This is a genomic window from Qipengyuania sp. (genome assembly GCF_965277845.1).
In the GTDB taxonomy this organism is placed as follows: domain Bacteria; phylum Pseudomonadota; class Alphaproteobacteria; order Sphingomonadales; family Sphingomonadaceae; genus Qipengyuania.
Genome location: NZ_OZ255844.1, coordinates 955,194 through 1,010,161, shown reverse-complemented (window position 1 = coordinate 1,010,161; position 54,968 = coordinate 955,194). Strand labels below are relative to the sequence as shown.

Below are 54,968 nucleotides of genomic sequence, written 5' to 3'. Positions count from 1 at the left end.
CCGCAACCAGCGAGCGAAGACGGGCCGCAATAGACTCTATCGCGGTTCAACCATTTGCCGTTACTAGGCGCGCATGACTTCGCGCCGGAAGATTCTCACCGTGTTCGGGACGCGCCCCGAGGCGATCAAGCTGTTTCCGCTGGTTCATGCGTTGGCGCAAGACCGGCGGTTCGAAAGCCGCGTGTGCATTTCCGCGCAGCACCGCGAGATGCTCGATCAGGTGCTCGAAATAGCCGCGATCGTGCCCGATCACGATCTCGATCTGATGACGCCGGGGCAAACCCTCGATGCGCTGACGGCGCGCGCTCTGGTCGAGATTGGCAAGGTGCTCGACCTGGAGCAGCCCGACTGGGTCGTGGTTCAGGGCGATACGACCACGGTCATGGCAGGCGCGATTGCGGCCTATTATCGCAAGATCCCGGTGTGCCACGTCGAGGCGGGGCTGCGCAGCGGCGACATCCACCATCCCTGGCCTGAGGAAGTGAACCGCCGCGTGGTCGGAAGCTTCGCCGCGCTCCACTGTGCTCCGACGGAAACCGCGCGCGCGGCCCTGCTGCGCGAGAACGTCGACCCGGCGAGTGTGCACGTCACGGGCAATACGGTAATCGATGCGCTCCACTGGGTGACCAAGCGGGTTGCGGACGAACCGTCGCTCGCTTCCGGCCTTGCCGATCTGGAGGCGCGGTTTGCGGGTAAGCGGATCATCGGGATGACCAGTCACCGCCGTGAAAATTTCGGGGCGGGCATGAAGAATATCGCCAATGCGGTTAGGAATATTGCATCGCGTGATGATGTTGCGGTTATATTCCCCGTCCATCTCAATCCCAATGTACGGGCGGTGATGAGCGGACATCTGGCGGGCCTCGACAACGTCGCGTTGATCGAACCGCTCGACTATCCGCATTTCGCGCGGCTGCTCGATATCAGCCATCTGATGCTGACGGATAGCGGCGGAGTGCAGGAAGAAGCGCCCGCGCTGGGCAAGCCCGTGCTGGTGATGCGCGAGACCACCGAGCGGCCCGAGGGCGTGGATGCGGGTACGGCGAAACTCGTCGGCACCGATGCAGAGGCGATCGTGCGCGAAACCAACCGCCTGCTCGACGACGAGGCGGCCTATGCGGCGATGGCGCGCGCGCACAATCCCTTCGGCGACGGACATTCGGCCGCGCGCATTGCGGATCTGCTCGCGACCCCGTGACTGGGCGTTACTGTAAAATTTACCGACAGCCGCTAGACCCGCCCCCGCCAAGTACCAGGGAATCGATTTTCATGCGTGGTGACACCAAGCCCGACGTCTGCGTCATCGGCCTCGGCTATATCGGCCTGCCCACGGCCGCGATCATCGCACGCGCCGGATGCCCCGTTCACGGTGTCGATGTGACCCAAGACGTGGTCGATACGATCAACCGCGGCGAGATCCATATCGAGGAGGTCGATCTCGACGGCTTGGTGCAGGCGGTGGTCCAGCGCGGTCTGCTCAGGGCTTCGACCGATGCTGCGCCCGCCGATGTCTTCGTAATCGCCGTGCCCACGCCCTTCGCCAGGGACGGCAACCACACGCCCGATACATCCTATGTGATGGCCGCCGCCGAGAAGGTCGCCGATGTGCTCAAGAAGGGCGATACGGTGATTCTCGAATCGACGTCACCCGTCGGCACGACCGAGGCGATGCGCGATGCGATCGCTGTCAAGCGTCCGGATCTCGCCATGCCGGGTCTTTGCGAAGGCCAGCCCGATGTCTCGCTCGCCTATTGCCCCGAGCGCGTTTTGCCCGGCAAGATTCTTGAGGAACTCACGCATAACGACCGCTCCATCGGTGGTATTACGCCGCGTTGCGCGCGCAAGGCGCTCGCTTTCTACAAACGCTTCGTGAAGGGCGAATGCGTCACCACCGATGTGCGCAGTGCAGAGATGACCAAACTGGTCGAAAACGCCTTCCGCGACGTCAATATCGCTTTCGCCAACGAACTCTCGATGATCGCAGACCGGCAGGGGCTCGACGTATGGGAGGTGATCCGGCTCGCCAACCGCCACCCGCGCGTCAACATCCTCACGCCGGGGCCGGGCGTCGGTGGCCACTGCATCGCGGTGGACCCGTGGTTCATCGTTCACGGCGCGCCCGAGGAAGCAAAGATCATCCGCCAAGCGCGCGAGACAAATGATGCCAAGATGAACCACGTCCTAGCCCGCGCGAAGGCGCTGGTGGAGGCTAATCCGGAAGCAAAGGTCGCCTGCCTCGGCCTCGCCTTCAAGGCGAATATCGACGATTTCCGCGAAAGCCCGGCGCGCTTTGTCGCGGCCTCGCTGGCGCGCGAATACGGCGAGCGCGTGCAAGTGGTCGAGCCTTATGCCGGCGAACTGCCGCCCGAATTCGCGAACACTGGCGCTGAGCTGGTCGACATCGATACCGCGCTGGAGGAATCGTCCGTGCTCATCACGCTGGTCGATCACGACGTGTTCAAAGTCATTCCGCCGGAGGAGCGGGCCGACAAGGCCGTCTATGACACCCGGGGCATCTGGCCCGACGTCGTCTAGGCCGTCCCCTTATTTGTCGAGCGCGATATCGGGAGCATCTTCCTGCTTCATCCCGACCACATGGTAACCGGCATCGACATGGTGCGTTTCGCCAGTCACGCCCGATGAGAGGTCGGAGAGGAAATAGAGTCCGGAGCCGCCAACATCGTCGATCGTTATGTTTCGGCGCAGCGGGGAATTGAGTTCGTTCCACTTGAGGATGTAGCGGAAGTCGCCGATGCCGCTGGCGGCGAGCGTCTTCACCGGACCCGCGCTGATCGCATTGACCCGGATGTTCCGCGGACCCAGATCGTTGGCGAGATATTTCACCGAAGTTTCGAGCGCCGCCTTGGCCACTCCCATTACGTTGTAATGTGGGATGACCTTTTCCGCGCCGTAGTAGGTCAGCGTCAGGATGCTGCCGCCTTCGGGCATCATCTCGGCTGCGCGCTGTGTCACCGCCACGAGCGAATAGGCGGAAATGTTCATCGTCATCAGGAAGTTGTCGAGGCTGGTATCGACATATTTTCCGCGTAGCTCGGCCTTGTCGGAAAAGCCGATGGCATGGACGACGAAATCGATCGTTTCCCAGCGGGACTTGAGCGTGTCGAAGGCCGCATCGAGTGCCTCCATCTTCGACACGTCGCATTCGATCAGGAAGTCGCTGCCCAGCTTCTCCGCCAGTGGGCCGACGCGCTTCTTCAGAGCCTCGCCCTGGTAGGAAAAGGCCAGCTCGGCGCCATGCTCGGCAAGCTGTTTCGCAATACCCCACGCCAGCGACTTGTCGTTGGCGAGACCCATGATCAGCCCGCGCTTTCCTGCCATCAACCCGCTCATGCTGCGTGCTCCTCTTCTTCCATTTCCTGCGCCAATGCGGCCCTGCGGGCCTCGTCGGTTTCCTCCGCGAGCTCCTCCTCGGGCGTCTCGGCCAGCGCGGCATTCAGTTCTGCGCCGATAACCACACCGAGCCCGACAAGCCAGAAAAAGAACAACGCGATCATCACACCGGCCAACCCGCCATAGGTAAGGTTGTAGGCGAAGAAATTGCGCAGCACTGCGGGCATGATCGTGGTCACCGAAATCCACCACAGTGTGGTCAGCAGCACGCCCGGCCATTTGGGATAGCGCTTGCGCCGGTACTTCGACGGGGTGAGCGAATAGAATATCAGGTAAAGCGACCCGAACAGGCCGAGCGAGGGAACGATGCGCGTGAGGCGCAGGTCGGCAACACGGTCGACCAGCTGCGGGAAAAACGCCTCGATAACCTGTTGCGCGGTGCCGATCAGGAATTGCGCGATCAGGCTGAGCAACAGCAGGAAAACAGCGGCGAGGATCACGCCCGAGGACAACAGCCGGTACTTCCAGAAGGCATGCGTCGCCTGCGTGCCGTAGGCGCGGCGCAATATGTCGCGAATGGTTTCGACCAGGCTGCCGACTGTCCACAAGCCGATCAGCGCGCCGACCCACAACAGCCATCCGCTGCGCGCCTCGATCACATCGCGCGCGACCGGCTCGATGACGTTGCCGACCATCGGCGGTAGCGCGAACAAGACCGCGTTGATCGTCGCCGCCCGCTCGGCTTCCTCGCCGAAGGCAGAGAACACCGCCGCGCCGAGGATGAAGAACGGGAATATCGCCAGCATCGAGAGATAGGCGAGATTGCCGGCGTGGATGAAGCCGTCGTTGTACGTGCCAACCAGCGTGCGCTTGGCCACTTCCCAGACGCGCGTACCGGGGCCGACGCTGTCCCCGATACGATCCCTCAGATTGCGAGCCTCTTTCCGGCGTTGCTCGGGCGACAGCGAGCGGATCTCGCGCTCCTGACTTTCCGGAAATGGCTTTGGCGACAAGGGCTAAACCCCCAGCTTGCTCCGCGGGTCGCCCGTGTCCTTCCATCCCTCGAGCCGCTTGGCAAGCTCGTCGAGCCGATCGGGCAGCTGGATTTCAAGCGTTACAAGCTGGTCGCCGCGCGTGCCGTTCTTGCGGGTGAAGCCCTTGCCCTTGAGGCGCAGCACGGTCCCGCCGTGGGTTCCGGGCTTGATCGTCATCATCACCGGGCCATCGACCGTCGGCACGCGGACCTTGCCGCCGCTCACCGCTTCATCGAGCGTTATGGGCAGGTCGAGGCGCACGTCGTCGCCCTCACGCCGGTAGTGGCGGTGGCGGTCGATCGCGATGGTGACCAGCCCGTCGCCTGCACCGCCCGGACCCTGTTCGCCCTTGCCCTTGAGGCGCATTTGCGTGCCGTCTTCGACGCCCTTGGGCAGCTTGAGATCGATCGTCTTGCCATCGGACAAGGTAATGCGCTGGGGCTTGAGCGTAGCGGCATCGATGAACGGTACGCGCAGCTTGTAAGCGATATCGGCCCCCTTTTGCGGTCGCGGGCGGTGTTGCTGGGCACCGCCGAAAGGGCTGCCCCCGCCGCGTGGGCCCCGGCCGCCGAACAGGCCTTCGAAAATGTCGCCCAGATCGACCTGGTCGTTGCCGAAGCCTTGGAAATCCTCGGCCCGAAAGCCGCGCTGACCGCCATTGGGCCTGAAGCCACCGCCGCCGCCCATGCCGGCAAAGGGATTGGCGGGGTTGCCGTCGGCATCGATCTCGCCCCGGTCGAATTGCGCGCGCTTGTCCTTGTCGGACAGAAGGTCGTAGGCATTGGTGACCTGGCTGAACCGCTCCGCCGCGCTGGGATTGTCCTTGTTGCGGTCGGGATGCAGCTCTTTCGCAAGCTTGCGATAGGCGCTCTTGATGTCCTTCTCGGAGGCACCGCGGGTCACGCCAAGCGTGGTATAGGGATCTGGTGTATTCATGGCCATCGAGCGTGTTAGCTAGGCACAACAGCGCGGCTGCGCAAGCGTGAGCGGTTTCCTATGGGGCGCAATGGCGATAGGGGCCTTCGCATGGACGGGAAATCTCTCCTGTTCGCAACGGATTCCGGGCCAAAACGAGCCTCGGCGTGTTTTGCTCCTGAACCGTGTTCCATGTGTTCCATCCCGTAGGAAACCCAGCGATGCAGAACGATGAAAGCGCCATCCCGCAAAGCGACCCCTTCGCCCTGTTCGAAGTGTGGTTCGCCGAGGCGAAAGGGAGCGAGCCGAACGATCCCAATGCCATGGCGTTGGCGACCGCGACGCCAGACGGCCTTCCCTCGGTTCGCATGGTCTTGCTCAAGGGGCACGGCCCGGACGGCTTCGTGTTCTACACCAATGTCGAGAGCCGCAAGGGCGAGCAGATCCGGGCCAATATGCGCGCCGCACTGCTGTTTCACTGGAAGAGCCAGCGCCGTCAGATCCGCATCGAAGGCCCGTTGGAAGAGGTCACCGAGGCGGAGGCCGATGCCTATTTCCATTCACGCCCGCGCGTGTCGCAGATCGGCTCGGCTGCGAGCGACCAGTCGCGTCCTTTGGCCGATCGCCGGGTCTATCTCGACCGCGTTGCGGCGATAGAGGAACGCTATCCGGAAGGCGACATCCCGCGTCCCCCGCATTGGACGGGGTTTCGCCTGAGCCCCCGCAGGATCGAATTCTGGCATGATCGGCAATATCGCCTGCACGATCGTCGTCTGTTCAGCCGGGACGGCGCGGATGATGCCTGGTCCAACACGCTGCTCTATCCGTGAGCGACAACCGCGCCTTGCTCGCCCGTTCGGCGGCGATGGCCTCCATTTCGGTGGCCGTGGTGCTGGTCGCCCTGAAGACCTGGGCGAGCTGGCGCACCGGCTCGACCGCCATGCTCGGCAGCCTGGCCGATTCGGCGCTGGACCTCATAGCCAGCTTGGCGACGTTGACGGGCGTGTGGATTGCCTCGCAGCCGGCCGATGAAGAGCATCGGTTCGGCCATGGCAAGGCCGAGGCGCTGGCGGCGATCTTCCAGGTGATGCTCATCGCGCTGTCGGCCTTCGGTATCGCGGTGCGTGCCATCATGCAGCTTGCCGGGCAGGGAGAAACCGCCGCCGCGGAAGAGGGGATAGCCGTCTCGCTGATCGCCATCGTGCTGACCTTCGCCCTGCTGGGCTGGCAACGTTACGTCATGAACCGGACGCGCAGCCTAGCAATCCAGACCGATCACCTGCACTACAAATCGGACCTGTTCCTCAACCTTGCAGTCATCGCCGCCCTGGTGCTCGACCAATTCATCGGAATCGGGATAGCCGATCCGCTCTTCGGTCTGGCCATTGCCGCCTGGCTGGGCTTGGGTGCCTGGCGCGGCGCGAGCGAAGCGGTCGACGATCTGATGGATCGCGAATGGCCCGAGGACAGGCGGCTCGCATTCATCGAGGCGGCGTCGAAGCACCCCGAACTTTCGAACCTGCACGATCTGCGCACCCGCACCAGCGGCAATCGCGACTTCGTGCAGTTCCACGTCGACCTCCCGCCGCTCATGACGATCGAGGAGGCCCACGACATTATCGAGCGCGTGGAAGCGGATCTTTGCGCGCAATTTCCCGGAATGGAATTGCTGATTCACATCGATCCGGAAGGCCATGTGGACGAACCCGACAACCCGCTGGCCGAGGATAACGAATTCGCCAAACTGGAGAAAGACGAATGACCGCCAAGCTGCCCTACTGGCATGTCGATGCCTTCGCAGACCGGCCCTTTGCCGGAAACCAGGCGGCGGTCATGCCGCTCGAGCACTGGCTCGACGATCCGGTCCTGCAGGCGATCGGCGAAGAGAACAATTTCGCCGAGACAGCCTTCGCCGTGCGCGATGCGAGTGGCGAAGCCGATTGGGAACTGCGCTGGTTCACCCCGACCGAAGAGATTCGGTTGTGCGGCCATGCGACGCTTGCCAGCGGACACGTCTTGCTGACACGCGACGGCGGCGAGCGCGTGACCTTCCGCACGCGCAAGGCGGGCGTTCTCGAAGTGGCGCGCGCGGAGGCGGGTTACGCGCTCGCTTTGCCGGTGATCCGCACCGAGCCCGGCGAATGGGCCGAAGCCGTGGCGCTGCTCGGGGCAACTCCGGCAGAGGTGTGGCTCAGCCCCGATGGCTACGGCGTCTATCTGTTCGACAGCGAGGATGAGGTGCGTGGGCTGGATCCCGATTTGCGCGGATTGCGGGCTTTGGGGAACGACCAGTTCATCTGCACCGCTCCCGGTGAGGAGACCGACGTTGTGAGCCGTGTCTTCGTGCCCGGCGGCGGAGTCGACGAGGACAGCTTCACCGGTTCGGCGCATGCCGCGCTGACCTATTTTTGGACCGAGCGGCTGGGCCGCGACAGCTTCACCGCGTTCCAGGCCTCGCGGCGCGGCGGCCGGGCGACCTGCAGGCGCGAAGGCGACAAGGCGGTGCTGTCGGGACCCTGCGTGACCGTGGTCGAGGGCAGCTTCTTCCTGCCCTAGGTTTCCGGATAGAGTTCGATCACATCGGCGAGCTGCTGCAGCATCTCGATCCGCTCTTCGCGGTTCGAATGGCCGAGCCGCACGACGGTCAGCTTCTGGGACGGGGAGACGAATACATACTGCCCCATGTGGCCGGCCAGCGCAAAGGCGCTGTGCGGTGCGCGATCCGGAATCAACGGGTGTTCCTCGCCCTCCGGTAGCGGACGATTGAGCCAGGTCTGCAAGCCGTAATGCGGACTCTTCGGGCTCGGTTCGACCATTGCCTCGACCCATTGGCGTGGGACCAGCTGCTCGCCGCGATAGGAGCCCTTGTTGCGCAGCAGTTCCCCCAGCTTTGCCCAGTCGCGCGCGGTGGCGTGAATCAGACTGCCACCGATGAGCGTGCCCGAGCGGTCGAATTCGGGCACCACGCTGGTCATGCCGAGCGGGGCGAACAGCCGCGCATCGAGATAATCGGCCACCGCCTTGCGCCGCACGTCGGGGTCCCTGCTTTCGGTCAGCGCGCGCGCGGCAATGTCGGCGAGGATGACTGTGGTATTCGACGAATATTCGAACTTTTCGCCCGGTTCGGCCTCGAGCGGTTGGGCGGTGGCATAATCGGCCATATCGTCGCGCCCGTCGAGAAACAGCATGCGCACTTCGGCGCTCTCGTAGGGCGGTTCGCCCGCTTCGGTATGTTCGAGCCCGGCACGCATTTGGAGCAGATGGCGCAGCGTGATCTCCGCGCGCGGATCGCCGGTGCGCTGCCAGCGCGGGACCGGCGCCGGGGCATCGAGCCGCAATTGGCCATCGGCAACCAGCATGCCGATCATCACCGCGGTAAGGGTCTTCGCCATCGACCAGCTGACGAAACGCGTGTCTTCGTCATAACCCGGCGCATAGCGCTCCACCGCCAGCCTGCCGCCGTGATAGACGACCAGCGCGCGCGTTTCGCCGAGGCCGTCGAGTGCGAACAGGTCGTCGGCCGCGCGCGCCAGCGGCCTGGTCGGCGCTCCGGGATCGGCTGTTACCGCAGCCAACGCCTCTTCGCTGACGGGCGGTTCCTCGACCGGGCCGGGGGAGCCGCAGGACGCAAGGCTTGAGGTGGCGAGGGCAAGCGCGATAAGGGGGGCGGTCCGCGTGGTCATGGCCCGCGTCACTCGCACGAAGGAATCCCGCTTGGCAACGGCCAAAACACGCTCCCGCAAGTCGCGCCTCTGGTTGTGGTCGGTTCTCCTCCTGGTCGCGCTGCTCGGTGCGGCCTGGCTCGCCTGGGGTGAAGGCCTGCGCAAAACCGGCGGGGTCGGTTCCGCCTATGCCGCGCGCGTTGCCTGCTCGTGCCGCTTCGTTGCCGGGCGCAGTCTCGGAGATTGCGCCAAGGACAAGCTCGAAGGGATGGAGCTGATCTCGCTGAGCGAGGACGCGGCAACGAAGAGCGTGACCGCCTCGATCCCCTTGGTCGCATCCGACACCGCCAGCTACCGGGAAGGCTATGGCTGCATGCTGCAGGAGTGGAAGGGTTAGGCGGCGACCTGGCTGGTCGATTCGATCCAGCCCCCGCCGACGACCCGGTCGCCTGCATAAACGACCGCCGCCTGCCCCGGCGCTACTCCGAACTCCGGCGTTTCGAAGCGGATCGTGGTGGTCGCCCCGTTGCCGAGCGCCCCGTCCAGGATGATCGGAACCGGCTTGGCGAGGCTGCGTACCTTGGCGGTCAACGGCACATCGGGCAGCGGACCGATCCGGTTGGTTTCGATGATCCGCGCCGCGGTCACCGCCAGCATGCGCTTGGGGCCGACGCGGACCTGCGCGTTTTCGGCATCGATTCCCACCACATAGAGCGGTTCGGGCTGCCCCCCTATCTCGAGCCCGCGTCGCTGGCCGACGGTATAGTGGATCACCCCCTTGTGCTGGCCGAGTGTCTCGCCGGTGGCGGCGTGGACGATGGCACCGGGGCGACCGCCCTCGGGACGCATCTTCTTGACGATCTTCGCATAATCGCCGTCGGGCACGAAGCAGATGTCCTGGCTGTCGGGCTTGCCCGCATTGCGCAGGCCGGCACTTTCGGCCAGCTCGCGCACCTCGGCCTTGGGCATTCCGCCGAGCGGGAAGCGCAGGAAATCGAGCTGCTGCTCAGTCGTGGCATAGAGGAAATAGGACTGATCGCGTGCCGGATCGGCGGCGCGGTGCAGTTCGGGGCCTGCCGGACCGATGACCCGGCGGACATAGTGGCCGGTCGCGAGGCAGTCCGCCCCCAACTCGCGCGCCATCGCCAGCAAGTCGGTGAACTTAGGCCCCATGTTGCAGCGGATGCAGGGTACCGGCGTGCGCCCGGCAAGATAATCGTCGGCGAAGGTCTCGACCACCTCTTCGCGAAACGCGCTTTCGTGATCGTGGACGTAGTGCGCGATCCCGAGCCGTTCGGCGACGGCGCGCGCATCGCGGATATCGTCGCCCGCGCAGCATGCACCCTTGCGCCCGGTGGCGGCGCCGTAATCATAGAGCTGCAGCGTGATGCCGATGACTTCCGCGCCGGTGCGCGCCGCCAGCGCGGCAACGACCGAACTGTCGACGCCGCCCGACATCGCGACGACGATACGGCATTCGGCTGCCGGTCGTGGCAAGTCGAACAGAGCGGCGGCCTGGTCCGGCGAAAGGGTTGCAGTTTCGGGCATGCAGCGCCCCATACACATATTGGGGGCTTGCCACCAGTAGCCTACCGTAAGCGCCACATGCGATGTTTCATGGAACCTTTACCATGCGCGCTTATCCACAGCGCCTATGTTTGAACGAAACATCGAAGGGGCAGAGCATCAGGAACCGCGTGACACGGCGGATTTGCGCCAGTTCCGCTGGACCGACCTAGTGGCCAAGCTCGCTGCGACTCGGGACTTGCGCGATGAACTGGACAAGGTCGAGGGCGGGTTCAACGCCTTCGGAGAAGCCCGCCGCGAAGGCGTCCAGGAAAGTGAATCGCCTGTTAACCATGATGCTTTAAGCGATGGCAAAGCAGCGCGCCTAGGCCTTGGACGAGCCGCAAACGATGCGGTGCAAGGCGATAGAGAGAAAGAATGATCGAAAACCAGGACATCCGCCCTGCCCAGGTTATCGGCCCACTCGGGGAGCCGCTGACCCTTGACGACCTGCCCTCGCCCAACACGAAGCGCTGGGTCGTGCGACGCAAGGCGGAGGTGGTGGCTGCCGTCAATGGTGGTCTGCTGACGATCGACGAGGTGCTCGAGCGCTATTCTCTCAGCCTCGAAGAATTCGCATCGTGGCAGCGTGCAGTCGATCGTTCGGGAATGCAGGGCCTGCGCGTGACGCGTATCCAGCACTATCGCGACCTCTACGAACGCCAGCTCAAATACTGACCGCACCGCGACATTTCGCGCGGGAACCAACTCACCGCACACACGCTCCACCTCTCACTCCGGGACGAAATCCGGGGAACTGTCCGCCGCTTCCGCTCATTGAAGAAGCATACGGGCGGCGGGTTTAGCAGGAGGAATTGCAATGGGTTGGATTATCGCGATTATCGTAGGCGGTATCATCGGCTGGCTGGCCAGCCTGGTGATGAACCGCGATGCCTCGATGGGCATCTTCTGGAACATCGTCGTCGGCATCGTCGGCTCGTTCATCGGCGGCTTCATCGGCTCGATGATCGGCGTCGGCGCGACGCTGACCGAGTTCAGCGTACCTGGCCTGCTGATGTCGCTCCTGGGCGCCATCGTGCTTCTGGGCATTGCCAATCTCGTGCAGCGCGGCCGCGTGCGCTGATCGGCCAGTTCCCGCATCATTTCAGGGGGCGGGGCGCCAAATAGGCGCTCCGCCCCTTTGTTTTTGCTCGGATTGCGACGCGATCGACTGTTGTGCGCGAGCGACATTCGTCCAGCCATACACGCCTCCGGTCGAACCCTCGATTGCCCAATCCCGGGCCGAGGTCTATCGCCCGAATGCGAAATTCTTGCGCTGAGTGATATAGCAATGTAATACACTGCTCTTCGACAGCGCTTCTGGGGCAGGTACGAAATGAATTACGAAGCCGGAGTGATAGCGGAAAAGGGCGAAACGATTTCGGTCGATTTCGAACCCGTTGACCAAGCCGCGGAAGAAAAGCGCCGCTCCGATCGCCGCAAGATAATCATCATCGCGGTGCTCATCGTGCTCGGCCTGGCCATTGCGGCGTTTTTCGCGATGCGGGGCAATGGTACGACGACTCCCGCGGGCGACGAAAACGCACAGGCACCCACCGTTACGGTCGTGACGCCCGGCCGCACCACGGTCGAGGGTCAAATCACCGCCACCGGTACATTGGCCGCGCGCCGCGAGATGCCCGTCGGCGTCGTGGGCGAGGGTGGCCGAGTCGTTTCGGTGCCGGTCGATGCTGGCGATTGGGTGCGCCAGGGCCAGGTGCTGGCGAGCATCGACCAGTCGGTCCAGTCGCAGCAGGTCCAGAGCGCCGCCGCCAATATTCAGGTCGCGCAGGCCGATGCCAATCTCGCGCAGGCCAATCTCGACCGTGCGCTGCAGCTGGTGGAACGCGGCTTCGTCTCCACCGCCGATGTCGACCGCTTGACGGCCACGCGCGATGCCGCGGTGGCGCGGGTTCGTGTGGCACAGGCGCAATTGCGCGAGCTGCGCGCCCGCAACGCACGCCTCAACATAGTCGCGCCGGCATCGGGCTATGTGCTCGAGCGCAACGTCGAGCCTGGCCAGACGGTGAGCGCCGGCTCGCCGGCCCTGTTCCGGATCGCGCGTGGTGGAGAAATGGAGCTTGCTGCCAAGCTCGGTGAGAGTGATCTTGCCAACCTCACGGTTGGAACCACCGCGCAGGTCCGCCCCGTCGGAGTAGACAAGCTTTTTACCGGTTCGGTCTGGCAGATTTCGCCGGTCATTAGCCAACAGGATCGGCAAGGCACGGCACGGATTGCGCTGCCCTACGCTCCCGAGCTGCGCCCCGGCGGATTCGCCACCACGATCATCGCCAGTGGCACAATCGTCGCGCCGATTCTGCCGGAATCATCTGTTCTGTCCGATGACAAAGGGAGCTATGTCTACATCATAAACTCCGAAAACAAGGCAGAGCGGCGCGATATCGAGATCGGGCAAGTTACCCGTGCGGGTATCGTCGTCAACAGCGGGCTAACCGGCCGTGAGCGCGTCGTTTTGCGCGCGGGCGGCTTCTTGAATCCTGGCGAATCGGTCAATCCGCAGACGGCTGAATCGAACTAGGGGCGCAGGCAATGGGTTTCCGAAACATCTCCGCGTGGTCGATCCGCAATCCGATCATACCGCTGGTCGCATTCGTCGCGCTACTGCTGGCGGGCCTGATCAGCTTCGCACGCATGGACGTGGTCAACAATCCGGATATCGAATTCCCCGCGGTGAACGTCGTAATTTCGCAGCCCGGCGCCGCACCGACCGAAATCGAAAACCAGATCACACAGAGGATCGAAAGCGCGGTCCGCTCGCTTAACGGTGTCAAGAACATCAGTTCCACCGCCAGAGAGGGAAGCTCTCGCACCTTCGTCGAATTCGAAGTCGGAGTCGATCCCAACGACGCGACCGCCGAAGTCAAGAATGCCGTCGATTCCGTACGCGGTTCCCTGCCTGACGGAATTTTAGAGCCGCGTGTGACGAAGGTCGACGTCGCCGGAGGGTTCCTCGGCATCTACGCCATCGAGGCGCCCGACATGACCATCGAACAGCTAAGCTGGTTCATCGACGATTACGTCGCAAAACAGCTGCTTTCGATTGATGGCATGTCGGAAGTCGGGCGGTTCGGCGGCGTGGACCGAGAGATCGAGGTGGTGCTCAATCTCGCCCGCATGCAGGCATATGGAGTCACCGCCAGCCAGGTGAACCAGGTGCTACGGGCCGACAACATCAATACTGCCGGCGGTATGGCTGAAGTCGGCGGGACGCGCCAGTCGGTTCGGGTCCTTGGCAATACCGAGAGCGCATTCGAATTGGGCGAACGCCAAATCCGGCTTCCGACCGGAGCGACAGTCAAGCTTTCCGATATCGCCACCGTGCGCGACGGGTTTTCCGAGCGCAGCTCGATCAGCGAAGTGCGCGACCGCGAAGTTGTGAATTTCTATATGTCCCGAGCCAAGGGTGCTTCGGACGTAACGGTCTTCGAGGAGGCGAAGGTCAAGATCGAAGCGATGCAGGCGGAAAACCCGAACATCACGTTCATCCCTCTTTTCAACACGGTCCGTTACACCCAGGATCAATACGACAGCTCGATGGCGGCGATGATCGAGGGCGCGATCTTGGCCGTGGTGGTGGTCTTCTTCTTCCTCCGCGATTGGCGCGCGACACTGATCAGTGCGGTCGCAATTCCGCTTTCGGCGATCCCGACATTCTGGTTCATGGACCTGCTGGGGTTCAATCTGAACTCGCTGTCCTTGCTGGCGCTGGCGCTGGTGGCTGGCGTGTTGGTCGATGATGCCATCGTCGAGGTCGAAAACATCGTCCGGCACATGAGGATGGGCAAGACCGCCTACCAGGCCAGCATCGATGCCGCCGACGAGATCGGCTTGCCCGTGGTCGCCACGACCATGTGTATTGTCGCCGTGTTCCTGCCTGTCGGACTGATGCCGGGAATTTCGGGCCAGTTCTTCAAGAACTTCGGTTTGACCGTGGTCGTCGCCAGCCTCATGAGCCTTGCGGTCGCGCGAATGATCACGCCCATGCTGGCGGCCTATTTCATGAAGGCCAAGGGCGAGGGCGCACATGGCGAGGGCCGGTGGATGGATCGTTACATGCGTGTCCTCGCCTGGTCGCTCGACCGTGCGAAGATGCGCAACAGACGTGAAGGGGTGCCCGCCCCAAAGCATCGCTGGCTCTATGTCTTGTCGCTGTTGGTTGTGGTCCTTGGCCTGCTGGCCGTTAGCGGCGCTGCGACCTTCTTCTCGTTCCAACTTATCGAAGAAGCGCAAATTCCGGCTGCGATTGCCGGTTCGCTCGTGAGCGATCCCTATTCGCTTGGGCATGCACTTCTTGCTCGCCCTCTGCAGTTGCTGCAATTGGCGCTGGTCGTGATCATCGGCCTCGCGGCGAGCATCGGAATGCTGGCATTGTTCAATTCCGGGACGCGCATCCTGAGCGAGCGTCTGCACCTGAGCTGGCGCTATCTCCATGCACGCTTTTTCGATCACAGGATATGGATGCTGGGCCTCGGCTGGTTCTCCTTCCTGCTGACCATCCTGCTTTTCGGCCAACTGCCGTTCCAGTTTCAGCCGGAAACCGACGATGCGAACAGCCAGATCGAAATCGAGATGGTCCCCGGCACGACGCTTGAAACCACCAAGCGCAAAACGGATGAGATTGCCGATCTGCTCTACGAGCAGCAAGAAGTCGAAATGGCGCTCGAGCGTATTCGCGAGGGCAACGCGACAATCTACATCACACTCAAACCGGATCGCGAGCGGACCTCGATCGAATTTCAGCGCCAGCTTGCGCCGCAACTCGCGCAGATCGCCGATGCGCGTGTGCGGTTCCAAGATATGGGTGGCCCCGGTGGCAGTGGAAGCGGCCGCGACCTCACGATCATGTTGGCGGGGTCCAACCCCGATCTTCTCAACGAGACGGCGGGCCGCTTGGTCGAGGAAATGAAGGGGCTCGACAGTATCGTTGCGCCGCGCATTACCGCAGACATCCGTCGTCCAGAGATCATCATCAGGCCGCGCACGGGCTTGCTCGCCGAGCTTGGGGTATCGACTGCGGCACTCAGTCAAACGATACGTATCGCCACCATGGGCGAGATCGAACAGAATGCGGCGAAGTTCTCGCTGTCGGATCGTCAGATCCCCATTCGGGTCCGTTTGCCAGTCTCTTCCCGCGAAGACCTTACGACACTCGAAAATTTGCCAGTACCGACGATAAGCGGCGGATCGGTGCCGCTTGGGCGGGTTGCCGACGTCGAATTCGGCTCGGGACCGACCACGATCCAGCGATACAACCAGAACCGCAGAGTGTTTGTCGGCGCGGATGTTGCAGACGGGGTCTTGCGCGGTGACGCGATGCAAGAGATCGAGAGCCTCCCCACTTTGGTGGATCTCCCGCAGGGCGTAATCAGGGATGCGGTCGGGCAGGACGAGTTGCAGCAGGAACTGCTCGCCAATTTCGGCGTTGCGCTACCCGCCGGAATCTTCCTCGTCTTTGCCGTGCTGGTACTGCTCTACAAGCGCTTGATGAGCCCGCTGGTCAATATGACCAGCCTCGCGCTAGCGCCGCTCGGGGGGGTATTCCTGCTGTGGTTGGTTGGCCAACCTTCCTCCATGCCGGTGCTGATCGGTGTCCTGCTACTGCTTGGGATTGTGTCGAAAAACTCAATTCTGCTTATCGATTTCGCGATCGAAGCAATGGACAGGGGTGTGTCGAAAATCGAAGCGATCATGGATGCGGGTCACAAGCGCGCGCAGCCCATCGTCATGACTACCGTTGCCATGACCGCCGGTATGGTGCCTGTGTCCCTCTCCGGCGTGCTCGGCTCCGGCGACGGCGCCTGGCGCGCGCCGATGGGCACGGTGGTTATCGGTGGCCTGATCCTGTCCACGTTGCTGACGCTGCTCATCGTGCCGGCAGGCTTCAGCCTGGCCGATGGCTTCGAGAAGCGGGCCGGCCCCTGGCTGCGCAATCGCTTGCTCACCTACAAGGATGGCGACGACACACGCGGCATCATTGGTGACGGCTCGCCCGCACCCGGGGTCGAACCCGCCGAGTGAGTAGCCGCCAACACGTGGGGCTGCGCTTTACCGGGCCTCCGATCCCGCCCGAGCGCGCTCGTATGATGCGCCGCACCGCGACCGGGCTGATCGTGCTGATGGCGGCGCTGTTCCTTTGGTCGGGCCGCTACCTCGATGCGCATCCGGCCTGGGGGTATCTCCATGCCTTCGCCGAGGCGGCGATGGTCGGCGGGCTGGCCGACTGGTTCGCGGTTACCGCGCTGTTCCGCCGACCGCTTGGCCTGCCGATCCCCCACACGGCGATCATTCCGGAAAACAAGGACCGCATCGCCGACACGATGGCGGGTTTCCTGCGCGAGAATTTCCTGACCCCCGCAGTCGTCGGGCGCCGGATGGGGGCGATGAACCTCGCCCACGCGGTCGGCAGCTATTTGGCCGATCCCAAGTCGACCAGGGACTCGCGCATCCGCGCGGGGGCCGGCGAACTGGCGATCGAGGTCCTCGAATCGCTCGATCCCGACCGGCTCGGGACGCAGGTTAGGAGCGGTATCAAGACACAGCTGGGCAAGCTCGAGATCGCACCGCTGCTGGGTGGCATGCTCGAGGCGATGATCGCCGACGGGCGTCACAAGCCGCTAATCGACAAGATCATCCGCTGGGCGGGCCTCGTCCTCGAAGACAATGAGACGATGGTGCGCGACATGGTTCACCGGCGTGCCAATGCGGTGCTTCGCTTTACCGGGCTCGATGAACGGCTAGCCAATTCCGTTCTCGACGGACTCTACAAGCTCCTGGCCGAAGTGCTGGTCGAACCCCAGCACCCGCTGCGCGACAAGATCGAGGAAGGCCTACAGGAACTCGCAAAGGGCCTGCGCGAGGATCCCGAAATGCAGGAGCGGGTCGAGCGCATGAAGCGCGAACTGCTCGAGAATCCGGCGATCGGCGAATGGTGGCAGGGCGTATGGGAACGGCTGCGCGCAAACCTGATCCAGACGATTCGCAGTTCGGGCGGGACGGGCCACGGCTATGTCGGCGAAACGCTGGGCGAACTGGGCGCGGCGTTGCGCGACGACGAGCGTCTACAGCGCCAGGTCAACCGCTTTGCCCGGCGGACCGCCGTGGGCGTGGCGACACGCTATGGCGATCAGATCGTTCGCCTCGTGTCGGAAACGGTGAAGCGTTGGGATGCGCAGACCATTACCGACCGGGTCGAAAGCGCCGTCGGCCGCGACCTCCAGTTCATCCGCATCAACGGCACGCTGGTCGGCGGACTGGTCGGCATGACCATCCACACGCTCGATGTCTATGTGATCTAGTCTAGCAAGCTTATTTGGGGTCCGTCTCGCAGAGTAAGCCGTCCGGTCGACCAAACGATGCGCCCCTCGTTCACTGCGTTTCCGTAGGCGTCACGATGGCACACTATATTTCGCACCTGCCGCTCCCACATTTGCTCACCTGGCCTTGTTCTTGAGAGAGCGCGATCCATTGGATTGAGATCGGCAAAATGCGGCAAGGCTCGGCGGATTTGCGCGATAGTGGCGCTCCCGCCAGCATCCCACAGATACGCCTCGACGGCGGTCGTGATTTCGGCTTCGTCAATTCGATTGCCCATTGGTTTCTCCGACAAAAAAGGGGCGGTGGTTATCCCACCGCCCCGATATTTCATGCGTAAGCGATCAGCTTCCACGTGACGGCCGCGTTGCGATACGGGGGCATAGTATCCCCCTCCGCAATCGGTGCCGTGGTCGAGGGAGAGGACTGGGCCTCCCACACTCCGGATTCCGGACACTTCTCACCGGTCCGGGCGGTGGTTCCGAGGGGCTTAAGTGCCATTTCCCGGATCCTTTCAATTAGCCGCTTGGACATGACACGGCTTGATTGGGATGCCGAGGACCACTAGACTTGGAGCGCTTAGCAAAAGCTCCGTCGTGGTATGCCCACCTCGGATGGGGTCATCACTACATGTGGTGGCCCCTATTTGCTTGGCGATCCGGCAACCTGTAGACTCCCTTCTTCTTGGGGACGCTCTCAATGGTCCCGGCTTGTGCCATCCGGTACATTTTATTGCTAATGTACGTCCGTTTGTACACCTCTCCGGTCATTCGAAAAAGTGCCACTAGCACTTCATCAAGATTTGCGATTCCGTTTAGGAATCCAAGGCTGTTGACAATCTTTTCCTCAAGTTCGTCCGTCTTGCCGACCTGTAGTTGCTCACGCAGTTCCTCGGGTAGATCACGCAAATCACCCACACGGCGGCCAAAATTGTTCGGGAGAGAATCGTCGTTCATGTCACCCGTTTAGTGTTATCCCGCTCTCTGCGCAATGACCTCCCTGCATTTTATCGTGCAAATTGCAATGCAACATGAATGTACAAAAAAAGGGCCCAGCCTTCCGACTGAGCCCTCCATTCCATGCTTTGCCTCCGCGCTAAAGCTTTTCGGTCAGCTCCGGCACGGCCTTGTAGAGGTCGGCGACCAGGCCGATGTCGGCGACCTGGAAAATCGGGGCGTCCTCGTCCTTGTTGATGGCGATGATGGTTTTCGAATCCTTCATGCCCGCAAGGTGCTGGATCGCGCCGAGATACCGATGGCGATGTAGACTTCCGGGGCCACGATCTTGCCGGTCTGGCCGACCTGGTAATCGTTCGGGACATAGCCCGCATCGACTGCCGCACGGCTGGCACCGATCCCGGCACCGAGCTTGTCGGCGAGCGGGGTAATGACTTGCTCGAAGGTTTCGGCGTCCTTGAGCGCGCGGCCGCCCGAGACGATCACCTTGGCGCTCGTCAGTTCGGGGCGATCGCTTTCGGCGATTTCCTCGCTGACGAAGGTCGAGATCCCGGCATCGGTCGGACCGGATACCTCTTCGATCTCCGCCGAACCGCCGGTCGCTTCGGCCTTGTCGAAGGCCGTGCCGCGAACCGTGATGACGAGCTTTTCGTCCGAGCTCTCGACCGTCGCGATGGCGTTGCCGGCATAGATCGGCCGGGTGAAGGTCTTGTCGCCTTCGACCGAGAGGATGTCGGAAACCTGCATCACGTCGAGCAGCGCGGCGACGCGCGGGGCGATGTTCTTGCCGGTCGTCGTGGCGGGCGCGACGAAAACGTCGTGATGCCCCATGAGGTCGGCAATCAGCGGAGCGACGTTCTCGGCCAGAGCGTGTTCATAAGCTGCGTCGTCGGCCAGATGCACCTTCCCCACGCCCGCGATCTTGGCGGCTTCCTCGGCCACGTCGCGGCAGCCCGATCCGGCGACCAGCAGGTGGACTTCGCCGAGCTTGGCGGCGGCAGTTACCGCAGCCAGCGTGGCGTCGGCGACGTGTGAATTATCGTGTTCGACCCAAACGAGTGTCTTCATTTTAGAACCTCTAAGTCCGTTTGCCCTGAGCTTGCCGAAGGGCCGTACTTTTCGTCACCCGAGCGCCCGGAGAAGGACGGTGCTTCGACAAGCTCAGCACGAACGGGTGAGGGGTGGTATTCCTATGCGATGCCGAGCGCTTTGATCTTGGCGACCAGCGCATCGACGTCCTCGACCTTCTCGCCTGCCTGGCGGACCGGCGGTTCGGAGACGTTGGTGGTCTTGAGGCGCGGAGCGGTGTCGACGCCGTAGTCGGCCGGGCTCTTGGTATCGAGCGGCTTCTTCTTCGCCTTCATGATGTTGGGCAGCGAAGCATAGCGCGGCTCGTTCAGGCGCAGATCGGTGGTGACGATCGCGGGCAGCGTCAGCTTGACCGTCTGCAGGCCGCCGTCGACCTCGCGCTTCACGGTAACGTGATCGCCCTCGACCTCGACGGTGTTGGCGAAGGTGCCCTGCGGACGGCCCATCAGCGCGGCCAGCATCTGGCCGGTCTGGTTCGAATCGTCGTCGATCGCCTGCTTGCCCAGCATCACGATGCCGGGCTCTTCTGCCTCGGCAATCGCCTTGAGGATTTTGGCAACCGCCAGCGGTTCGACCTCGTCATCGGTCTCGACCAGGATCGCGCGGTCTGCGCCCATGGCGAGCGCGGTGCGCAGCGTTTCCTGCGCCTTGGCCGGACCGATCGAAACAGCGATGATCTCTTCCGCCTTGCCAGCTTCCTTGAGGCGGATGGCTTCCTCGACGGCGATTTCGTCGAACGGGTTCATGCTCATCTTGACGTTGGCAAGATCGACGCCCGAGCCATCGGCCTTGACGCGCGGCTTGACGTTGTAATCGATCACCCGCTTGACGGGGACGAGGATTTTCATGCGAGTACCTTCCTCTCGATTCAGAACTGTGGCGCCCACCTAGCTTGCGTTTACGTAAACGTCAAGTAAGGCGGCAGGCCGGAACGCGACACTTGGACGATCCCTCGCGCGGTGCGCGAGGCAGGTCAAGCGGCGGATGGCTCAGTCTTTACTATGGTTGGCGCGAGGCATAGTTTCACGCTCCCGAGACAGGAGGTGTCCCATGCGCGTCTGGCCCCTAATCGCTACCGTTTCGGTGCTGATTTCCGCTCCCGTACTGGCGCAAGAGACCCGCACGGCGCCCGATGACGACGTGCCGCCCCCGGCCACGCTGGAGCAGATGGACTGGCTGGTCGGCCAGTGGGCGGGCGAGGGCATCGGCGGTCAGCCCGCTTATGAAAGCTGGCTCCCGCCCGCGGGCGGTACGATGGTCGGCACCTTCGTCCAGCAGGCCGACAATGAGACGATCCGCTTCACCGAGCATCTCTATCTGATGGAAGAGGGCGGCACGCTGGTGTTGCGCCTAAAGCATTTCAATGCCGACCTCACCGGTTGGGAGGAGAAGGACGACATGCTCACCTTCCGCCTCATTGCAGTTGAGCCCTGCGCGGCATATTTTCGCTCGCTGACGCTGCGCTGCAATGGCGACGACGGTCTGCTCGCCGCTGTCCGCATGAAGAGCGACGCCAGCGAGATCAAGGAACTTGTATTCCGCTTCGAGCGGATGGACTGAGCGAAGGTAGTGCGGTCGATCAGGCCGCCTTTTTCACCTCGGCAACGATTTTCCTCGCCGCATCGCCCAGATCGTCGGCGCTGACGATGGCGAGGCCCGAATTGTCGAGGATGGCCTTGCCTTCTTCGACATTGGTGCCTTCGAGACGCACGACCAGCGGAACCGAGAGCTTCACGTCCTTCGCCGCCTGGACGATACCATTGGCGATGACGTCGCACTTCATGATTCCGCCGAAGATGTTGACGAGGATGCCCTCGACCGCCGGGTCCTTGAGGATGATCTTGAACGCCGCGGTCACCTTCTCGGTGGTGGCGCCGCCGCCCACGTCGAGGAAATTCGCGGGGAAGGCGCCATTGAGCTTGATGATGTCCATCGTCGCCATGGCGAGCCCTGCGCCATTGACCATGCAGCCGATGTTACCGTCCAGCTTGATATAGGCGAGATCGTACTCGCTCGCCTCGACTTCGGCCGGGTCTTCCTCGGTCTCGTCGCGCAGCGCTTCGATGTCCTTGTGGCGGAACAGCGCGTTGCCGTCGAAGCTCATCTTGGTGTCGAGGACGAGCAGATTGCCGTCTTCGGTCTCGACCAGCGGGTTGATTTCGAGCATCTCGCAGTCGAGATCCATGAAAGCGGTGTAGAGCTGCTTGGCCAGCTTCTGCGCCTGCTTGTTGAGATCGCCCGTCAGCTTGAGCGCAAAGGCCACCGCGCGGCCGTGATGGGGCATGAAGCCCTGTGCCGGGTCGATCGTGATGGTGGTGATCTTCTCGGGGGTCGAATGCGCGACTTCCTCGATGTCCATGCCGCCTTCGGTCGAAACGATCATGGCGACGCGGCCGGTGGCGCGGTCGACCAGCATCGAGAGATAGTATTCCTCGGCGATATCGACGCCATCGGTGACATAGAGGCGGTTGACCTGCTTGCCTTCATCGCCGGTCTGCACGGTCACCAAAGTGTTGCCGAGCATTTCCTTGGCATTGGTTTCGACTTCTTCGATGCTCTTCGACAGACGCACGCCGCCCTTGGCATCGGGGCCGAGTTCCTTGAACTTGCCCTTGCCCCGGCCGCCTGCATGAATCTGTGCCTTCACGACGTAGAGAGGTCCGGGCAGCTGCTTGGCACCTTCGACCGCTTCCTCGACGGTCAGCGCGGCGTGTCCGGCGGGTATGCCGATGCCGTATTTCGCAAGCAGTTCCTTGGCCTGATATTCGTGAATGTTCATGGGAGGCTTCGTCCTTCGCGTGATGCGCGTGGGGGAAATGGAGTCGCGAGCGCCATAAGCATGTCTGGGCGCGCTTGAAAAGGCCCGCTTTCGCGTGCAGTGCGCTGCGATCCGCACATGATCGACAGTCAGCGCCTCGAATCCATCGTCTCCGAAGCCGGGAGGATCGCCTACGACCTGTGGCCGGGGGCGGGCAACGCGCTGGCTGCGTGGGAAAAGAAGCCGGGCGATCCGGTGTGCGAAGCCGACCTCGCGGTCGATGCTTTCCTCAAGCGCGAGCTGGGCGCACTGCTGCCTTCGGCCGGATGGCTTTCGGAAGAAACCGCCGACGATCCTTCGCGGCTCGGCAACGACCTCATCTGGCTGGTCGATCCGGTCGACGGGACGCGCGATTTCATTCGCGGGCGGACCGGCTGGGCGGTGTCGGTCGCGCTCATCAGCGGGGGCCGCCCGCTGATTGGAACCTTGTGCGCGCCCGCGCGCGGGGAGACCTGGCAAGCGGTTGCCGGACGGGGCGCCTTTCGCAACGGCAAAAAGCTCAGCGCCAGTACGCGGCGCGAATTTCCCGGATCGCGCGTTCCGGCCCACGCCCTGCCCAAGACCGACGCCGATCTTGTCACGGTCGACCAGCCCAATTCGATCGCGCTGCGAATCGCCATGGTCGCGGCCGACGAGGCGGATCTGGTCGCCACAGTCCGCTGGGGCTTCGAATGGGACATCGCCGCCGCCGGAATGATCGCGCGCGAGGCCGGCGCGGCGGTGAGCGATGCCTATGGCAACAAGCTCGACTACAACAAGCGCGACCCGCGGGCCTTCGGCGTGCTGGTCAGCGCGCCGGAGATTCACGGCGCCGCCGTCGAGCGGTTGGCGAAGAGGATTGGGTAGGATTTGCGTGCGTGCCGGACCTCCGTCCGGTCCTTGCTGTTCCGTCCCGCTCCCCCACCCGGCCACCCACGGCACGATACTGATTGGGTGGCCGGGTGGGGGAGCGGGACGGAACAGCCGCCAGGGAAGCGCGGATTCGCTTCCCGCCCGTAACAAAAAAGGGGCCGACCCGAAGGCCGGCCCCGTTTCGGTGCGATTTTCCCGAAGGGTCGGACGCTTAGTAGCCCTGCTGCTGGGCGGCCTGCACGTCCTGCTGGTCGAACGGAATGATCTTGATCTCGACACGGCGATTGAGCGGTTCGTTCACGTTGTCGCCTGTCTGCACCTTGAGGCGCGTTTCGCCGAAGCCCATCCAGCGGATGCGCGAGGAGCTTACGCCGCGCGAGATCAGGTAGTTCGCAACCGCCTGCGCGCGCTGTTCCGACAGGCGCTGGTTCGACTGCGCCGAGCCGACCGTGTCGGTATGGCCGTAAACGTCGACCAGGCTGTTGGGATATTGCGTCAGGCTGCTGGCCACGCGGTCGAGCAGGTCGCGGAAACCGGGCGTTATGGTGTAGCTGCCGGTGGCAAAGGTGACGCCGTCGGGCAGGTTGACGAGGATCGCTTCGCCGCCGTCCACTTCCGATACGTCGACTCCGGACCCTGCGGTCTGCTCCTCGAGCTCCTTGATCTGCTGGTCCATCCTGTAGCCGACCACGCCGCCGGCAACGCCGCCTGCGGCTGCGCCGATGATGCGGCCTGTCTTGCCGCCGATGACCCCGCCGAGCAGGCCGCCCGCTACCGCGCCGCCGACCCCGCCGAGCACGGTGCGCGACACCTTGCGTTCGCCGGTATTGGGATCGGTGACGCAGGCCGAAACGGTCAGCAGCGACACGGCGGCTAGGCTGGCGGTAAGAATGCGCGACTTCTTCATTTGAACTTCCCCATCATGTGTGGCCCCGGCCCTTGTCGGGACGGGTGCCGGGCGAGTGGTGCCGGACGCGCCCACCCGCGTCACAATTCCTCCAACCTCCGACGCGCATCGCCGTTCCAAGCGAGTGGCAGATAAGTTGCGCGAGGCGCTGGCAGCGCACGGCTTTTGTGCTAGCCGTTGGCGCGTGACACCCTTTCCCTGGACTGACCTGCTGATCATTGCGGGACTCATCGTGCTCAACGGCGTTTTCGCCATGAGCGAACTCGCCATCGTCTCCGCCCGGACCGCGCGGCTGCGCGCGGCCGCGCAACAGGGCAATCGCGGCGCTCAAGTGGCGCTCGAACTGGCGGCCGAACCGGGCAAGTTCCTTTCGACCGTGCAGATCGGCATCACGCTGATCGGTATCGTCGCCGGCGCCTATTCGGGCGCGAGCCTGGGCGGACCGGTGGGCGAGCGGCTGGCGGCGGTGGGCTTTCCGGCGAACTGGGCGGCCGAAGCGGGCTTTGCCACCGTCATCGCGGTGACGACCTATCTCAGCCTCGTAGTGGGCGAGCTGGTGCCCAAGCAGGTGGCGCTGCGCGCCGCCGCACCGATCGCGATCTACATGGCGCGCCCGATGGCGACGCTGGCGCGAATCGCCGCGCCGCTGGTGTGGCTGCTCGATGCATCATCTGGGCTGCTGATCCGCCTGCTCGGCGTGCGCCCGGCGGGCCAGAGCGCGGTCACCGCCGAAGAACTGCACATGCTGTTCGCCGAGGCGACGCGAAGCGGGGTGATCGAGCACGAACAGCACCAGATGCTGCAGGGTGTGGTCCGCCTCGCCCAACGCCCCGTGCGAGAACTGATGACGCCGCGCACCGAGGTCGACTGGATCGACATCGGTGCCGACGAGGATGCGATCCGCGCGGTGCTCGACGACAGCCCGCATTCGCTGCTCCCCGTCGCCGACGGATCGCCCGACAAGGTACTCGGCGTGGTCAAGATGCGCGACATCCTGACCCGTCTCGTCGCCAAGGAACCCGTCGATCTCGCCGCGCTTATGATCAAGACCGAGGTCGTGCCCGACCAGCTCGACGCGGTCGATGCGCTGCGCGTGCTGCAACAGGCCGAAGTCGCCATGGCGATGGTCCACGACGAATACGGCCATCTCGACGGGATCGTCACCCCGGTCGACCTGCTCACCGCGCTGGTGGGCGATTTCGTCAGCGACCAGGACGCGACCGACGGGCCGGGCATCATCGAGCGCGAGGATGGCAGCCTGCTGGTCTCCGGCTCGTTGTCGGCGGATGTCCTCGCCGACCGGCTGGCGATCGAATATGGCGAAGACCGCGAATTCGGCACCGCCGCCGGCTATGCGCTCCACGTGCTTAAACGCCTGCCGGGCGAAGGCGATTTCTTCACCGACCAGGGCTGGCGATTCGAGGTAATCGACATGGACGGCCGACGGATCGACAAGCTGCTGGTGAGCCGCGAGAGCGATGCCGTTCCAGGGCCGGAAGGGTAAGAAGAGAGGGGTTTTTGTTTTGGCCTCAAGCGCCGGCGGCCGCGTCCGCGGCCTTAGGCTTTCCTCGCTCATGCGGACTTCGTCCGCAGCGGGTGCAGCTTGCTGCACGTCTAGCGAGGACGAACCCGCGGAGGCGGGTTCGCAAAACAAAACCCCTTACCCGGGAATAACCGCGCTCGCGCTCGCACCGTCGCCTTCGGGGGCGGCGATGATGTCGCGGGTCACGGTGCCCTTGGCGACCGTCGCGGTGTCCGGATCGCCCACCGCGCTGCGGATGCCGGGGGCCGGCGTGCCGGCGCGTTCGAGCAGACTGGTTTCCACGTCGCTGCGCGCTTGCGGGCCGCCGAACAGCGCCTCGAGCGTCTGCGCGGCCGCGGTACCTTCGGCCGGACGCGGGGCGCCGGGCTGCGGAGGCACGAGGTTGAAATCGGGCGGAACCACCAGCGGCGCCTGACGCTGCACCGCGAACTCGTCGGGGCGGTCGCGACCCAGCAGGCCGCCGCTGCCGCAGGCTGCGGTCATGGCGCCGAGGCCGGCGATCAGGGCGATACGGGCGAATTGGGTCATTGCTTGCTCTCCGCGGCATCGGCCGCCTTGCTGTTCATGAGGCCGTCGACCTCTTGCTCATCCTTGTCGCGCATGAAGAAGGCACGCGCAAGGACGATGACTACGCCGATGGTGATAGCCGCATCGGCGACGTTGAAAATGAGGAAGGGACGGAAATCCCCGAAATGCAGGTCGGCAAAATCGACCACATAGCCATAATCGTAGCGGTCCTTGATATTGCCCAGCGCCCCGCCGAGGATCAGCGACAGCGCGAGGATATCGCCGAGCAGTTTCTCGCGCAGCATCCACACGGTCACGACCAGTGCGATCAGCGCGGTCACCAGCACCAGGCCCCAGCGCATCTCGGGACTGGTCGCTTCGAACATGCCCAGCGACACGCCGAAATTGCGGGTGAAGCGCAAGTCGAAGATCGGGAGCAATTCCATCGCCTCGCCCACCCGGTCGATGCCGAGCACCTTGGTGACGTAATTCTTGCTCCACTGGTCGGCGGCAAAGATCGCCAGCGCGACCACGCAGCCGATCAGGCGGTTTTTCAATACGGCGCTCATCGGGCGGCATCCCATTGTGCGACGACGGGTTCGCAGCGATCGCACAGATCGCCGTCTTCCTCGACGGATGGCAGCAGCCGCCAGCAGCGCCCGCATTTGCTTTCGTTTGTCCGCGTGACCGTCACCGTATCGCTATCGCCGCGCGTGACTGACGCGGTGATGAACAGTTCGGCCAGATCGGCGTCTGAAAAGCCCTCGGGCACCGCGGCGGCGGGCACGACCACGTCGGCCTCGAGCCCCGAGCGGATCACCTTGTCGCGCCGCAGGGGTTCGATCGCTTCCATAACGTCTTCGCGCAATTCGCGCAGCTTCGCCCAGCGCGCACCGTCGGCGCTCACCCCAGGGACCTGCGGCCATTCGAGCAGGTGGACGCTGCCGCCATCGGGATAGCGGGTCGACCAGACTTCTTCGGCGGTGAACACCAGCACCGGCGCGGCATAGCGAACCAGTGCGTGGAACAGGATGTCGAGCACGGTGCGATAGGCATTGCGCTTCACGCTGTCCGGCCCGTCGCAATAGAGCACGTCCTTGCGGATATCGAAATAGAAGGCCGACAAATCCTCGTTGCAGAAATCGACCAGCAGCCGGGTATAGGTGTTGAAGTCGTATTTCTCCGCCGCCGTGCGCAGCTTGCCGTCGAGATCGGCGAGCAGGGCGAGGACGTAGAGTTCGAGCTCGGGAACCTCGCCCATATCCCCCATGTCGCCGACGAAACCGTCGAGCGCGCCCAGCAGGTAGCGGAAGGTGTTGCGCAGCCGGCGATACTGATCGCCGGTACCCTTGAGGATCTCTTCGCCGATGCGGTGATCCTCGGTCGAATCCACGCTCAGCGCCCACAGGCGGATGATGTCCGCGCCATACTGTTCCATCACCTTGAGCGGATCGATGGTGTTGCCCAGGCTCTTCGACATCTTGCGCCCGTCACTGGCCATGGTGAAGCCGTGGGTCAGCACCTGGTCGTAGGGCGCACGGCCGCGCGTCGCGCAGCTTTCGAGCAGCGAGGACTGGAACCAGCCGCGATGCTGGTCGCTGCCTTCGAGATAGAGGTCGGCGGGCCATTTGAGCGCCGGCCAGCGCCCGCTTTCGAGCACGAAGGCATGCGTGCAGCCCGAATCGAACCACACATCGAGGATGTCGGTGACCATCTCGAATTCGTCTGGATCGTAATCGGACCCGAGGAATTCCGCCTTCCGGCTTTCGTCCCAGGCATCGACCCCTTCCTCGCGCACGGCATCGACCACGCGGGTGTTGACCCGAGGATCCTGCAGGTAGGAGCCATCCTGGCGGACGAACAGCGTGATCGGCACGCCCCAGGCGCGCTGACGTGACAGCACCCAGTCCGGGCGGCCCTCGACCATCGAGCCGATGCGGCGGCGGCCCTTTTCGGGAATGAATTCGACCCGTGCGATCTCGGCAGTGGCGATTTCGCGCAGCGTGCCGGACACGCCTTTGGCATGGCCGGTGCCTTCATCCTCGACGACCGGAGTCTTCGAAGGATCGAGCGGCCCATCGAGCGGCTTGTCCATCGGCACGAACCATTGCGGCGTGCAGCGGAAGATGACCTTGGCCTTCGAGCGCCACGAATGCGGGTAGGAGTGCTGGTAGTCGTCGCTTGCCGAGAGCAGCGCGCCTGCCTCGCGCAGGTCCGAACAGATCGGGCCTTCGGGCGCATTGAAGGGCTTGTTGATCACGCTGCGGCGGCGTTCGTCACTTCCGCCGAGCCACGGCCAGTCGTCGCGATAGCGCCCGTCGGCCATGACCGCGAATTGCGGCTCGATTCCGTGCTCGCGGCACAGCAGGAAATCGTCCTCGCCATGGTCGGGCGACATGTGGACGAGCCCGGTGCCGCTGTCGGTGGTGACGAAATCGCCCGGCAGGAACGGGCGCGGCTTGGCGTAGAACCCGCCTAGATCGTGCATCGGGTGGCGGGCGACGGTGCCAGCGAGGTCGGAGCCCTTCCATTTCCGTTGCACCGCTGCAATCAAACCAACGCGTTCGACGAAAGGTGCGACTAGATCGCTGGCTACGAGCATGATCGCAGCGTTGGCGATCTTCTCTTCTTTCGACATTTCTTCGAGGGGCAAATCGGCAGGCCAGACTAGAAGCTCGGAATACTCAACCTCAGGCCCATAGGCCAAAGCCTGGTTCACCGGGATCGTCCACGGCGTGGTGGTCCAGACCACCGCATGCGCGCCGACCAGTTCCGGAATCGGCGATTCCACGATCTCGAACGCCACGTCGATCTGGGTCGAGACGATATCCTCGTATTCGACCTCGGCCTCGGCCAGCGCGGTTTCCTCTACCGGGGACCACATCACCGGCTTCGAGCCGCGATAGAGATTGCCCGCCTCGGCGAACTTCATCAGCTCGGCGACGATGGTCGCTTCGGCGTCGAAATCCATGGTCAGATAGGGATCGTCCCAATCGCCCATGATGCCGAGCCGCTTGAGCTGGCCCTTCTGCACATCGACCCATTTCTGGGCATAGGCGCGGCATTCGGCGCGGAATTCCTTAGGCTCGACCTCGTTCTTGTTGCGCTTCTTCTTGCGGTACTGTTCCTCGACCTTCCATTCGATCGGCAGGCCGTGGCAGTCCCAGCCCGGCACATAGGGCGCGTCCTTGCCCATCAGGTTCTGCGTGCGGCAGACCATGTCCTTGAGCGTATGGTTGAGCGCGTGCCCGATATGCATGTCGCCATTGGCGTAGGGCGGGCCGTCATGCAGCACGAAAGTCTCGCGCCCGGCGCGCGCCTCGCGCAGCTGCCGGTAGAGCCCTTCCTCTTCCCAGCGCGCGGCAATCTTCGGCTCCTTTGCGGGGAGGCCGGCCTTCATGGGAAAATCGGTCTTGGGCAGGAAGACCGTGTCTCTGTAATCGCGCTTCTCGGACATAGAGGCGAGCCGTTAGGGCAATCCTGTCCCGCAATAAAGACTTTCGTCGCCCCTGCGCAGGCAGGGGCCCCGATAAGCTGGCGTCGGGCATGTCGGTAGCGTTAGCTGGACCCCTGCCAGCGCAGGGGTGACGGCTCAGAGGAGGAGGCGCCTCGCCTCGTCGCAATCCTTCTCCATCTGCGCGATCAGTGCGTCGAGCGTATCGAACTTCGCCTCGCCGCGCAGGAAGTGGTGGAAGGCGACTTCGATCTCCTGCCCGTAGAGATCGCCCGAGAAATCGAAGAAATAGGGTTCGAGCAATTCCTTGGGCGGGTCGAATTGCGGTCGCACACCGATATTGGCCGCGCCCTTGAGCTCCTGTCCGGTCGACAGGATGCGCCCGGTCACTGCATAGACGCCATATTTAGGGCGCAGGTAATGCTCGACCGGCAGGTTCGCCGTGGGATAGCCGATTTCGCGCCCGCGCTTGTCGCCATGCTGTACCACGCCGCGGATGGCGAAGGGTCGGGTGAGCAGGCGCGCGGCCTCCTGCGGATCGCCCTCGCGCAGCGCATCGCGCACCCGGCTGGAGGAGACCGGCTCGCCGCCATCCATGACAGGGGCGACCGCGCGCGCTTCGATGCCGATGTCTCTGCCCAGCTGCACGAGCTTTTCGAAATTGCCGCCGCGCGCCTTGCCGAAAGTGAAATCCTCGCCCGTGACGACACCGGCGACGCCGAGGTGGTCGCCGAGCAGCTTGCCGACGAAATCCTCTGCCGTTGTTCCGGCAAGCTCGCCGTCGAAGTGGAACACCAGCATCGCGGTAGCCCCGGCGGCGACGTAATGTTCCTGCCGCTGCTCTAGCGTAGTCAGCCGAAAGGGCGGGGCATCGGGTTTGAAATGACGGACCGGGTGCGGGTCGAAGGTGGCGATGATCGAGGGGCGGCCTTCCTCGCGCGCCCAACGGATCGCCTCGCCCGCCACCGCCTGGTGGCCGAGGTGGAAGCCGTCGAAATTGCCCAGCGCGATCACCGCGCCGCGCAAGCTTTCGGGTAGCGGTTCGCGATGATCGAGCCACCTCATCGGGGCACCAGCCCTTCGCCGATCACACGCAAGGCATTGCCCCCCATCGCCGCGCGTATCTCGTCTTCGGAGAAACCCTCGTCCATCAGCGCCTGCGTAACTTGCGTCAGCTGCGACGTATCGAAGCGCACGGTAACTGCGCCGTCATAGTCGCTGCCCAGCGCGACATGCTCGATCCCGACGAGGTCGCGAATATGCTTCATCGCCCTGGCGGCGGCGCGCGGCGAAGTATCGCACACCGCGCCTTCCCAATAGCCGACGCCGATGATCCCGCCGGTCGCCGCAACGCCGCGGATTTCTTCGTCGGTGAGATTGCGATTGACCTCGCAGGTCGCCTGCACGCCGCCATGGCTGGAAACCACCGGGCGCGTCGCCATGGCGAGCACTTCGGCGACGCACTGATGGCTGCAATGGGCGATGTCGACGATCATCCCCATGCGCTCCATCCGGCGGATCACATCGCGCCCCATCGGCGTGAGGCCGCCCTTCTCGATGCCATGCATCGATCCGGCGAGCTCATTGTCGAAAAAATGGGTGAGGCCCGCCATGCGCATGCCCGCCGCATAGAGCCTGTCGAGATTACCGGCATCGCCCTCGAGGCTATGGAGGCCTTCGGCGCTGAACAGGGCGCCGGTCGGCTGCTCTCCCTCGCGCCGTGCATCGAGCACCGCGTCGAGGGAAGCGGGATCGGTCACACGCGTCAGCATGCCGCCGGAATCGTCCGCGGCGCGCTTCAGCTTGGTCGCATGCCACAGCGAGCGCTCGAGCAGGCTGTTCCAGGTCCGCACCGGCTGCAGCTGGCCGATCGCGAGCAGGGTGATGTTGTCACTGTCGGCCCCGTTCGAATCGTAATTCTGGCCACGCGGGGTCTTGGTCACGCTGGAGAAGACCTGCAGTGCGACATGGCCCTGCCGGAGGCGCGGCAGGTCGACGTGGCCTCGGTCGGCGGGTTCGAGCACGTCGCGCTTCCACAGCAGCGTATCGGAATGCAGGTCCACGATATCGAGCGTCGCATGGAGCGCCTTCGCCTCGTCGGAAACCTCGATCAGCGGCTTGCCGTCGATCCGATTCATGTCGCGTTCGGCCATGCCCGGCGCGAGGACGAAAAACCCGGCGAGCGTCAGGAGGGTAAGCCCCAATAGGCCGTAGAGGAGCTTGCGCTTCATTCGGCCCGCTCCAGGGTCACGAAGCTGTAGGCGGGCCGCTCGCCCTTGCTGTCGAAATCCTCGCGCCCGACCACTTCCCATTCGGGGCCCAGCGGCTTCATGAAAGTATCGCCTTCGAACTCCGCGTGGATTTCGGTCAGTTCGATGCGATCGGCATGCTCCATGAACACATCATAGATTGCCGCGCCGCCGATGACCGCCACGTCGCCTTCGCCCGCCGCCGCGAGCGCTTCGTCGACCGAGCGCACGACTTCGGCGCCGGTCGAATCCCACCGCTCGCGGCGGGTGAGCACGATGTGGCGGCGACCCGGTAGCAGGCCCGGCAGGCTCTCGAAGGTCTTGCGGCCCATGATCATCGGGAGACCTTGATTCTCCCGGCCCATGGTCAGCGCCTTGAATCGCTTGAGATCGGCGGGCAGATGCCAGGGCAGCGCACCGTCCTTGCCGATGCAGCCATTCGCCGCACGCGCATAGATCAGGAACAGGCTCATCGCTCGAGCCGGGTCACATGGCCCATCTTGCGCCCTTCACGCACTCTGGCCTTGCCATAATCGTGCAGATGCGTGTCGGGCGTCTTCAGGTGATCCTGCGAGGCCTTGATCCCGGCCCCGATGATGTTGGTCATGGTCACCGTTCTCGCAAGCGTTGCCGTCTCACCCAGCGGCAGGCCCGCAACGGCGCGGATATGGTTTTCGAACTGGCTGGTGGTGGCGCCCTCGATGGTCCAGTGCCCCGAATTGTGCACGCGCGGTGCCATCTCGTTGAAGATCGGCCCTTCGTGGGTGGCGAAGAATTCGAGCGTCAGCACGCCGACATATTCGAGCGCATCGGCAACCTGCCGCGCCAGTTCGCGTGCCTCGCCGACTTGCGCCTCGATCAAGTCGCCGGAAGGCAGGGTGGAAGCGGCAAGGATGCCATCTTCATGCGTGTTGCGGGCGGAATCCCAGAAACGGATTTCCCCGTCCCTGCCGCGCACGAGAATGACCGAAAACTCGGCCTCGAATTCGACGAAACCTTCGTAGATCAGCGGCACGTCGGGCAAACGCAGTCCCTGGGCGTCGCGGTCAGAACCGATGCGCCACTGACCCTTACCGTCATAGCCGTCGCGCCGGGTCTTGAGGATGCCGGGCGCACCCAGCCGGTCTGCGGCAGCTTCGAGGTCGGCGCGCGAATCGACTCGCATATAGGCCGCCGGCCTGCCGCCGAGATCTTCGACGAAGCGCTTTTCGTTCAGCCGGTCCTGCGCGGTTTCGAGCGCGCGCGGGTGGGGGAAGATGCGACCCTCGGGCATGGCCCTCGCAGTAGCGACGGGGACGTTCTCGAACTCCCAGGTTACGACGTCGCACCTGGCGGCAAAGGCGGCGAGGGCGGCCTTATCGTCCCACTTGTTGACGAAGAGGTCTTCGCAGACCCCGCTGACGACATTGTCGCCTTCGGGCGCATAGGCGATGCAGCGATAGCCGAGTTGCGCGGCGCTCATCGCCATCATCCGGCCGAGCTGGCCGCCGCCGAGGATCCCGATCGTGCCCCCGCGCTTCAGCATCAGTCGACGGGACGTTCGGTTACCGCCGCGCTCCGCTCTGCGCGCCAGTCCTGGAGGCGCTGCGAAAGGCCGGTGTCGTGATTGGCCAGGATCGCTGCGGCGAGCAGGCCGGCATTGGTCGCGCCCGCCTTGCCGATGGCGAGCGTTCCCACCGGCACGCCCGCCGGCATCTGGACGATGGAAAGCAGGCTGTCCTGGCCCGAGAGCGCCTTGGACTGCACGGGGACGCCGAGCACGGGCAGGTGGGTGAGCGCCGCGATCATACCCGGAAGGTGCGCCGCGCCGCCCGCGCCTGCGATGATCACCTCGAGGCCCGCGTCCGCCGCGCCCTTGGCGAAATCGTACATGCGGTCGGGCGTGCGATGCGCGGAAACGATGCGCACATCGGTGTCGACGTCGAGCTCGTCGAGGACCTCCGCGGCGCAGCTCATGGTCTCCCAGTCGGACTGGCTGCCCATGACGATGGCGACCTTGGCGCTCATCTCAGGCTTCCTTCAGATAGTAACGCTCGCCCGACACCTGCGTGCCGTCGAACTCGTAGATGATGGGTTGACCGGTCGGGATTTCGAGGCCGGTGATCTCGTCGTCCGAGATGTTCGAGAGATGCTTGACCAGCGCGCGCAGCGAATTGCCGTGGGCGGAAATGATCACCGTTTCGCCCTTGCCCAGCTGCGGGAGGATCGCTTCCTCCCAATAGGGCAGCACGCGCTCGATCGTGAGCTTGAGGCTTTCGGTGCGCGGCACCTCGATCCCGGCATAGCGCGGGTCGCCGGACAGGTCGAACTCGCTGCCCGGTTCGAGCTCGGGCGGCGGCACGTCGAAGCTGCGGCGCCAGATATGCACCTGCTCGTCACCGTGCCTGTCGCGGGTTTCCTGCTTGTTGAGACCGGTCAGCCCGCCATAGTGGCGCTCGTTGAGGCGCCAGTCGCGCGTGACCGGTATCCACAACCGGTCGCAGGCCTCGAGAGCGATGTTGAGCGTCTTGATCGCGCGCTTCTGGACGCTGGTGAAGGACACGGTGGGCAGCACGCCCTTGGCTTTCATCAGCTCGCCGGCCTCGCGCGCTTCGGCCACGCCTTTTTCGGTCAGGTCGACATCCCACCAGCCGGTGAAGCGGTTCGCGAGGTTCCACTCGCTCTGGCCGTGACGGACGAGGATAAGCTTCGACATTGGCACTCCGTTTTCGTTGCGTGCGGTCCGGACCTGCGTCCGTCCCTTGCTGCACCGGCCCACTCCCCCGCCCGGCCACCCACGGCACTATCCTCGAATGGGTGGCCGGGCGGGGGAGTGGGCTGGCACGGGTCCTCGCGCTGGCGAAAAAACAATGAGCAAGGCGCGTTAGCCGCCTGCATCGTCCTTGGAAAGACCTTGCTCATCCGATTCGCGGATTTCGCGTGCCTGGCCCTTGCGGCGGCGCAGGTTCTCGCGAAGTTTCGCAGCGAGGCGTTCTTCGCGGCTCATTTTGTCGTTTTTGCTTCCCATGGCGCAAGCTTTCGCCAATTTTGCCGCGCGGCTCAAGCGGAGGTTGACTTATCCTCCATGTCTGCCAATAGCGCCCGCCTCCACCCCGCGAGCCTTCTCGCGGCGACATGTGCTGCTGTAGCTCAGTGGTAGAGCGCACCCTTGGTAAGGGTGAGGCCGGGAGTTCAATCCTCCCCAGCAGCACCATTTTTCGAAGAAAAATGGATTCCTTGTTTTTCGCACCGACATCCGTCGGCGCGTCCTCGCTATGCGTGCAGCAAGCTGCACCCGCGGCGGGCGGGCGGTCGCCCTTGCCGGGCCTATCTCGGCCCGGATCGCGTGCCTCCCTGAGGGTTTGCGATAGTCTCCGAGCCGTCAGGCGAGGCAAGCGCGACTGCGCGCCCGCAGCGACGCGACCGCAAGGTCGCATGAGCGAGGATAGCCTAAGGCCGCGGACGCGGCCGCCGGCGACCGAGGCTAAACAAGAACCGCATCCGCGGCGAAGACTACGTACTCCTCTCCGCCCTATCCTTGGCATTCGTGCCCTTGATCATCGCGCGCATCGCTTCCCATTGCTCGTCGCCCATGTCCTTGAGCGCGGCGTAGAAGTTGCCGCCATGCGCCTGGAAGCCGCCGCCGTCGATAGCGATCGTCTGGCCGTTCACCCAATCCGCGCCCGGCCCCATCAGGAACACCGCGAGATTGGCGATTTCGTGCATTTCGCCATGGCGGCCCATCGGATTCATCTCGTCGTGCGAATTGCCACCGCGCCCTCCCGGCGACAGGCGCGCGCTCATGCCGTCCGTGGGAAACAGGCCCGGGGCGATGGCATTGAAGCGCAGGCCGTAGCGTCCCCATTCGACCGCCAGGCTCTGCGTCATCGCGTTGAGACCCGCCTTGCTCATCGCGCTAGGCACCACGAAAGGCCCGCCGTTCCATATCCAGGTGGTGAGAATCGACAGGAAACTGGCCTTGCGACCCTCCTCGATCAGCCGCTTGCCCACATCGAGCGTGACGTAGAAACTGCCACGAAAGACGATGTCGCTGATCGCGTTGAAGCCATTGACCGACAGATCCTCGGTGCGGCTGATGAAATTGCCTGCGGCATTGTTGACCACGCCGGTCAGCGGGCCGTGCCTCCAGATCGCGTCGACCATTTCGTGAATCGCATCGGGATCGCGAATGTCGCAGGCATGGCCCACGACTGTGCCGCCGTGGCGGTCGGCCAGCTCCATGGCGGCTTGGTCGAGCTTGCCCTGCCGCCTCCCGCAGATATGCACTTCGGCGCCAAGCTTGAGGAAGGCTTCGGCCATCTCGCGTCCCAGGCCCGTGCCCCCGCCGGTAACCAGGATCCGCTCGCCCTCCATCAGCCCGTCGCGGAACATCAGTTTCGAAATATCCATCGCTCTCCCCTTTCTCGGCTTCCGGCATAGCGCAGGAAGGGCGCGATACCAGATTGAATCACCGGGCTGTATTGCCTAGCTACGACGCTATGGACGATGCCGAAGACCTCAATCCGCTCGACCCCGCATACAAATCGATGCTGCGCCTGCAGTTGGCGATTGCCGCGCTCGTCGTGCTCGCGGCGGCCACGATTGCCGAGGTGGCGATACCGGGATGGACCGGCGCGGTGTGGATTCCCGCGCTGCTGCTGACCGGTTATGTGCTGATCCGTGTGCCGCTGCGGCGGTACCATGCGACCGGCTTTTCGCTCGCGGAGGAACGGCTGCGGGTCGTACGCGGAATTTTCTTCCGCGCCGATACGGTCGTCCCCTTCGGTCGGGTCCAGCATATCGACGTCGGCCAGGGGCCGCTCGAGCGGGTCTTCGGACTGTCCACCCTGACCGTGCATACCGCAGGAACGCACAATGCTTCGGTGTCCTTGCCGGGGCTGAGGCATGAAGACGCGACCGCCATGCGCGAGGATATCCGCGCCGCGATCAGGCGCGACACGCGGTGAGCGAGAGCGCCGACCACACGCCGCGCCGTACCGATCCACGCACCTTCGCGGTGCGCGCCGTTTCGCTTCTTTCGCAGCTTGTCCTGCCCATTCTGGTCGGCGGATACGCCATACTCGACGATGGCAATCTGGCCGATTTGATCGTGTTCTTCCTGCCGCTGGTCCTCGCCGTGGTGGGGGCGAATATCCTCTTAGCCTATCTGCGCTGGAGCCGCCTGACCTATGCGGTGGGCGAAGCCGATATCCGGGTCGAGAGCGGCGTGCTGTCGCGCGCGGCCCGCTCGGTTCCCTATGAGCGCATCCAGGACGTCAGCCTCGAACAGAAGGTGGTGCCGCGCCTGTTCGGCCTGGTCGAGGTCAAGTTCGAAACCGGCGCAGGAGGCGGCGACGATTTGACGCTGGCCTATCTGCCCGAAAGCGAAGGCGAGCGCCTGCGCGAGCTGGTCCGCAGCAGGCGCGAGGGGACCACGCTGCAGCCGTCGGATCCGGACACACCCTTACCGACGGACAGCAGCCGGCTGCTCTTTGCCATGTCGCCACGGCGCGTCGTCACCTTCGGCCTGTTCGAATTCTCGCTCGCGGTCGTGGCGGTCGTGGCCGGCTTCGTCAGCCAGTTCGATTTCCTCCTGCCCTTCGAGCTGTGGGACTGGAACGCGTGGCGCGAGCAGCTGGCGGGTCCGGAGCAATGGCTGGCGGGCATGGGCTTCCTCGCGCAGATTATCGGCGGCGTATTCGCCGTCGGCTCGCTCCTGCTGGTCGGCGTTGTCACCGGCATCGTGCGCACCGCGCTGCGCGAATGGAACTTCCGGCTCGAGCGGACCGACAAGGGGCTGCGGCGAAGGCGCGGGATGATCACGCGGACCGATCTCGTCATGCCGGTGCATCGGGTTCAGGCTCTGCGCGTCAGGACCGGCCTCGTCCGGCGCCTGTTCGGCTGGCATGCGCTCAAGGTGGTGAGCCTTGCCGGCGACAGCGGCTCGGCCAACCACGAAGCGGTGCCCTTCGCGCAGATGGAGGAGATTGCGCCGGTCGTCGCCGAAACCGGCTTTGCGCTCCCCGAAGAGACTGTCGAATGGCGCCGCGCCATGCCCGCCTACCGGATCGACAACTTCCTGATCGGATTTGTCTTCATGCTCGCGATTTCGGCGGTGGCCCTTGCCTTTGGCCGCGGATTTCTTGCACTGTTGCCGGTACTGATCGGCGGCACCTGGATGGGGTTGCACGAGTTTCTGGCCTGGCGCTGGGGCTGGCATGCGCTCGGCGAGCGGCAGCTTTACACGCGGCGGGGCTGGTTCGCGCCGGACCTCTCGATCGCCTCGCGCCACAAGCTGCAGTCGGTCGAAATCGTCCGCAATCCGCTCGCGCGGCTGCGCGGCTATGCCGATCTCCGGTTTGGGCTGGCGGGAGGGCGCTTGCGCATCCGCGGCCTGCCGCTGAGCGAGGCCCGGCGGATTCGCGATGCGGTGCTCAGCAGCATGGCCGAGCAGGATTTTTCCGCTGTCGTCGACGACGCCGGAAGCGTGGCCTAGCCGCGCAAATCCGCCCAATCGGGGTGGCGATCGAACTGCGCTGCCACGTAGGAACAGCTCGGGATGATGGTGAACCCGTCGCTGCGCGCATCCTCTATCAGAGCGTCGACGAGACGCGCGGCGATTCCGCGACCGCGCATTTGCGGTGGTACGATCGTATGTTCGGCATCGCGCGCGCCATCGCGCAGTGTCCAGGTCAGCTTGCCCAATTCTGCGCCATCGCCGTCCCTGGCGAGGTATGCGCCATGGTCGCCCTGGTTGCGGCGTTCGATTTCGATCTGGCCCGGTTTCATCGGCTGCAGCTTTCCTTCCTGTGCAAGCAATGCTCCGGCGGTTAAGGGCGTTCCGATGCAGTTCCTTTCCGACAATGCCGCCGCCGTGCACCCGGCCGTCTGGGATGCGCTGAAAGCAGCGGATTCGCCCGATTCGCCTTATGATGGGGATGCGCTCAGCGCCGCGCTCGACGAACGGTTTTCGCAGGTTTTCGACAAACCTTGCGCGGTGCTGTGGGCGGCAACCGGCACGGCGGCGAACTGCCTTGCGCTCGCCACCATGGTCCAGCCGCATGGTGCGGTTGTGTGCCATGAAGAGGCGCATATCGAAATGGACGAGTGCGGCGCGCCGGGGTTCTACCTGCACGGCGCCAAGCTGATCCTGGCCAAGGGCGAGGGTGCCAAGCTGACGCCCGAGACGATCCGCGCAGCGATCGACCCGATCCGCGATGACGTTCACCAGGTCCAGCCGCACGCAATCTCGATCACGCAGGCGAGCGAATATGGTCGCAGCTACCGGCCTGCAGAAGTGGCGGTGATTGCCCAGCTGGCGCGTGAGCGCGGGCTCGGCCTGCACATGGACGGCGCGCGGTTCGCCAATGCGGCCGCGTTTCTGGACTGTGCGCCGGCGCAGGTGGCCGGACCGGTCGATGCGCTCAGCTTCGGATTCATCAAGAACGGCGCGATGAGTGCCGAGGCGATCGTGTTGTTTGACGAGCAGCTGGCCGATGTCGCGCGCTACCGGCGCAAGCGGGCAGGGCACCTCCAGTCGAAGGGTCGCTTTCTTGCCGCGCAGCTTCATGCGATGCTCGATGGCGATGTCTGGCTCGAGAATGCCCGCCACGCCAATGCCGCCGCGCAGCAAATCGCCGGGGCCTGCAATGGACGGTTGATGCATCCGGTCGAGGCCAACGAATTGTTCGTGCACTGCACCAATTCGGAGCGCGAGACGCTGCGTTCCCAGGGCTTCGGCTTCTATGATTGGGGCGAGGATGCTGCACGTTTCGTCACTGCGTGGAACACGCGCGACGAGGATGCGGTAGCCCTTGCGAAGGCGATTGCCGAATTATGAAGGTGCCGGCCGAGGCGGAAAGTCTGTTCACACCGCGCAATTTCGCCGCCTTCCTGTTGGTCAGCCTGATCTGGGGCGGGACCTGGCTGGTGATCCGCGACCAGATCGCCAGCGTCCCGGCAAGCTGGTCGATCTCCTATCGCTTCATGGTCGCCGCGCTTGGCATGTTCGCGCTCGCCGCGCTGCGCCGGGAGCCGCTGCATCTGGGGCGGGGCGGATTGCGCTGGGCGCTGCTGCTCGGCCTGTTCCAATTCACGCTCAACTTCGGCTTCGTCTACAATGCCGAAGGTTACATTACCTCGGGCCTGGTCGCGGTGATGTTCGCACTGCTCGTCGTGCCCAATGCGATCTTCGGGCGGATTTTCCTTGGCCAGCCGATCACCGGCGCCTTCGTGCTCGGCTCTGCGATCGCGGCGCTCGGCGTCGCTTTGCTTTTCGCGCATGAATGGCGCTCCTCGCCCGCGACTTTGGAGGACGTCTTGCTCGGTGCGGCGCTGACCGTTGGCGGCATCCTGTCGGCCAGCGCGGCCAATATCACACAGGCGATGGACGGCGCGAAGAAGCAGCCCTTTCTCGCGCTGCTTGCCTGGTCGATGACCGTGGGTGTGGCGATCAATACCGCTTATGCCCTGGCGATAGACGGACCCCCGCAGTTCGATCCCCGGCCATCCTATACGCTTGGGATCCTCTACCTGGGGCTCGCCGGTTCGGTCGTCACCTTTCCGCTCTATTACGGCCTCGTACGCAAGGTGGGGGCGGGGCAGGCAGCCTACAGCTCGGTCATCGTGCCGATCGTGGCAATGGTGCTCTCGACGCTGTTCGAAGGCTTCGAATGGGGGCTGCTGCCCGCTGCGGGTGCGGTCATCACGCTGGTCGGCATGGTCGTTGCCATGCGCGGCCGCGCAAGTGCCCCACCACGGCGCGCTACGCCCGAGCCTTAAGCGCGGCGAGCCCTTCGCGATATGTGGGAAAGCTCGGCGCCCAGCCGAGGACGCGCTTGGCCTTGCCGTTTGCGACGCGGCGGTTCTCCGCATAGAAACCGCGCGCCATCGGCGAAAGGTTGGCTTCCTCGATGGACTGCAACGGCGGCGGCGCGATGCCGAGCAGGCGGCAGGCCTCCTCGATCACGGCGTTCTGGCTGGTCGGGAGATCGTCGGATAGATTGTAGGGCCCCGGCGGCGCATCGGTTTCGATCGCTGCCACGACGCCCGCGACGATATCATCGACATGCACGCGGCTGAAGACCTGCCCCGGCAGATCGATCCGGTGCGCCTTGTCCGCCTCGACCCGCTCCAGCGCGCTTCGCCCTGGGCCGTATATGCCGGGAAGGCGGAACACGCGCGCGCCTACGTCGAGCCAGCGCGCATCGCACTGCGCTCGGGCCGTGCGCCTGCCGCCTCCAATGGGCGATGATTCGTCGACCCACGCGCCTTGCGCGTCGCCATAGACACCGGTGGAGGAGAGGTAGCCGAGCCATTTGTGGCTAAGCGCGTCGCCGTATTCATCCAATACCGCATCGCTGCCGTCCGATGGCGGGACCGAGCTTAGCACGTGGCTCGCGTCGGCCAGTGCTGCGCCCACCGCGTCCGCGTCGGAAAAGTCGAGATTGCCCGCGCTACCCGTTGCATCCACATGCCAGCCGCGGCCACGCATCTCTTGCGCAAAACGCCCCGCCGTGTAGCCGAGACCGAAGATGAACAATCGGGCCATCGGAGCGTATTAGCCGGTGATCCCGCAATTGACAGGAAAACCATGGATATCGCGCGCACGCCCTCCAATCCCGACGGCAACCCGGAAATGGCCGATGCAGCAATGCAGCCCAAGGATCCGCCCGAGATCAGGCGCGAGGATTATAAGCCCTTTCCCTGGATCGTGTCGGAGACGCGGCTCGACTTCGAACTCGGGATCGATTGCACGCGCGTGCGCTCGACACTGACGGTTGCGCGCAATGCCAAGGCCGAGCCCTCGCCGACGATCCGTCTCGACGGCGACGGGATCGCGGCGACCGTGGTCATGGTCGATGGCGAGCCGTCGCAGAGTTGGGTCATGGACGGTGACGATCTGGTGCTGACACTACCGGGCGAGGCGCACGAGATCGGCATCGAGACCGAAATCGACCCGAGCGCCAACTCGCAGCTCATGGGCCTCTATGCGTCGGGCGGCATGCTGTGCACGCAGTGCGAGGCCGAGGGCTTCCGCCGGATCACCTTCTTTCCCGACCGGCCGGATGTGCTGAGTACCTATACCGTGCGGATGAGCGGTCCCAAGGCGCAGTTTCCGGTGCTGCTGTGCAATGGTAACAAGACCGGCGAGGGCGGGGACGGCGATACGCATTGGGCCGAATGGCACGATCCCTGGCCCAAGCCATCCTATCTCTTCGCGCTGGTGGCGGGCGACCTGGTCGCACGCAGCGACAACTTTACTACCATGAGCGGGCGCGAGGTCGAACTCAACGTCTGGGTGCGCGAGGGCGACCTCGATCGCACCGAACACGCCATGGAAAGCCTCAAACGCTCGATGAAGTGGGACGAGGAGGTCTTCGGCCGCGAATACGATCTCGACCTGTTCAACATCGTCGCCGTCAGCGATTTCAACATGGGCGCGATGGAGAACAAGGGACTCAACGTCTTCAACACGAAGTATGTGCTCGCCGACCCCGAAACCGCCACCGATGGCGATTACGACGGTGTGGAAGGCGTTATCGGGCACGAGTATTTCCACAACTGGTCGGGCAATCGCATCACCTGCCGCGACTGGTTCCAGCTGAGCCTCAAGGAAGGCTTCACCGTGCTGCGCGACCAGCTGTTCAGCGCCGACATGGGCAGCGAGCCGGTCAAACGGATCGAGGACGTGCGCGTGCTTCGCGGCATTCAGTTCCCCGAGGATTCGGGCCCGCTAGCGCATCCGATCCGCCCCGATTCCTATCGCGAGATCAGCAATTTCTACACCGCGACCGTCTACAACAAGGGCGCCGAGGTGATCCGCATGATGCGCACCATGGCGGGCGAGGAGGCCTTCCGGAAAGGCACCGATCTCTATTTCGAGCGCCATGACGGCGAGGCGGCGACCTGCGAGGATTTCGTCAAGGCGATCGAAGACGGCGCGGGCCTCGACCTTACCCAATTCCGGCGCTGGTATTCGCAGGCCGGAACGCCGAAGGTGGCCGTGGAACTCGATCACGAAGGCGACACCGCCAGGCTCACACTCACGCAGACCGTCCCCCCTACACCCGGCCAGCCGGACAAGGCGCCCATGCCGATCCCGCTCAAGCTCGCGCTGATCGACCGCGAAAGCGGCACGCACTCCGGCGAACGATTGGTCGTACTGGACAAGGACACCGCCGAATTCACTTTCGATGGCTTTGCCGACAAGCCTGCCCTTTCGATCAATCGGACCTTCTCCGCGCCGGTCTCGATCGATCGCGAGGTCTCGCGCGAGGAGCTCGTGTTCCTCGCGGCGAAGGACGACGATCCCTTTGCGCGCTACGAGGCCATGCAGGAGCTGATGACCGGGCATTTGGTGGCCGCCGTCTCGGGCGATCTCGGCGACAATGATCGCCAGGCCGCGCGTTCCGATATCGCGCAGGCGATGCAATCCGTGATCGAGGACGACCAGCTCGACGATCTGATGCGCGGTGAACTCATGGCCATGCCGGGCCAGACCTATATCGCAGAGCGGATGCTGGTTGCCGATCCGGGTCTGATCCATGCGGAACGCGAGGCGTTGAAGGCCGATCTGGGCAAGCGCCTCTCGGAACAGTTTCACGCGCTATACGACCGGGCGGAAAAGGTGCCCTTCTCTCTCGAGGCCGGGGCGAAGGGTGCCCGCAAGGTCAAGACGCTGGTGCTCGCCTACGCCGCCGCCGGCGATCCGGCCAAGGCGGCCGAGCTTGCTGCGCACCAGTATGAACGCGCGGACAATATGACCGACCGGCAGGGCGCGCTGATGGTACTCGCGGGCCTCGACAGCGCCGAGCGGACCGGCAAGCTGATCGATTTCTACGATCGCTATCAGGGAAATGCGCTGGTGATCGACAAGTGGTTCGCGCTGCAGGCCAGCTCGCTACATCCACAGGCCATCGAGCATGTGAAGGCGCTGCGCGACCATCCCGATTTCACGCTCAAGAATCCCAACCGCGTGCGCTCGCTCTACATGGCCTTTGCGGCCAATCCGGCCGCGTTCCATGCGGCCGATGGCGAGGGCTACCGGATGATTGCCGATCTGATCCTCGAGCTCGATCCGATCAATGCCCAAACCGCCGCGCGCTTCGTTCCGCCGCTGGGACGCTGGCGGCGGATCGAGGAAGGGCGCGCCAAGCTGATGCGCGAAGCGCTCGAACGCATTGCCCAGGCACCCAAACTCTCGCGCGATACCTTCGAACAGGTCACGCGCTCGCTCGGGTAAGGTCGCGATGGAGGCTTCCCTTCAGGCGGACGTGCTGGATGGTGTGCCGCATGGTTTCTCGACCGCGGCGGGGCGCGAGGGCGAGGATATCCTGCCTGACGCGCCCCGCGTGCGGTTGAAACAGGTGCATTCGAACAAAGCGCTCATCGCGACGGGTCCGTGGCAGGACCCGCCCGAGGGCGATGCTCTGGTCACCGACCGGCGCGGCGTGGTGCTGACGATAGTCACCGCCGATTGTGCTCCGGTCCTGCTTGCCGATCCGATCGCTGCCGTGATCGGTTCAGCGCATGCCGGGTGGCGTGGAGCGCACGCCGGCATACTCGAGAACACGGTCGCGGCGATGATTTCGCTCGGTGCACGGCCCGAGCGTATCCGCGCAGCGATCGGGCCGACGATCGCGCAGGCGAGCTACGAGGTCGATGAGCTTTTTCGCAAGCAGTTCGACGTCGAGGACGCGCATTTCTTCGCGTCCGGGCGCGAAGGTCATTACCAGTTCGACCTGCCAGCCTATGTTGCGAAACGCCTGCGCGACGCAGGGGTCGAGCAGGTCCAGGATCTTGAAGAAGATACATATACGCAGCCCGACCGCTTCTTCTCCTATCGGCGGGCGACCCATCGCGGTGAGAATACGACGGGACGTCAGTCGAGCCTGATCGGACTTGCGGCCTGATCCGGGCTCCTCGACCGCGTGCTGATTGCATCGGAGTGCACAAGGCTTGCCAAAATGGCGGTTGGCAACCTGTCGCATAGCCGCTAGAGGCGCCTCCAAACCGGGCACACCGGGGGCTTTCGTGCAGCTTTCGTCGAATGCGCGCACCGGCTTTCCAGAATGTCCGGCCATGATTTGGCTCATCGTGCCGATATGCCCTTTCGGGTTGAGGCGCAGGTACAAGGCAGGCAAGGCAAAGCGCTGATGGCAGAGACCGCTGCAACCGCAACTCCCGAAACGGCAGGCGAAACCGAAGACGGTATCCGCCGTCGCGATTTCCTCGACATCGCTGCAGTCAGTGCCGCCGGTATCGGCGGCCTCGCGGTACTCTACCCCCTCATCAGCCAGATGGCGCCTTCGCAGGACGTCCTCGCCGCCAGCACGACCGAAGTCGATGTCTCGGCGGTCGAGCCGGGTCAGGCGATCAAGGCCGTGTTCCGCAAGCAGCCGCTGTTCATCCGCCGCCTGACGGCCGAAGAGATCGCTGCCGCCAATGCGCGCCCGGTCAGTACGCTGCGAGATCCCGAAACGCTCGCCGACCGAACCAAGGAAGGCCGCGAGGACATGCTCGTTACCATGGGCGTCTGCACCCATCTCGGTTGCGTGCCGCTGGGCGCTGCCGAAGGCGAGGTAAAGGGCGAATTCGGCGGCTATTTCTGCCCCTGCCACGGCTCGCATTACGACACCGCCGGCCGCATCATCAAGGGCCCGGCGCCGACCAATCTCGAAGTGCCGGAATACGAGTTCACCTCGGACACCGTCATCCGCGTCGGCTGAGCTTAGAGAGAAGAGACGATACGATGAGCTTTCCCTGGGCCAAGGAATACACCCCGACCACTCCGGTCATGAAGTTCCTCGACGAGAAACTGCCGCTGCCGCGCCTCGTCTACAACGCCATCGGTGCCGGATATCCGGTGCCGCGCAACCTGTCCTACTTCTGGAATTTCGGCGTTCTCGCCGGATTCTTCCTGGTGTTGCAGATCATTACCGGCGTCGTGCTGGCGATGCATTACGCGGCCAACGCGCAGGTCGCGTTCGCTACGACCGAGCACATCATGCGCAACGTAAACTGGGGCTGGCTGATGCGCTACGCTCACGCCAACGGCGCGAGCTTCTTCTTCATCGTCGTCTATCTGCACATCTTCCGCGGCCTCTTCTACAGCTCGTACAAGGCCCCCCGCGAGATGATCTGGCTATTGGGCGTCGTCATCTTCTTGCTCATGATGGCCACCGCCTTCATGGGTTACGTCCTGCCCTGGGGGCAGATGAGCTTCTGGGGTGCCAAGGTCATCACCGGCCTGTTCGGTGCGATTCCGCTCGTAGGTGAGCCGATCCAGATCTGGCTGCTCGGCGGCTTCGCTCCCGACAACGCTGCGCTGAACCGCTTCTTCAGCCTGCACTTCCTGCTGCCCTTCGTGATTGCGGGCGTTGTGATCCTGCACATCTGGGCGCTGCACATTCCGGGGTCCTCGAACCCGACCGGTGTCGAAGTGAAGCAGGAAAGCGACACGCTGCCCTTCCACCCCTATTACACGGCGAAGGACGGCTTCGGCCTCGGCATCGCGCTGCTGTTCTTCTTCGCCATGGTGTTCTTCCTGCCCAACGCGTTGGGGCACCCGGACAATTATATCGAAGCGAACCCGCTTTCGACCCCGGCGCACATTGTTCCGGAATGGTATTTCTGGCCGTTCTACGCGATCCTGCGCGCCTTTACCGTCGACTTCCTGTTCATCCCTGCCAAGCTGCTCGGCGTGATCGCGATGTTCGGCTCCATCCTGATCTGGTTCTTCCTGCCCTGGCTCGACAGGTCGCCCGTGCGCAGCGGCCATTACCGCCCGCTGTTCCGCAAGTTCTTCTGGTTCGGCCTGATCCCGGCGATGATCGTTCTGTTCATCTGCGGCGGCGCGCCGGCGGAAGAGCCCTATGTGATGCTCAGCCAGATCGCGACGGCCTACTACTTCCTCCACTTCCTGGTGATCCTGCCGATCGTCGGCCAGGTGGAGAAGCCCGAACCGCTACCCTATTCGATTACCGAAGCCGTGCTTGGCGAAGACAAGCAGGCGGTGCTCGGCGAAAACGCAAAGCCGGCCGTCTAAGCGAGAACGAGACAGAAAATGACCAAACTTCTCAGCGTTCGCCTTGTCGCCATCCTGATCGGCCTCGGCTTCGCCCTTATCGCGCTCTATTCCTTCGTTATCGGTGCCTATGCCGCCGCGACCGAGGAACCGGCCGGGCATCTGCCCTACGAAAAGCCGCGTGACTTCGAGTTTTCCTTCGAAGGCCCGTTCGGCAAATGGGACATCCAGCAGCTGCAGCGTGGCTTCAAGGTCTACGACGAAGTCTGCGCGGCCTGCCACAGCCTGAAATACGTCGCGTTCCGGAATCTCGAGCAGATCGGCTATGACGAAGGCCAGGTGAAGGCCTTCGCCGCGTCGAAGCAGGTGCCGGGTATCGATCCGAACACGGGCGAAGCGACAACGCGCCCGGGCCTCCCGACCGATTACTTCCCGTCGCCCTATCCCAACAATGTCGCGGCCGCAGCGGCGAACAACAACGCCATTCCGCCGGATCTTTCTCTGATGACCAAGGCGCGCGGCGATGGCGTGAACTACGTCGCCTCGCTGCTGGCAGGTTATCAGGAGCCGTCGGCCGAATTGCTCGCAGAACATCCGGAAGCGGCACCGGGACCGGGCCTTTATCACAACCCGTATTTCCCCAACCTCAACCTCGCCATGGCCCCCCCGATTTCAATCGACGGTCAGGTTACCTATGACGACGGGACCGAAGCCACGATCGAACAGATGTCGATCGACGTAGCTGCCTTCCTGGCCTGGACTGCCGAACCGACCATGATCGAGCGCAAGCAGACGGGCTGGCCGGTCCTGATATTCGTGCTGTTCGCGACTGTCCTTGCCTATCTGTCCAAGAAGCAGATCTGGGCTGCGGCGAAACGCAAGAAAGACTGAACCGGTCTCGTGATTAGATGATACGCGCCCCTTGCATCCCCGCGATGCAAGGGGCGTTTCGATTCGGAAGGGGGAGTGACGATGACGCCCGAGGAGCTCAAGGCGCTGGTCAGGACGATTCCCGACTTTCCCAAGACGGGTATCCAGTTTCGCGATATCACCACGCTGCTCGGCCACGGCCGGGGATTCGCCGCCTCGGTCGAATGGCTGGCCGGCGAAGTCGAGGGCGCCGACGCGATTGCCGGAATGGAAGCGCGCGGCTTCATCTTCGGCGCGGCAGTGGCGGCTCGGCTCGGCCTTCCCTTTCTGCCGATCCGCAAGGAGGGCAAATTGCCCTGCACGGTCATCGGGGTCGATTACGAACTGGAATACGGTCTCGACCGGCTGGAGATGGACCCGGCAGCGGTTTCCGACGGCCAGAAGGTCGCCATCGTGGACGACCTGCTCGCCACGGGCGGCACGGCTCTGGCTGCGACCAAGTTGCTTCGCAAAGCGGGCGCAAGGGTAGACCGTGCGGCCTTCGCAATCGACCTGCCCGATCTCGGCGGCAACAAGAAACTGGCCGGGCAATCGGTCGAGGTTCGGGCGCTGATGGCGTTCGAGGGCGAGTGACGGCACCCCCCGGGACTGGATATATTCGCAGTCTCGGGCATTTATAGGAGTCGCGTCCGGGATGGCGCGCTGACTTGCGAGCGATCGCGCAGCCAGAGAGGGGCATGGAACAGACACTAGTCATCGCGATGGTCGGCATGCTGGGCATCGGCGCCCAGTGGCTGGCCTGGCGAACGGGCTGGCCGGCCATCGTGCTGATGCTGGCCGCCGGGTTCCTTGCCGGACCCGTACTCGGCCTGTTCGATCCCGAACACGCTTTCGGCGAACTGCTCGATCCGATGATTGCCATCGGCGTGGCGCTGATCCTTTTCGAAGGCGGTCTTAGCCTCGACTTTCGCGAATTGCGGCATGCGGGCGACGGAGTGTGGCGGCTCGTCTTGCTCGGCGGGCCCATCGCCTGGGTGCTGGGTGCCTTTGCGGCGCATTCGATCGGCGGGCTCGAATGGCCCGTGGCGATCCTGTTCGCAGGCATCCTGGTGGTGACGGGTCCTACCGTCGTCATGCCGCTGCTACGCCAGTCATCCGTCAAGACGCGTCCGGCCGCGATCCTGAAGTGGGAAGCGATCGTCAACGACCCGATCGGTGCGCTGTTCGCGGTCGTTTCCTACGAATACTTCCGCAAAGTGGCCGAAGCACCGGGTTCGGGCTTGATCGAAGTGGTCCCGCCGCTGGTCATCGCCGCCATTGTCGCCGGCCTGATCGGCTATGTCGCGGCTGCCGCGATCGCATGGGCCTTTCCGCGCGGGGCCATTCCCGAATATCTCAAAGTCCCGGTGTTGCTGACCTCGGTGATCGTCGTCTTCGTGCTGTCGAACCAGATCGAGCACGAGGCCGGGCTGGTGGCCGTCACCGTCATGGGCGTGGCGCTGGCCAATATGAACATCACCTCGCTCAGGAGCATCCACCCCTTCAAGCAAAACATCGCGGTTTTGCTCATCGCCGGCATCTTCATCCTGCTGTCGGCGAGCCTCGAATTCGAGGAACTCGCTTATCTCAACTGGAATTTCGGCCTGTTCCTGCTGGCGCTGCTCTTCCTCGTGCGACCAGCGACGATCCTTCTCAGCCTCCTCGGGAGTTCGGTGCCGTGGAACGAACGGCTGTTCCTCGCATGGATCGCGCCGCGCGGGATCGTGCTGGTGGCGATTTCGGGCCTGTTCGCGCTGCGGCTCGAGGATATCGGCTATGACGGAACGGCCCTGATCGGGCTGAGCTTCGCCGTGGTCGTTGTCACGATAGTCGCGCACGGTTTCACGATCGATCTCGTCGCGCGTTTGCTGAATCTCAAAGGCAGCAACCGACCCGGCGTGCTCATCGTCGGCAGCACTCCCTGGACGATCTCGCTCGCGCTGATGATGAAAGAACTCAAGTCGCCGGTCATGGTGGTAGATTCGAGCTGGCAGCGGCTAGCGCTCGCGCGGCAGAAGGGACTGCCTTTCTACCATGGCGAAATCCTCAACGAGGCGACCGAACACAATCTCGATCTGACGCCCTATTCCGTCCTCGTCGCCGCGACCGAAAACGAGGCCTATAACGCGCTAGTCTGCAATGAATTCGCCTATGAAATCGGGCGAGACACGGTCTTCCAGCTGGGCGATGCGGTCGACGACGACGATCGCCACGCGCTGCCCAGCAGCATCCGCGGCCGTGCACTGTTCGATTCGGGCTTCGGCGTGGAAGACGTGAACGAGCGGCTCGCGCGCGGCTGGGTATTCCGCAAGACCAAGCTGTCGGAGGAATTCGACTTCGAAGCAGCGCAAGAGCGGCTTCCGGATGCGGCATCGATGTTGCTACTCGTGCGCGAAAACGGCACGCTGCGCTTCTTCACGCATGCGGCCCGGCCCGAACCGAGGGCGGGAGATATCGTCGTCAGCTTCGCCCCGCCACAGGAACGCACCGCGCAGGACGCGGCCGCCAAGCGCGATCGCAAGCGCAATAAGACCTCGGAACAGGGGGCATGACATGACGCAACGCACAACTTTCACTCTCGCGCTCGCTGGCACTATGCTCTTGCTGGGCGCGTGCGAAGACACCAGCGGTCCGACACCGGCGGAGGACGCGCCCGGAGAAACACGGTCGATTTTCCGCCCCGAGTTCCAGGTCGAGCCGATCGAGGAACTGACGGAGCTCGGCACGCTTGAAACGCGGATTCTCTTTCCCGAGGGCGCCGAGCTTACCGAAGAGGCGCTGGCCGAACTGGCAACGGTTCTGGCCTCTCCGCAGATCGAGGAGGCCGGGGCCATAATCCTGCGCGGTCATACCGACAGCGGTGGCAGCGATCAGGGAAATTTGCGGGCCTCGCAAGCGCGCGCGGAGGCAGTTCGCGACTGGCTCGTCGAAAACGGTGTCGCCGAGAATCGCATCCGGGTCATCGCTTTCGGCGAGCAGAATCCGGTCGCGCCCAATGCCCTGCCCGACGGATCGCCCAATGAGGAAGGCAGGGCCGCCAACCGCCGTGTCGAGATCGAAGTTCGCAGTGAGGCGAGGCCGGCACCGCCCGAACAGCCGACCCTTGCCGAAAGCTTGGCCTCGTCCGCGGAAGGGGGCTCGAAGGAAGATGACGAACCCGACGAATAGCGTGTTGACGCCCGGGCGCCTTCGATGGCATTGGCGCAACTCCCGGGCGGGTATAGCATAGTGGTAATGCTCCAGCCTTCCAAGCTGGCTAGAGGGGTTCGATTCCCCTTACCCGCTCCAGACCTCCGGCGCGCCTGAATGCTTCCACGCGGCTGTGCCGCCGCGGGTTTCATTGATCCATTGGAGAGCTTTCGGGAAGTCGGGTCCACGGCGCTGCCTGCGCCATGCACCCGACCCTTGCGAACCGAAGGGCGGGTGCCGACCGGCACCGTTCGCGACGGTCCTCCGCAATAGGATAAATTGCAGTTTGATGACAGTCCCCCATGCGGGGGACCGTGCCTTCCCTCAGCCGAGCGGCATGTTGTCGATCAGCCGCGTGCCACCGATGCGTGCGGCCACGAACAGGCGGCTGTCCTGTTCCGCAACGCCAACCGGCGCCAGATCGCCGCCACGCCTAAGTTCGGCATAATCCACGCTGTCAAAGCCGGTCTCCACCAGTTCGGAGGAGAGTTCGGCAAGGACCGGCCCTGCCGCTTCGCCGCCGCCCAGCCGCGCGATCGCCCGGCGCATTGCCTCGGGTAGCGCGGCCGCCACTGCGCGCTGGTCTGGCGAGAGATAGGCATTGCGGCTCGACATCGCGAGTCCATCGGCCTCGCGGACGATCGGCACGCCATGTATCGCATCGACATGCGGCCGGGTCAGGTCGAGATCGCGGGCCATACGGCGAATGACCGCGAGTTGTTGCCAATCCTTTTCGCCGAAGAATGCCATGTCGGGCCGGACCTGGTTGAAGAGCTTGCACACTACGGTCGCGACACCATCGAAATGGCCCGGTCGATCCGCCCCGCAAAGGCCCTCGCTGACCTTCGCGACCGAGATATTGGTGGCATACCCTTCGGGATAGACTTCGCTTGGGGGCGGCGCCCACAACAGCGCAACGCCCTCGGCTTCGAGCAAATCCGAATCGCGCGCCAACTGCCTGGGGTAGGCATCGAGATCTTCGTTCGCGCCAAACTGACGCGGGTTGACGAATATCGAGACGGCGACATGGTCCGCCGCCTCGCGCGCTGCGCGGACGAGGGTCAAATGCCCTTCATGCAGGGCCCCCATGGTCGGGACCAGCGCCAGCGATCCCTTGCTGCGGATGGCGGCGGTGACGCGGCGTAGCTCGTCCAGTGTCGTGATCGTCTTCAGCGCTTACACTCCGCTCGCAAGAAAGGGCGGGGCGATCTGTGCCGCCCTGCCCGTGTTCATGCAAGGTGTCCGGTGTCAGCGCGCTTCGGGCGCCGCCGCGGCTGCATCGAGGGGCAGGCCGCCAAGCTGCGTCACGAGGTCGGTATAGGCATTGAGATAGGCGAGCACGATGATCTGGCCGATCGCCGTGTTCTCGTAGCTGCCGAAGCCACCGGCAGCTCCGCCCCCGCCGCCGAACAGGCCACCGCCGGCGGCCCAGCCGAGATCCTTCTTGCGGAAGTATCCCTCAACCAGCGCCTCCTCGACCGTCGTGCGCGCATTGACGAGTGAGAGAACGACGTTCGCTTCGCCTTTCTTTACGCGGATGCCGCCAGCCAGCGCGCCTGCCGTGCGGCCGAACAATCCGCCGACCACTCCGCCAAGTACGCCGCCTCCGCCGCCCGAATTGCTGTTGGCGCTGACGATATCGGGCTGGAGGAAGTAATCGGCCGTGCGGACCTGTCCGAGACCGACATTCTGCCCCTCCTGCAGCTCGCCCTGTTCCTGCAGCGCGCGCTCCATTGCCCGGCTGCGCATCGCGCGGCCCCGGCTGACCATGGTGAAGCAGCCCGAACGCTGCACGAAGACACGGATGATCTGCTCGGGGCTGCCGAGATTGAGTTCGCGCCACCATTTGTCGTCGGGTTCGACCACCGCGATCGTGCCGAGATTCTGCGTGCAGCGCGGAATCTCCATCGTCGCCCGATCCTGCGCCTTGCGTCCGGAGGACCGGCCCTGCGCCACAATCGGTTCGGCGGCCATGCCGGTCATGGATAGAATGGCGAGCGTGGTGAAGAGTGCTTTTTTCATGTCCTGGGATCCCCTCGAATGATCTGTTCGCGGCTGCCGGCTTGCTGCCGGTTCTCGCCGGTCGCACGCGACCCAGGTGGCGCGCAGGATACCAAATGATGCGTCTCGCGCTAGTATACATCCGCCATTGTGGGAAAAAGCGCGTAGCTTCCCGCCGCGCTGCGTTGCCGCCGGGCGACGGGTTGGATAGGGACAGGGCATCATGAAACTCACTGCCGATTGCCGATGACGTCGCACCCCCACCGCATTGTTTTCGCCAATGAGAAAGGCGGCACCGGGAAGTCGACCACGGCCGTGCATGTCGCGGTTGCGTTGGCCCATCGCGGCGCCAGGGTCGTCGCGTTCGATCTCGACCACCGCCAGCAGACGATGTGTCGTTACTTCGAGAACCGCGCCGAAACCATGCGCCGGCGCGGGATCGAACTGCCCACGGCCCACTGCCACGTTGTCGAGGGCATGGACGAGCCCGCGATGGATGCTTTCCTCGCCGAAAACTCGGCAGTGGCGGACTTCGTCATCATCGACACGCCCGGGCGCGACGATCCGCTGGCGCGCCATGCGGCGACAACCGCCGACACGCTGGTGACGCCGATGAACGACAGTTTCGTCGATTTCGACCTCATCGGCCAGGTCGAGGGCGAAAGTTTCAAAGTGAAGAAGCTATCCTTCTACGCCGAGTTGATCTGGGAAGCGCGGCTCAAGCGCAGCCGCACCTCGATCGAACAGAACCGCGCGCAGATGGACTGGGTCGTCGTGCGCAACCGCACCGGCTATACCGAAGCGCGCAATATGGCACGTATCGAACAGGCCTTGACCGAAATGGCCAAGCGGGTCGGTTTCCGGGTGGCGAAGGGCCTGTCGGAGCGCGTGATCTATCGCGAACTCTTTCCCTCGGGCCTTACCCTGCTCGACAAGGGGCATCTGGGCGATCTCGGTACCAGCCACCTGGTTGCGCGGCAGGAATTGCGCGGGCTGGTCGCCAATCTGCGCCTGCCCGATCGGCTAGCCGAGCGGATCCCGGAGCCGGCGCAATGATCCGCCTGCTCGCCCTTGCCATCCTGCTTTGCGTGGCCTGCCGCTGGATTTTCGGCAAATGGCCGTGGGAATATCTGCGGGCGCAAAGCCCCGCGGATCGCTCGCTCGCTCGTGCCCGAGCCATCCTCGATGTCTCGCCGCGCGCCACGCCGGACGAAATCCGTGCGGCGCACCGTCGCATAGCTACAATAAATCACCCCGACAGAGGGGGTAGCGCTACCGCTTTGCAAGAGGCCAATGCCGCGCGCGATCTCTTGCTCGATCATCTATCCCGGACCCGAACGGAGCCCCCCGAATGAGCCACGATTTCCATCCCACCGTGCTGCGCGAATACGATATTCGCGGGATCATCGGAGAAACGCTCGGTCCGGACGATGCCCGGGCGATCGGACGCGGCTTCGGATCGATGCTTGCCGAGGCCGGCGGCACCAAGGTGGCGGTCGGCTACGATGGCCGGGTCAGCTCGCCGATGCTCGAACACGCGCTGGTGGAAGGTCTGACCGCGTCGGGCATGGATGTCGTGCGGATCGGCATGGGGCCGACGCCGATGCTCTATTATGCCGAGGCATCA

At 64.0% G+C, this 54,968-nt stretch carries 55 protein-coding genes, 2 tRNA genes and 1 pseudogene (2 of these 58 cut by a window edge); 33 read left to right on the top strand and 25 right to left on the bottom strand.

Translation table 11 applies throughout. The features are described from left to right. From ACQY4G_RS04955 to wecC, 3 genes are all read left to right on the top strand, one after another. A protein-coding gene (locus ACQY4G_RS04955; protein ID WP_421993422.1) for a hypothetical protein crosses the window boundary here: on the top strand, positions 1–33 show its final stretch. Its footprint begins 540 nt before the window's first position; 33 of the gene's 573 nt are visible here — the last part of the coding sequence; the start codon falls outside the window, past its left edge; it ends in the stop codon at positions 31–33. A 40-nt stretch (positions 34–73) separates the two neighbouring features. After that, entirely contained in the window at positions 74–1,198 is a 1,125-nt protein-coding gene (wecB, locus tag ACQY4G_RS04950) for a non-hydrolyzing UDP-N-acetylglucosamine 2-epimerase (RefSeq protein ID WP_421993420.1), read from the top strand. Between the two features lie 71 nt (positions 1,199–1,269). After that, positions 1,270–2,535: a UDP-N-acetyl-D-mannosamine dehydrogenase gene (wecC, locus tag ACQY4G_RS04945; protein ID WP_421993418.1), complete on the top strand. Its 1,266-nt coding sequence runs from the start codon at positions 1,270–1,272 to the stop codon at positions 2,533–2,535. 9 nt (positions 2,536–2,544) lie between these two features. Here the strand turns inward: wecC and fabI are convergent, their stop codons facing one another. The 3 genes from fabI to ACQY4G_RS04930 are packed head-to-tail and all read right to left on the bottom strand — an operon-like array spanning position 2,545 to position 5,327. Beyond that, positions 2,545–3,351 (bottom strand): enoyl-ACP reductase FabI, encoded by an 807-nt coding sequence (fabI, locus tag ACQY4G_RS04940; RefSeq protein WP_421993416.1) that lies wholly within the window; start codon positions 3,349–3,351, stop codon positions 2,545–2,547. Continuing rightward, the gene (locus tag ACQY4G_RS04935; RefSeq protein WP_234002354.1) at positions 3,348–4,364 is read right to left on the bottom strand and encodes a YihY/virulence factor BrkB family protein; all 1,017 of its coding nucleotides are present in this window, start codon (positions 4,362–4,364) and stop codon (positions 3,348–3,350) included. The genes fabI and ACQY4G_RS04935 overlap by 4 nt, the downstream gene beginning before the upstream one ends. 3 nt (positions 4,365–4,367) lie before the next feature. Next, positions 4,368–5,327, bottom strand: coding sequence for a DnaJ C-terminal domain-containing protein (locus ACQY4G_RS04930; protein ID WP_421993414.1), 960 nt, complete (start codon positions 5,325–5,327; stop codon positions 4,368–4,370). 194 nt (positions 5,328–5,521) lie between these two features. Between ACQY4G_RS04930 and pdxH the strand changes: the two genes are divergently transcribed. From pdxH to ACQY4G_RS04915, 3 genes are read left to right on the top strand one after another with little or no spacing between them, the layout of a single operon-like run. Continuing rightward, the gene (pdxH, locus tag ACQY4G_RS04925; protein ID WP_421993412.1) at positions 5,522–6,130 is read left to right on the top strand and encodes a pyridoxamine 5'-phosphate oxidase; all 609 of its coding nucleotides are present in this window, start codon (positions 5,522–5,524) and stop codon (positions 6,128–6,130) included. Next, positions 6,127–7,062 carry a cation diffusion facilitator family transporter gene (locus ACQY4G_RS04920; protein WP_291168298.1) on the top strand — a complete coding sequence of 312 codons (936 nt, stop codon included), beginning with the start codon at positions 6,127–6,129 and terminating at the stop codon, positions 7,060–7,062. The genes pdxH and ACQY4G_RS04920 overlap by 4 nt, the downstream gene beginning before the upstream one ends. Next, positions 7,059–7,856, top strand: coding sequence for a PhzF family phenazine biosynthesis protein (locus tag ACQY4G_RS04915; protein WP_421993410.1), 798 nt, complete (start codon positions 7,059–7,061; stop codon positions 7,854–7,856). The genes ACQY4G_RS04920 and ACQY4G_RS04915 overlap by 4 nt, the downstream gene beginning before the upstream one ends. Here ACQY4G_RS04915 and ACQY4G_RS04910 read toward each other — a convergent pair. After that, on the bottom strand, positions 7,853–8,983 hold the full coding sequence (locus ACQY4G_RS04910) for a serine hydrolase domain-containing protein (protein WP_421993408.1): 1,131 nt from the start codon (positions 8,981–8,983) through the stop codon (positions 7,853–7,855). The genes ACQY4G_RS04915 and ACQY4G_RS04910 overlap by 4 nt on opposite strands. Positions 8,984–9,014: 31 nt before the next feature. On the opposite strand from ACQY4G_RS04910, the gene ACQY4G_RS04905 reads away from it, so the two are divergent. After that, positions 9,015–9,359, top strand: coding sequence for a hypothetical protein (locus ACQY4G_RS04905; RefSeq protein WP_421993406.1), 345 nt, complete (start codon positions 9,015–9,017; stop codon positions 9,357–9,359). Here ACQY4G_RS04905 and mnmA read toward each other — a convergent pair. Then, the gene (mnmA, locus tag ACQY4G_RS04900) at positions 9,356–10,510 is read right to left on the bottom strand and encodes a tRNA 2-thiouridine(34) synthase MnmA (protein WP_421993404.1); all 1,155 of its coding nucleotides are present in this window, start codon (positions 10,508–10,510) and stop codon (positions 9,356–9,358) included. The two genes, ACQY4G_RS04905 and mnmA, sit on opposite strands and share 4 nt — an antisense overlap. A gap of 106 nt (positions 10,511–10,616) precedes the next feature. Here mnmA and ACQY4G_RS04895 point away from each other — a divergent pair, with 106 nt between their 5' ends. From ACQY4G_RS04895 to ACQY4G_RS04870, 6 genes are all read left to right on the top strand, one after another. Beyond that, positions 10,617–10,910: a hypothetical protein gene (locus ACQY4G_RS04895; protein WP_067691962.1), complete on the top strand. Its 294-nt coding sequence runs from the start codon at positions 10,617–10,619 to the stop codon at positions 10,908–10,910. Continuing rightward, positions 10,907–11,206, top strand: a complete 300-nt coding sequence (locus ACQY4G_RS04890; protein WP_067691959.1) for a DUF1153 domain-containing protein — start codon at positions 10,907–10,909, stop codon at positions 11,204–11,206. The genes ACQY4G_RS04895 and ACQY4G_RS04890 overlap by 4 nt, the downstream gene beginning before the upstream one ends. Positions 11,207–11,348: 142 nt before the next feature. After that, complete coding sequence (locus ACQY4G_RS04885; protein ID WP_067691956.1) at positions 11,349–11,612, top strand: GlsB/YeaQ/YmgE family stress response membrane protein; 264 nt, start codon at positions 11,349–11,351, stop codon at positions 11,610–11,612. A 252-nt stretch (positions 11,613–11,864) separates the two neighbouring features. Next, positions 11,865–13,067: an efflux RND transporter periplasmic adaptor subunit gene (locus ACQY4G_RS04880; protein WP_421993402.1), complete on the top strand. Its 1,203-nt coding sequence runs from the start codon at positions 11,865–11,867 to the stop codon at positions 13,065–13,067. An 11-nt stretch (positions 13,068–13,078) separates the two neighbouring features. Further along, a complete protein-coding gene (locus tag ACQY4G_RS04875) occupies positions 13,079–16,567 on the top strand; it encodes an efflux RND transporter permease subunit (protein ID WP_421993400.1) in 3,489 nt (1,162 codons plus the stop codon). A gap of 65 nt (positions 16,568–16,632) precedes the next feature. Then, the gene (locus tag ACQY4G_RS04870) at positions 16,633–17,844 is read left to right on the top strand and encodes a DUF445 domain-containing protein (protein ID WP_421993562.1); all 1,212 of its coding nucleotides are present in this window, start codon (positions 16,633–16,635) and stop codon (positions 17,842–17,844) included. A gap of 642 nt (positions 17,845–18,486) precedes the next feature. On the opposite strand, the gene ACQY4G_RS04865 is transcribed toward ACQY4G_RS04870, so the two are convergent. From ACQY4G_RS04865 to ACQY4G_RS04855, 3 genes and pseudogenes are all read right to left on the bottom strand, one after another. Beyond that, a complete protein-coding gene (locus ACQY4G_RS04865; RefSeq protein ID WP_421993398.1) occupies positions 18,487–18,816 on the bottom strand; it encodes a hypothetical protein in 330 nt (109 codons plus the stop codon). A gap of 139 nt (positions 18,817–18,955) precedes the next feature. Next, a pseudogene (locus tag ACQY4G_RS04860) lies at positions 18,956–19,884 on the bottom strand (electron transfer flavoprotein subunit alpha/FixB family protein). Between the two features lie 122 nt (positions 19,885–20,006). Continuing rightward, positions 20,007–20,753 carry an electron transfer flavoprotein subunit beta/FixA family protein gene (locus tag ACQY4G_RS04855; RefSeq protein ID WP_421993394.1) on the bottom strand — a complete coding sequence of 249 codons (747 nt, stop codon included), beginning with the start codon at positions 20,751–20,753 and terminating at the stop codon, positions 20,007–20,009. A 202-nt stretch (positions 20,754–20,955) separates the two neighbouring features. On the opposite strand from ACQY4G_RS04855, the gene ACQY4G_RS04850 reads away from it, so the two are divergent. After that, entirely contained in the window at positions 20,956–21,465 is a 510-nt protein-coding gene (locus ACQY4G_RS04850) for a DUF6265 family protein (RefSeq protein ID WP_421993392.1), read from the top strand. A 19-nt stretch (positions 21,466–21,484) separates the two neighbouring features. Here the strand turns inward: ACQY4G_RS04850 and sucC are convergent, their stop codons facing one another. Next, a complete protein-coding gene (gene sucC, locus ACQY4G_RS04845) occupies positions 21,485–22,684 on the bottom strand; it encodes an ADP-forming succinate--CoA ligase subunit beta (RefSeq protein ID WP_421993390.1) in 1,200 nt (399 codons plus the stop codon). Positions 22,685–22,801: 117 nt separating this feature from the next. Between sucC and ACQY4G_RS04840 the strand changes: the two genes are divergently transcribed. After that, on the top strand, positions 22,802–23,569 hold the full coding sequence (locus tag ACQY4G_RS04840) for a 3'(2'),5'-bisphosphate nucleotidase CysQ (protein ID WP_421993388.1): 768 nt from the start codon (positions 22,802–22,804) through the stop codon (positions 23,567–23,569). A gap of 217 nt (positions 23,570–23,786) precedes the next feature. Here ACQY4G_RS04840 and ACQY4G_RS04835 read toward each other — a convergent pair whose 3' ends face one another. Then, entirely contained in the window at positions 23,787–24,482 is a 696-nt protein-coding gene (locus tag ACQY4G_RS04835; protein WP_067691926.1) for an OmpA family protein, read from the bottom strand. A 184-nt stretch (positions 24,483–24,666) separates the two neighbouring features. Between ACQY4G_RS04835 and ACQY4G_RS04830 the strand changes: the two genes are divergently transcribed. After that, complete coding sequence (locus tag ACQY4G_RS04830) at positions 24,667–25,986, top strand: hemolysin family protein (RefSeq protein WP_421993560.1); 1,320 nt, start codon at positions 24,667–24,669, stop codon at positions 25,984–25,986. A 156-nt stretch (positions 25,987–26,142) separates the two neighbouring features. On the opposite strand, the gene ACQY4G_RS04825 is transcribed toward ACQY4G_RS04830, so the two are convergent. The 10 genes from ACQY4G_RS04825 to ACQY4G_RS04780 form a co-directional block, all read right to left on the bottom strand. Beyond that, the gene (locus tag ACQY4G_RS04825; protein ID WP_291168270.1) at positions 26,143–26,553 is read right to left on the bottom strand and encodes a DUF3035 domain-containing protein; all 411 of its coding nucleotides are present in this window, start codon (positions 26,551–26,553) and stop codon (positions 26,143–26,145) included. Beyond that, a complete protein-coding gene (gene lspA, locus ACQY4G_RS04820; protein ID WP_291168268.1) occupies positions 26,550–27,101 on the bottom strand; it encodes a signal peptidase II in 552 nt (183 codons plus the stop codon). Before lspA ends, ACQY4G_RS04825 begins: the two co-directional genes overlap by 4 nt. Next, positions 27,098–29,989, bottom strand: a complete 2,892-nt coding sequence (ileS, locus tag ACQY4G_RS04815) for an isoleucine--tRNA ligase (RefSeq protein WP_421993386.1) — start codon at positions 29,987–29,989, stop codon at positions 27,098–27,100. Before ileS ends, lspA begins: the two co-directional genes overlap by 4 nt. A gap of 135 nt (positions 29,990–30,124) precedes the next feature. Next, positions 30,125–31,051, bottom strand: coding sequence for a bifunctional riboflavin kinase/FAD synthetase (locus tag ACQY4G_RS04810; protein WP_421993384.1), 927 nt, complete (start codon positions 31,049–31,051; stop codon positions 30,125–30,127). After that, positions 31,048–32,217, bottom strand: coding sequence for a dipeptidase (locus ACQY4G_RS04805; RefSeq protein ID WP_421993382.1), 1,170 nt, complete (start codon positions 32,215–32,217; stop codon positions 31,048–31,050). The genes ACQY4G_RS04810 and ACQY4G_RS04805 overlap by 4 nt, the downstream gene beginning before the upstream one ends. Continuing rightward, the gene (locus ACQY4G_RS04800) at positions 32,214–32,708 is read right to left on the bottom strand and encodes a dihydrofolate reductase (RefSeq protein WP_291168260.1); all 495 of its coding nucleotides are present in this window, start codon (positions 32,706–32,708) and stop codon (positions 32,214–32,216) included. Before ACQY4G_RS04800 ends, ACQY4G_RS04805 begins: the two co-directional genes overlap by 4 nt. After that, entirely contained in the window at positions 32,705–33,760 is a 1,056-nt protein-coding gene (locus ACQY4G_RS04795; protein WP_421993380.1) for a 5-(carboxyamino)imidazole ribonucleotide synthase, read from the bottom strand. The genes ACQY4G_RS04800 and ACQY4G_RS04795 overlap by 4 nt, the downstream gene beginning before the upstream one ends. After that, complete coding sequence (purE, locus tag ACQY4G_RS04790; protein WP_421993378.1) at positions 33,760–34,242, bottom strand: 5-(carboxyamino)imidazole ribonucleotide mutase; 483 nt, start codon at positions 34,240–34,242, stop codon at positions 33,760–33,762. The genes ACQY4G_RS04795 and purE overlap by 1 nt, the downstream gene beginning before the upstream one ends. Before the next feature lies 1 nt (position 34,243). Next, entirely contained in the window at positions 34,244–34,930 is a 687-nt protein-coding gene (gene gpmA, locus ACQY4G_RS04785) for a 2,3-diphosphoglycerate-dependent phosphoglycerate mutase (protein ID WP_291168255.1), read from the bottom strand. A gap of 168 nt (positions 34,931–35,098) precedes the next feature. Next, positions 35,099–35,221 carry a hypothetical protein gene (locus tag ACQY4G_RS04780; RefSeq protein ID WP_421993376.1) on the bottom strand — a complete coding sequence of 41 codons (123 nt, stop codon included), beginning with the start codon at positions 35,219–35,221 and terminating at the stop codon, positions 35,099–35,101. A gap of 132 nt (positions 35,222–35,353) precedes the next feature. Here ACQY4G_RS04780 and ACQY4G_RS04775 point away from each other — a divergent pair. After that, positions 35,354–35,428 (top strand) — tRNA-Thr (locus ACQY4G_RS04775). Between the two features lie 299 nt (positions 35,429–35,727). Here ACQY4G_RS04775 and ACQY4G_RS04770 read toward each other — a convergent pair. Continuing rightward, complete coding sequence (locus ACQY4G_RS04770) at positions 35,728–36,624, bottom strand: SDR family oxidoreductase (protein WP_421993374.1); 897 nt, start codon at positions 36,622–36,624, stop codon at positions 35,728–35,730. Between the two features lie 89 nt (positions 36,625–36,713). Between ACQY4G_RS04770 and ACQY4G_RS04765 the strand changes: the two genes are divergently transcribed. Next, positions 36,714–37,181, top strand: coding sequence for a PH domain-containing protein (locus ACQY4G_RS04765; protein ID WP_421993372.1), 468 nt, complete (start codon positions 36,714–36,716; stop codon positions 37,179–37,181). Beyond that, positions 37,178–38,710, top strand: a complete 1,533-nt coding sequence (locus ACQY4G_RS04760; protein ID WP_421993370.1) for a PH domain-containing protein — start codon at positions 37,178–37,180, stop codon at positions 38,708–38,710. Before ACQY4G_RS04765 ends, ACQY4G_RS04760 begins: the two co-directional genes overlap by 4 nt. On the opposite strand, the gene ACQY4G_RS04755 is transcribed toward ACQY4G_RS04760, so the two are convergent. Then, on the bottom strand, positions 38,707–39,003 hold the full coding sequence (locus ACQY4G_RS04755) for a GNAT family N-acetyltransferase (protein ID WP_291179129.1): 297 nt from the start codon (positions 39,001–39,003) through the stop codon (positions 38,707–38,709). The two genes, ACQY4G_RS04760 and ACQY4G_RS04755, sit on opposite strands and share 4 nt — an antisense overlap. Before the next feature lie 55 nt (positions 39,004–39,058). On the opposite strand from ACQY4G_RS04755, the gene ACQY4G_RS04750 reads away from it, so the two are divergent. Together ACQY4G_RS04750 and ACQY4G_RS04745 are read left to right on the top strand one after the other, a co-directional pair. Then, the gene (locus ACQY4G_RS04750) at positions 39,059–40,054 is read left to right on the top strand and encodes a threonine aldolase family protein (RefSeq protein WP_421993368.1); all 996 of its coding nucleotides are present in this window, start codon (positions 39,059–39,061) and stop codon (positions 40,052–40,054) included. Continuing rightward, positions 40,051–40,995, top strand: coding sequence for a DMT family transporter (locus ACQY4G_RS04745; RefSeq protein ID WP_421993366.1), 945 nt, complete (start codon positions 40,051–40,053; stop codon positions 40,993–40,995). Before ACQY4G_RS04750 ends, ACQY4G_RS04745 begins: the two co-directional genes overlap by 4 nt. Here the strand turns inward: ACQY4G_RS04745 and ACQY4G_RS04740 are convergent. Beyond that, the gene (locus ACQY4G_RS04740; RefSeq protein ID WP_421993364.1) at positions 40,979–41,764 is read right to left on the bottom strand and encodes an SDR family NAD(P)-dependent oxidoreductase; all 786 of its coding nucleotides are present in this window, start codon (positions 41,762–41,764) and stop codon (positions 40,979–40,981) included. The genes ACQY4G_RS04745 and ACQY4G_RS04740 overlap by 17 nt on opposite strands. A gap of 42 nt (positions 41,765–41,806) precedes the next feature. Between ACQY4G_RS04740 and pepN the strand changes: the two genes are divergently transcribed. The 9 genes from pepN to ACQY4G_RS04695 all read left to right on the top strand — a co-directional run bounded on the left by pepN (position 41,807) and on the right by ACQY4G_RS04695 (position 51,439). Further along, positions 41,807–44,458, top strand: a complete 2,652-nt coding sequence (gene pepN / locus ACQY4G_RS04735; RefSeq protein WP_421993362.1) for an aminopeptidase N — start codon at positions 41,807–41,809, stop codon at positions 44,456–44,458. A gap of 7 nt (positions 44,459–44,465) precedes the next feature. Beyond that, positions 44,466–45,128: a peptidoglycan editing factor PgeF gene (gene pgeF, locus ACQY4G_RS04730; protein WP_421993360.1), complete on the top strand. Its 663-nt coding sequence runs from the start codon at positions 44,466–44,468 to the stop codon at positions 45,126–45,128. A 243-nt stretch (positions 45,129–45,371) separates the two neighbouring features. Next, complete coding sequence (gene petA / locus ACQY4G_RS04725) at positions 45,372–45,944, top strand: ubiquinol-cytochrome c reductase iron-sulfur subunit (protein ID WP_421993358.1); 573 nt, start codon at positions 45,372–45,374, stop codon at positions 45,942–45,944. A gap of 23 nt (positions 45,945–45,967) precedes the next feature. Then, a complete protein-coding gene (locus tag ACQY4G_RS04720) occupies positions 45,968–47,263 on the top strand; it encodes a cytochrome b (RefSeq protein WP_421993356.1) in 1,296 nt (431 codons plus the stop codon). An 18-nt stretch (positions 47,264–47,281) separates the two neighbouring features. Beyond that, positions 47,282–48,133, top strand: a complete 852-nt coding sequence (locus ACQY4G_RS04715) for a cytochrome c1 (protein ID WP_067691877.1) — start codon at positions 47,282–47,284, stop codon at positions 48,131–48,133. Between the two features lie 81 nt (positions 48,134–48,214). Then, entirely contained in the window at positions 48,215–48,745 is a 531-nt protein-coding gene (locus ACQY4G_RS04710) for an adenine phosphoribosyltransferase (protein ID WP_291179106.1), read from the top strand. A gap of 104 nt (positions 48,746–48,849) precedes the next feature. After that, positions 48,850–50,703, top strand: a complete 1,854-nt coding sequence (locus ACQY4G_RS04705; protein ID WP_067691871.1) for a cation:proton antiporter — start codon at positions 48,850–48,852, stop codon at positions 50,701–50,703. 1 nt (position 50,704) lies between these two features. Further along, on the top strand, positions 50,705–51,319 hold the full coding sequence (locus tag ACQY4G_RS04700; RefSeq protein ID WP_421993354.1) for an OmpA family protein: 615 nt from the start codon (positions 50,705–50,707) through the stop codon (positions 51,317–51,319). A 46-nt stretch (positions 51,320–51,365) separates the two neighbouring features. Next, positions 51,366–51,439: transfer RNA gene (locus tag ACQY4G_RS04695), tRNA-Gly, on the top strand. Positions 51,440–51,664: 225 nt separating this feature from the next. Here ACQY4G_RS04695 and panC read toward each other — a convergent pair. Together panC and ACQY4G_RS04685 are read right to left on the bottom strand one after the other, a co-directional pair. Then, a complete protein-coding gene (gene panC, locus ACQY4G_RS04690; protein WP_421993558.1) occupies positions 51,665–52,513 on the bottom strand; it encodes a pantoate--beta-alanine ligase in 849 nt (282 codons plus the stop codon). 75 nt (positions 52,514–52,588) lie between these two features. Beyond that, on the bottom strand, positions 52,589–53,362 hold the full coding sequence (locus ACQY4G_RS04685; protein WP_067691865.1) for a CsgG/HfaB family protein: 774 nt from the start codon (positions 53,360–53,362) through the stop codon (positions 52,589–52,591). 225 nt (positions 53,363–53,587) lie between these two features. Between ACQY4G_RS04685 and ACQY4G_RS04680 the strand changes: the two genes are divergently transcribed. The 3 genes in view from ACQY4G_RS04680 to pgmG are tightly spaced (each overlapping or abutting the next) and all read left to right on the top strand, a layout consistent with a single transcriptional unit that may run on beyond the window. Beyond that, complete coding sequence (locus ACQY4G_RS04680) at positions 53,588–54,397, top strand: division plane positioning ATPase MipZ (protein WP_067691862.1); 810 nt, start codon at positions 53,588–53,590, stop codon at positions 54,395–54,397. After that, positions 54,394–54,696: a DnaJ domain-containing protein gene (locus tag ACQY4G_RS04675; protein ID WP_067691859.1), complete on the top strand. Its 303-nt coding sequence runs from the start codon at positions 54,394–54,396 to the stop codon at positions 54,694–54,696. The genes ACQY4G_RS04680 and ACQY4G_RS04675 overlap by 4 nt, the downstream gene beginning before the upstream one ends. Beyond that, positions 54,693–54,968: the start of a phosphoglucomutase/phosphomannomutase PgmG gene (pgmG, locus tag ACQY4G_RS04670; RefSeq protein WP_421993352.1), read on the top strand. The gene runs 1,128 nt beyond the window's last position; the window shows 276 of its 1,404 coding nt (coding positions 1–276); its start codon is at positions 54,693–54,695; the stop codon falls past the right edge of the window. Before ACQY4G_RS04675 ends, pgmG begins: the two co-directional genes overlap by 4 nt.

Excerpts from the sequence above, each read along its gene's own strand:
- ACQY4G_RS04800 (WP_291168260.1), bottom strand. The coding sequence starts at position 32,708 with ATGAGCCTGTTCCTGATCTATGCGCGTGCGGCGAATGGCTGCATCGGC.
- purE (WP_421993378.1), bottom strand. The coding sequence starts at position 34,242 with ATGAGCGCCAAGGTCGCCATCGTCATGGGCAGCCAGTCCGACTGGGAG.
- ACQY4G_RS04865 (WP_421993398.1), bottom strand. The coding sequence starts at position 18,816 with ATGAACGACGATTCTCTCCCGAACAATTTTGGCCGCCGTGTGGGTGAT.
- ACQY4G_RS04700 (WP_421993354.1), top strand. The coding sequence starts at position 50,705 with ATGACGCAACGCACAACTTTCACTCTCGCGCTCGCTGGCACTATGCTC.
- fabI (WP_421993416.1), bottom strand. The coding sequence starts at position 3,351 with ATGAGCGGGTTGATGGCAGGAAAGCGCGGGCTGATCATGGGTCTCGCC.
- petA (WP_421993358.1), top strand. The coding sequence starts at position 45,372 with ATGGCAGAGACCGCTGCAACCGCAACTCCCGAAACGGCAGGCGAAACC.
- ACQY4G_RS04850 (WP_421993392.1), top strand. The coding sequence starts at position 20,956 with ATGCGCGTCTGGCCCCTAATCGCTACCGTTTCGGTGCTGATTTCCGCT.
- ACQY4G_RS04750 (WP_421993368.1), top strand. The coding sequence starts at position 39,059 with ATGCAGTTCCTTTCCGACAATGCCGCCGCCGTGCACCCGGCCGTCTGG.
- ACQY4G_RS04685 (WP_067691865.1), bottom strand. The coding sequence starts at position 53,362 with ATGAAAAAAGCACTCTTCACCACGCTCGCCATTCTATCCATGACCGGC.
- ACQY4G_RS04715 (WP_067691877.1), top strand. The coding sequence starts at position 47,282 with ATGACCAAACTTCTCAGCGTTCGCCTTGTCGCCATCCTGATCGGCCTC.
- ACQY4G_RS04765 (WP_421993372.1), top strand. The coding sequence starts at position 36,714 with ATGGACGATGCCGAAGACCTCAATCCGCTCGACCCCGCATACAAATCG.
- wecC (WP_421993418.1), top strand. The coding sequence starts at position 1,270 with ATGCGTGGTGACACCAAGCCCGACGTCTGCGTCATCGGCCTCGGCTAT.
- ACQY4G_RS04915 (WP_421993410.1), top strand. The coding sequence starts at position 7,059 with ATGACCGCCAAGCTGCCCTACTGGCATGTCGATGCCTTCGCAGACCGG.
- pdxH (WP_421993412.1), top strand. The coding sequence starts at position 5,522 with ATGCAGAACGATGAAAGCGCCATCCCGCAAAGCGACCCCTTCGCCCTG.
- mnmA (WP_421993404.1), bottom strand. The coding sequence starts at position 10,510 with ATGCCCGAAACTGCAACCCTTTCGCCGGACCAGGCCGCCGCTCTGTTC.
- ACQY4G_RS04675 (WP_067691859.1), top strand. The coding sequence starts at position 54,394 with ATGATCCGCCTGCTCGCCCTTGCCATCCTGCTTTGCGTGGCCTGCCGC.
- ACQY4G_RS04825 (WP_291168270.1), bottom strand. The coding sequence starts at position 26,553 with ATGACCCAATTCGCCCGTATCGCCCTGATCGCCGGCCTCGGCGCCATG.
- ACQY4G_RS04840 (WP_421993388.1), top strand. The coding sequence starts at position 22,802 with ATGATCGACAGTCAGCGCCTCGAATCCATCGTCTCCGAAGCCGGGAGG.
- ileS (WP_421993386.1), bottom strand. The coding sequence starts at position 29,989 with ATGTCCGAGAAGCGCGATTACAGAGACACGGTCTTCCTGCCCAAGACC.
- ACQY4G_RS04755 (WP_291179129.1), bottom strand. The coding sequence starts at position 39,003 with ATGAAACCGGGCCAGATCGAAATCGAACGCCGCAACCAGGGCGACCAT.
- ACQY4G_RS04780 (WP_421993376.1), bottom strand. The coding sequence starts at position 35,221 with ATGAGCCGCGAAGAACGCCTCGCTGCGAAACTTCGCGAGAACCTGCGC.
- ACQY4G_RS04875 (WP_421993400.1), top strand. The coding sequence starts at position 13,079 with ATGGGTTTCCGAAACATCTCCGCGTGGTCGATCCGCAATCCGATCATA.
- ACQY4G_RS04770 (WP_421993374.1), bottom strand. The coding sequence starts at position 36,624 with ATGGATATTTCGAAACTGATGTTCCGCGACGGGCTGATGGAGGGCGAG.
- ACQY4G_RS04710 (WP_291179106.1), top strand. The coding sequence starts at position 48,215 with ATGACGCCCGAGGAGCTCAAGGCGCTGGTCAGGACGATTCCCGACTTT.
- ACQY4G_RS04895 (WP_067691962.1), top strand. The coding sequence starts at position 10,617 with ATGTTTGAACGAAACATCGAAGGGGCAGAGCATCAGGAACCGCGTGAC.
- ACQY4G_RS04885 (WP_067691956.1), top strand. The coding sequence starts at position 11,349 with ATGGGTTGGATTATCGCGATTATCGTAGGCGGTATCATCGGCTGGCTG.
- ACQY4G_RS04745 (WP_421993366.1), top strand. The coding sequence starts at position 40,051 with ATGAAGGTGCCGGCCGAGGCGGAAAGTCTGTTCACACCGCGCAATTTC.
- wecB (WP_421993420.1), top strand. The coding sequence starts at position 74 with ATGACTTCGCGCCGGAAGATTCTCACCGTGTTCGGGACGCGCCCCGAG.
- ACQY4G_RS04870 (WP_421993562.1), top strand. The coding sequence starts at position 16,633 with ATGCGCCGCACCGCGACCGGGCTGATCGTGCTGATGGCGGCGCTGTTC.
- ACQY4G_RS04810 (WP_421993384.1), bottom strand. The coding sequence starts at position 31,051 with ATGAGGTGGCTCGATCATCGCGAACCGCTACCCGAAAGCTTGCGCGGC.
- ACQY4G_RS04855 (WP_421993394.1), bottom strand. The coding sequence starts at position 20,753 with ATGAAAATCCTCGTCCCCGTCAAGCGGGTGATCGATTACAACGTCAAG.
- ACQY4G_RS04880 (WP_421993402.1), top strand. The coding sequence starts at position 11,865 with ATGAATTACGAAGCCGGAGTGATAGCGGAAAAGGGCGAAACGATTTCG.
- gpmA (WP_291168255.1), bottom strand. The coding sequence starts at position 34,930 with ATGTCGAAGCTTATCCTCGTCCGTCACGGCCAGAGCGAGTGGAACCTC.
- ACQY4G_RS04680 (WP_067691862.1), top strand. The coding sequence starts at position 53,588 with ATGACGTCGCACCCCCACCGCATTGTTTTCGCCAATGAGAAAGGCGGC.
- pgeF (WP_421993360.1), top strand. The coding sequence starts at position 44,466 with ATGGAGGCTTCCCTTCAGGCGGACGTGCTGGATGGTGTGCCGCATGGT.
- ACQY4G_RS04910 (WP_421993408.1), bottom strand. The coding sequence starts at position 8,983 with ATGACCACGCGGACCGCCCCCCTTATCGCGCTTGCCCTCGCCACCTCA.
- pepN (WP_421993362.1), top strand. The coding sequence starts at position 41,807 with ATGGATATCGCGCGCACGCCCTCCAATCCCGACGGCAACCCGGAAATG.
- ACQY4G_RS04835 (WP_067691926.1), bottom strand. The coding sequence starts at position 24,482 with ATGAAGAAGTCGCGCATTCTTACCGCCAGCCTAGCCGCCGTGTCGCTG.
- sucC (WP_421993390.1), bottom strand. The coding sequence starts at position 22,684 with ATGAACATTCACGAATATCAGGCCAAGGAACTGCTTGCGAAATACGGC.
- lspA (WP_291168268.1), bottom strand. The coding sequence starts at position 27,101 with ATGAGCGCCGTATTGAAAAACCGCCTGATCGGCTGCGTGGTCGCGCTG.
- ACQY4G_RS04740 (WP_421993364.1), bottom strand. The coding sequence starts at position 41,764 with ATGGCCCGATTGTTCATCTTCGGTCTCGGCTACACGGCGGGGCGTTTT.
- ACQY4G_RS04705 (WP_067691871.1), top strand. The coding sequence starts at position 48,850 with ATGGAACAGACACTAGTCATCGCGATGGTCGGCATGCTGGGCATCGGC.
- ACQY4G_RS04890 (WP_067691959.1), top strand. The coding sequence starts at position 10,907 with ATGATCGAAAACCAGGACATCCGCCCTGCCCAGGTTATCGGCCCACTC.
- ACQY4G_RS04795 (WP_421993380.1), bottom strand. The coding sequence starts at position 33,760 with ATGCTGAAGCGCGGGGGCACGATCGGGATCCTCGGCGGCGGCCAGCTC.
- ACQY4G_RS04930 (WP_421993414.1), bottom strand. The coding sequence starts at position 5,327 with ATGGCCATGAATACACCAGATCCCTATACCACGCTTGGCGTGACCCGC.
- ACQY4G_RS04805 (WP_421993382.1), bottom strand. The coding sequence starts at position 32,217 with ATGAAGCGCAAGCTCCTCTACGGCCTATTGGGGCTTACCCTCCTGACG.
- ACQY4G_RS04720 (WP_421993356.1), top strand. The coding sequence starts at position 45,968 with ATGAGCTTTCCCTGGGCCAAGGAATACACCCCGACCACTCCGGTCATG.